General features: G+C 30.5%; 61 protein-coding genes and 1 pseudogene (1 of these 62 running past the window's edge). 40 read left to right on the plus strand and 22 right to left on the minus strand.

The annotated features are described in order from the left end of the window. The first annotated feature begins 971 nt into the window (after positions 1–971). Complete coding sequence (locus tag ACN0WB_RS06665) at positions 972–2306, plus strand: trigger factor (RefSeq protein WP_417430109.1); 1335 nt, start codon at positions 972–974, stop codon at positions 2304–2306. Positions 2307–2569: 263 nt separating this feature from the next. Here the strand turns inward: ACN0WB_RS06665 and ACN0WB_RS06670 are convergent, their stop codons facing one another. Further along, on the minus strand, positions 2570–3154 hold the full coding sequence (locus tag ACN0WB_RS06670) for a DUF3109 family protein (RefSeq protein WP_417430111.1): 585 nt from the start codon (positions 3152–3154) through the stop codon (positions 2570–2572). A 30-nt stretch (positions 3155–3184) separates the two neighbouring features. After that, on the minus strand, positions 3185–4090 hold the full coding sequence (locus ACN0WB_RS06675) for a DUF6427 family protein (RefSeq protein WP_417430112.1): 906 nt from the start codon (positions 4088–4090) through the stop codon (positions 3185–3187). Between the two features lie 42 nt (positions 4091–4132). Between ACN0WB_RS06675 and ACN0WB_RS06680 the strand changes: the two genes are divergently transcribed. Further along, on the plus strand, positions 4133–4366 hold the full coding sequence (locus tag ACN0WB_RS06680; RefSeq protein ID WP_417430114.1) for a hypothetical protein: 234 nt from the start codon (positions 4133–4135) through the stop codon (positions 4364–4366). 67 nt (positions 4367–4433) lie between these two features. On the opposite strand, the gene ACN0WB_RS06685 is transcribed toward ACN0WB_RS06680, so the two are convergent. The 5 genes from ACN0WB_RS06685 to ACN0WB_RS06705 form a co-directional block, all read right to left on the minus strand. Further along, positions 4434–4871 carry a universal stress protein gene (locus tag ACN0WB_RS06685; RefSeq protein ID WP_417430116.1) on the minus strand — a complete coding sequence of 146 codons (438 nt, stop codon included), beginning with the start codon at positions 4869–4871 and terminating at the stop codon, positions 4434–4436. Positions 4872–4922: 51 nt separating this feature from the next. Then, positions 4923–5528: a fumarylacetoacetate hydrolase family protein gene (locus tag ACN0WB_RS06690; protein WP_417430118.1), complete on the minus strand. Its 606-nt coding sequence runs from the start codon at positions 5526–5528 to the stop codon at positions 4923–4925. A gap of 71 nt (positions 5529–5599) precedes the next feature. Beyond that, positions 5600–6016 carry a hypothetical protein gene (locus ACN0WB_RS06695; protein WP_417430120.1) on the minus strand — a complete coding sequence of 139 codons (417 nt, stop codon included), beginning with the start codon at positions 6014–6016 and terminating at the stop codon, positions 5600–5602. Positions 6017–6117: 101 nt separating this feature from the next. Continuing rightward, entirely contained in the window at positions 6118–6882 is a 765-nt protein-coding gene (locus tag ACN0WB_RS06700) for an exonuclease domain-containing protein (protein ID WP_417430122.1), read from the minus strand. A gap of 102 nt (positions 6883–6984) precedes the next feature. After that, positions 6985–7698, minus strand: a complete 714-nt coding sequence (locus ACN0WB_RS06705) for a CDP-alcohol phosphatidyltransferase family protein (protein WP_417430124.1) — start codon at positions 7696–7698, stop codon at positions 6985–6987. A gap of 114 nt (positions 7699–7812) precedes the next feature. Between ACN0WB_RS06705 and ACN0WB_RS06710 the strand changes: the two genes are divergently transcribed. From ACN0WB_RS06710 to ACN0WB_RS06735, 6 genes are all read left to right on the plus strand, one after another. Further along, on the plus strand, positions 7813–9741 hold the full coding sequence (locus tag ACN0WB_RS06710; RefSeq protein ID WP_417430125.1) for an LTA synthase family protein: 1929 nt from the start codon (positions 7813–7815) through the stop codon (positions 9739–9741). Between the two features lie 137 nt (positions 9742–9878). Continuing rightward, on the plus strand, positions 9879–10298 hold the full coding sequence (locus tag ACN0WB_RS06715; protein ID WP_417430127.1) for a DUF2147 domain-containing protein: 420 nt from the start codon (positions 9879–9881) through the stop codon (positions 10296–10298). 201 nt (positions 10299–10499) lie between these two features. After that, the gene (locus tag ACN0WB_RS06720; RefSeq protein WP_417430129.1) at positions 10500–11483 is read left to right on the plus strand and encodes a pyruvate dehydrogenase complex E1 component subunit beta; all 984 of its coding nucleotides are present in this window, start codon (positions 10500–10502) and stop codon (positions 11481–11483) included. An 80-nt stretch (positions 11484–11563) separates the two neighbouring features. Continuing rightward, positions 11564–13552: a KUP/HAK/KT family potassium transporter gene (locus ACN0WB_RS06725; protein WP_417430131.1), complete on the plus strand. Its 1989-nt coding sequence runs from the start codon at positions 11564–11566 to the stop codon at positions 13550–13552. A gap of 50 nt (positions 13553–13602) precedes the next feature. Beyond that, positions 13603–14082: a Fur family transcriptional regulator gene (locus tag ACN0WB_RS06730; protein ID WP_417430133.1), complete on the plus strand. Its 480-nt coding sequence runs from the start codon at positions 13603–13605 to the stop codon at positions 14080–14082. After that, positions 14082–15821, plus strand: coding sequence for an OstA-like protein (locus ACN0WB_RS06735; RefSeq protein WP_417430135.1), 1740 nt, complete (start codon positions 14082–14084; stop codon positions 15819–15821). The genes ACN0WB_RS06730 and ACN0WB_RS06735 overlap by 1 nt, the downstream gene beginning before the upstream one ends. A gap of 351 nt (positions 15822–16172) precedes the next feature. On the opposite strand, the pseudogene ACN0WB_RS06740 reads toward ACN0WB_RS06735, so the two are convergent. Next, positions 16173–16421 (minus strand): annotated as a pseudogene (locus ACN0WB_RS06740) (helix-turn-helix domain-containing protein); the annotation flags it as partial. A gap of 288 nt (positions 16422–16709) precedes the next feature. Here ACN0WB_RS06740 and ACN0WB_RS06745 point away from each other — a divergent pair. The 5 genes from ACN0WB_RS06745 (at position 16710) to deoC (ending at position 21638) form a co-directional block, all read left to right on the plus strand. Next, positions 16710–17885 (plus strand): aspartate aminotransferase family protein, encoded by a 1176-nt coding sequence (locus tag ACN0WB_RS06745; protein ID WP_417430137.1) that lies wholly within the window; start codon positions 16710–16712, stop codon positions 17883–17885. A 45-nt stretch (positions 17886–17930) separates the two neighbouring features. Then, entirely contained in the window at positions 17931–19190 is a 1260-nt protein-coding gene (locus tag ACN0WB_RS06750) for an NAD(P)/FAD-dependent oxidoreductase (protein ID WP_417430139.1), read from the plus strand. Next, positions 19187–19861, plus strand: a complete 675-nt coding sequence (trmD, locus tag ACN0WB_RS06755) for a tRNA (guanosine(37)-N1)-methyltransferase TrmD (RefSeq protein WP_417430141.1) — start codon at positions 19187–19189, stop codon at positions 19859–19861. Before ACN0WB_RS06750 ends, trmD begins: the two co-directional genes overlap by 4 nt. A 62-nt stretch (positions 19862–19923) precedes the next feature. Next, on the plus strand, positions 19924–20877 hold the full coding sequence (locus tag ACN0WB_RS06760) for an endonuclease (protein WP_417430143.1): 954 nt from the start codon (positions 19924–19926) through the stop codon (positions 20875–20877). A gap of 17 nt (positions 20878–20894) precedes the next feature. Next, positions 20895–21638, plus strand: a complete 744-nt coding sequence (gene deoC / locus ACN0WB_RS06765; RefSeq protein WP_417430145.1) for a deoxyribose-phosphate aldolase — start codon at positions 20895–20897, stop codon at positions 21636–21638. Positions 21639–21698: 60 nt separating this feature from the next. On the opposite strand, the gene ACN0WB_RS06770 is transcribed toward deoC, so the two are convergent. Then, complete coding sequence (locus tag ACN0WB_RS06770) at positions 21699–22052, minus strand: T9SS type A sorting domain-containing protein (RefSeq protein WP_417430147.1); 354 nt, start codon at positions 22050–22052, stop codon at positions 21699–21701. 118 nt (positions 22053–22170) lie between these two features. Here ACN0WB_RS06770 and hemB point away from each other — a divergent pair, with 118 nt between their 5' ends. From hemB to ACN0WB_RS06785, 3 genes are all read left to right on the plus strand, one after another. Next, a complete protein-coding gene (hemB, locus tag ACN0WB_RS06775) occupies positions 22171–23163 on the plus strand; it encodes a porphobilinogen synthase (RefSeq protein ID WP_417430149.1) in 993 nt (330 codons plus the stop codon). 65 nt (positions 23164–23228) lie between these two features. Next, the gene (locus ACN0WB_RS06780) at positions 23229–23459 is read left to right on the plus strand and encodes a hypothetical protein (protein ID WP_417430151.1); all 231 of its coding nucleotides are present in this window, start codon (positions 23229–23231) and stop codon (positions 23457–23459) included. Continuing rightward, on the plus strand, positions 23449–23796 hold the full coding sequence (locus ACN0WB_RS06785; protein ID WP_417430153.1) for a type II toxin-antitoxin system PemK/MazF family toxin: 348 nt from the start codon (positions 23449–23451) through the stop codon (positions 23794–23796). The genes ACN0WB_RS06780 and ACN0WB_RS06785 overlap by 11 nt, the downstream gene beginning before the upstream one ends. 66 nt (positions 23797–23862) lie before the next feature. On the opposite strand, the gene ACN0WB_RS06790 is transcribed toward ACN0WB_RS06785, so the two are convergent. Then, entirely contained in the window at positions 23863–24813 is a 951-nt protein-coding gene (locus ACN0WB_RS06790; protein WP_417430155.1) for an isopenicillin N synthase family dioxygenase, read from the minus strand. A gap of 114 nt (positions 24814–24927) precedes the next feature. Here ACN0WB_RS06790 and lptB point away from each other — a divergent pair, with 114 nt between their 5' ends. The 5 genes from lptB (at position 24928) to speB (ending at position 29802) form a co-directional block, all read left to right on the plus strand. Then, complete coding sequence (lptB, locus tag ACN0WB_RS06795) at positions 24928–25656, plus strand: LPS export ABC transporter ATP-binding protein (RefSeq protein ID WP_417430157.1); 729 nt, start codon at positions 24928–24930, stop codon at positions 25654–25656. 59 nt (positions 25657–25715) lie between these two features. Next, positions 25716–26285, plus strand: coding sequence for a cob(I)yrinic acid a,c-diamide adenosyltransferase (locus tag ACN0WB_RS06800; protein ID WP_417430159.1), 570 nt, complete (start codon positions 25716–25718; stop codon positions 26283–26285). A gap of 104 nt (positions 26286–26389) precedes the next feature. After that, complete coding sequence (locus tag ACN0WB_RS06805; protein ID WP_417430161.1) at positions 26390–27016, plus strand: thiamine diphosphokinase; 627 nt, start codon at positions 26390–26392, stop codon at positions 27014–27016. Positions 27017–27216: 200 nt separating this feature from the next. After that, complete coding sequence (locus ACN0WB_RS06810) at positions 27217–28608, plus strand: arginine decarboxylase (protein ID WP_417430163.1); 1392 nt, start codon at positions 27217–27219, stop codon at positions 28606–28608. A 339-nt stretch (positions 28609–28947) separates the two neighbouring features. Further along, positions 28948–29802: an agmatinase gene (gene speB, locus ACN0WB_RS06815; protein WP_417430165.1), complete on the plus strand. Its 855-nt coding sequence runs from the start codon at positions 28948–28950 to the stop codon at positions 29800–29802. 85 nt (positions 29803–29887) lie between these two features. Here speB and ACN0WB_RS06820 read toward each other — a convergent pair whose 3' ends face one another. Then, complete coding sequence (locus tag ACN0WB_RS06820; RefSeq protein ID WP_417430167.1) at positions 29888–30307, minus strand: SH3 domain-containing protein; 420 nt, start codon at positions 30305–30307, stop codon at positions 29888–29890. A gap of 6 nt (positions 30308–30313) precedes the next feature. Further along, positions 30314–30793: a BON domain-containing protein gene (locus ACN0WB_RS06825; RefSeq protein ID WP_417430169.1), complete on the minus strand. Its 480-nt coding sequence runs from the start codon at positions 30791–30793 to the stop codon at positions 30314–30316. Between the two features lie 188 nt (positions 30794–30981). Between ACN0WB_RS06825 and ACN0WB_RS06830 the strand changes: the two genes are divergently transcribed. The 3 genes from ACN0WB_RS06830 (at position 30982) to ACN0WB_RS06840 (ending at position 33720) form a co-directional block, all read left to right on the plus strand. After that, positions 30982–32232, plus strand: coding sequence for a dicarboxylate/amino acid:cation symporter (locus ACN0WB_RS06830; protein ID WP_417430171.1), 1251 nt, complete (start codon positions 30982–30984; stop codon positions 32230–32232). A 132-nt stretch (positions 32233–32364) separates the two neighbouring features. Beyond that, positions 32365–33468, plus strand: coding sequence for an Mrp/NBP35 family ATP-binding protein (locus tag ACN0WB_RS06835; RefSeq protein WP_417430173.1), 1104 nt, complete (start codon positions 32365–32367; stop codon positions 33466–33468). Positions 33469–33471: 3 nt separating this feature from the next. Beyond that, entirely contained in the window at positions 33472–33720 is a 249-nt protein-coding gene (locus tag ACN0WB_RS06840) for a NifU family protein (RefSeq protein WP_417430175.1), read from the plus strand. Between the two features lie 143 nt (positions 33721–33863). Here the strand turns inward: ACN0WB_RS06840 and ACN0WB_RS06845 are convergent, their stop codons facing one another. The 3 genes from ACN0WB_RS06845 to ppk1 form a co-directional block, all read right to left on the minus strand. Beyond that, positions 33864–34661 carry an SGNH/GDSL hydrolase family protein gene (locus ACN0WB_RS06845; RefSeq protein WP_417430177.1) on the minus strand — a complete coding sequence of 266 codons (798 nt, stop codon included), beginning with the start codon at positions 34659–34661 and terminating at the stop codon, positions 33864–33866. A gap of 91 nt (positions 34662–34752) precedes the next feature. Further along, the gene (locus ACN0WB_RS06850) at positions 34753–35652 is read right to left on the minus strand and encodes an exopolyphosphatase (RefSeq protein ID WP_417430179.1); all 900 of its coding nucleotides are present in this window, start codon (positions 35650–35652) and stop codon (positions 34753–34755) included. 4 nt (positions 35653–35656) lie between these two features. After that, the gene (gene ppk1, locus ACN0WB_RS06855) at positions 35657–37717 is read right to left on the minus strand and encodes a polyphosphate kinase 1 (protein WP_417430181.1); all 2061 of its coding nucleotides are present in this window, start codon (positions 37715–37717) and stop codon (positions 35657–35659) included. Between the two features lie 112 nt (positions 37718–37829). On the opposite strand from ppk1, the gene ACN0WB_RS06860 reads away from it, so the two are divergent. Both ACN0WB_RS06860 and ACN0WB_RS06865 read left to right on the plus strand, forming a co-directional pair. After that, positions 37830–38432 (plus strand): Crp/Fnr family transcriptional regulator, encoded by a 603-nt coding sequence (locus ACN0WB_RS06860; RefSeq protein ID WP_417430183.1) that lies wholly within the window; start codon positions 37830–37832, stop codon positions 38430–38432. A 50-nt stretch (positions 38433–38482) separates the two neighbouring features. Next, entirely contained in the window at positions 38483–39712 is a 1230-nt protein-coding gene (locus ACN0WB_RS06865; RefSeq protein ID WP_417430185.1) for a hypothetical protein, read from the plus strand. 10 nt (positions 39713–39722) lie between these two features. On the opposite strand, the gene ACN0WB_RS06870 is transcribed toward ACN0WB_RS06865, so the two are convergent. Together ACN0WB_RS06870 and ACN0WB_RS06875 are read right to left on the minus strand one after the other, a co-directional pair. Beyond that, positions 39723–40190: a hypothetical protein gene (locus ACN0WB_RS06870; protein WP_417430187.1), complete on the minus strand. Its 468-nt coding sequence runs from the start codon at positions 40188–40190 to the stop codon at positions 39723–39725. An 88-nt stretch (positions 40191–40278) separates the two neighbouring features. Next, entirely contained in the window at positions 40279–40788 is a 510-nt protein-coding gene (locus ACN0WB_RS06875) for a c-type cytochrome (RefSeq protein WP_417430189.1), read from the minus strand. Positions 40789–40921: 133 nt separating this feature from the next. Here ACN0WB_RS06875 and ACN0WB_RS06880 point away from each other — a divergent pair, with 133 nt between their 5' ends. From ACN0WB_RS06880 to ACN0WB_RS06935, 12 genes are all read left to right on the plus strand, one after another. After that, positions 40922–41308 (plus strand): c-type cytochrome, encoded by a 387-nt coding sequence (locus ACN0WB_RS06880; RefSeq protein ID WP_417430191.1) that lies wholly within the window; start codon positions 40922–40924, stop codon positions 41306–41308. Positions 41309–41495: 187 nt separating this feature from the next. Then, positions 41496–43391: a molecular chaperone DnaK gene (gene dnaK / locus ACN0WB_RS06885; protein WP_417430193.1), complete on the plus strand. Its 1896-nt coding sequence runs from the start codon at positions 41496–41498 to the stop codon at positions 43389–43391. Positions 43392–43620: 229 nt separating this feature from the next. After that, the gene (locus ACN0WB_RS06890) at positions 43621–44193 is read left to right on the plus strand and encodes a helix-turn-helix transcriptional regulator (protein WP_417430195.1); all 573 of its coding nucleotides are present in this window, start codon (positions 43621–43623) and stop codon (positions 44191–44193) included. After that, positions 44190–45446 carry a tyrosine-type recombinase/integrase gene (locus ACN0WB_RS06895; RefSeq protein WP_417430197.1) on the plus strand — a complete coding sequence of 419 codons (1257 nt, stop codon included), beginning with the start codon at positions 44190–44192 and terminating at the stop codon, positions 45444–45446. Before ACN0WB_RS06890 ends, ACN0WB_RS06895 begins: the two co-directional genes overlap by 4 nt. Next, complete coding sequence (locus tag ACN0WB_RS06900; RefSeq protein WP_417430199.1) at positions 45443–46186, plus strand: hypothetical protein; 744 nt, start codon at positions 45443–45445, stop codon at positions 46184–46186. Before ACN0WB_RS06895 ends, ACN0WB_RS06900 begins: the two co-directional genes overlap by 4 nt. 118 nt (positions 46187–46304) lie before the next feature. After that, positions 46305–46682: a helix-turn-helix domain-containing protein gene (locus ACN0WB_RS06905; protein ID WP_417430201.1), complete on the plus strand. Its 378-nt coding sequence runs from the start codon at positions 46305–46307 to the stop codon at positions 46680–46682. Next, on the plus strand, positions 46679–47908 hold the full coding sequence (locus ACN0WB_RS06910; RefSeq protein WP_417430203.1) for a primase-helicase family protein: 1230 nt from the start codon (positions 46679–46681) through the stop codon (positions 47906–47908). Before ACN0WB_RS06905 ends, ACN0WB_RS06910 begins: the two co-directional genes overlap by 4 nt. A 221-nt stretch (positions 47909–48129) precedes the next feature. Continuing rightward, positions 48130–49008 carry a toprim domain-containing protein gene (locus ACN0WB_RS06915; protein WP_417430205.1) on the plus strand — a complete coding sequence of 293 codons (879 nt, stop codon included), beginning with the start codon at positions 48130–48132 and terminating at the stop codon, positions 49006–49008. A gap of 145 nt (positions 49009–49153) precedes the next feature. Further along, positions 49154–49603 carry a plasmid mobilization protein gene (locus tag ACN0WB_RS06920; RefSeq protein ID WP_417430206.1) on the plus strand — a complete coding sequence of 150 codons (450 nt, stop codon included), beginning with the start codon at positions 49154–49156 and terminating at the stop codon, positions 49601–49603. Continuing rightward, positions 49596–50516 (plus strand): relaxase/mobilization nuclease domain-containing protein, encoded by a 921-nt coding sequence (locus ACN0WB_RS06925; protein ID WP_417430208.1) that lies wholly within the window; start codon positions 49596–49598, stop codon positions 50514–50516. The genes ACN0WB_RS06920 and ACN0WB_RS06925 overlap by 8 nt, the downstream gene beginning before the upstream one ends. Before the next feature lie 22 nt (positions 50517–50538). Continuing rightward, the gene (locus tag ACN0WB_RS06930) at positions 50539–51177 is read left to right on the plus strand and encodes a hypothetical protein (protein WP_417430210.1); all 639 of its coding nucleotides are present in this window, start codon (positions 50539–50541) and stop codon (positions 51175–51177) included. 37 nt (positions 51178–51214) lie between these two features. After that, positions 51215–51538, plus strand: a complete 324-nt coding sequence (locus tag ACN0WB_RS06935) for a helix-turn-helix domain-containing protein (protein WP_417430212.1) — start codon at positions 51215–51217, stop codon at positions 51536–51538. Between the two features lie 550 nt (positions 51539–52088). Here ACN0WB_RS06935 and ACN0WB_RS06940 read toward each other — a convergent pair. From ACN0WB_RS06940 to ACN0WB_RS06960, 5 genes are all read right to left on the minus strand, one after another. Continuing rightward, a complete protein-coding gene (locus ACN0WB_RS06940) occupies positions 52089–52262 on the minus strand; it encodes a hypothetical protein (RefSeq protein WP_417430214.1) in 174 nt (57 codons plus the stop codon). Positions 52263–52288: 26 nt separating this feature from the next. Continuing rightward, complete coding sequence (locus tag ACN0WB_RS06945; RefSeq protein WP_417430216.1) at positions 52289–52615, minus strand: YegP family protein; 327 nt, start codon at positions 52613–52615, stop codon at positions 52289–52291. Positions 52616–52639: 24 nt separating this feature from the next. After that, on the minus strand, positions 52640–52900 hold the full coding sequence (locus ACN0WB_RS06950) for a hypothetical protein (RefSeq protein ID WP_417430218.1): 261 nt from the start codon (positions 52898–52900) through the stop codon (positions 52640–52642). Between the two features lie 274 nt (positions 52901–53174). Next, entirely contained in the window at positions 53175–55538 is a 2364-nt protein-coding gene (locus ACN0WB_RS06955; RefSeq protein ID WP_417430220.1) for a S8 family peptidase, read from the minus strand. 3 nt (positions 55539–55541) lie between these two features. Beyond that, positions 55542–56636, minus strand: a complete 1095-nt coding sequence (locus ACN0WB_RS06960; protein ID WP_417430222.1) for an AAA family ATPase — start codon at positions 56634–56636, stop codon at positions 55542–55544. Positions 56637–56805: 169 nt separating this feature from the next. Between ACN0WB_RS06960 and ACN0WB_RS06965 the strand changes: the two genes are divergently transcribed. Next, positions 56806–57531, plus strand: coding sequence for a type II toxin-antitoxin system HipA family toxin (locus ACN0WB_RS06965; RefSeq protein WP_417430224.1), 726 nt, complete (start codon positions 56806–56808; stop codon positions 57529–57531). Between the two features lie 85 nt (positions 57532–57616). Continuing rightward, positions 57617–57671, plus strand: partial view of an Eco57I restriction-modification methylase domain-containing protein gene (locus ACN0WB_RS06970; RefSeq protein ID WP_417430226.1) — the start only. Its footprint extends 3284 nt past the window's final position; 55 of the gene's 3339 nt are visible here — the first part of the coding sequence; its start codon is at positions 57617–57619; its stop codon lies off the right edge, out of view.

The following is a 57671-nucleotide window of genomic DNA, read 5'->3' on the forward strand; positions in this document are numbered from 1 at the left end:
TACTGCAACAAGCGGGAGAGTAGGTCGCCGCCAGTTTTTTTAGCCTCATACTTTTACTAGTTTGAGGCTTTTTTTTTGACTAGTTTAGAATTGGTTCACAATTCATTAATTAAAGCTTAATTTTGATTTAATATAAATATTAATTATTTTTATTAGTTATTTACGACAAGGTTTTAGCAATTTAAAATTCCAAATATTTATTTTAATGTAAGATTTTTTTGAGTGAATATCTTGGAGAGGAAGCAAAAAATGAGAGATAAAACATGTTCAATAGAACTATTATCTTTTCTCAGAATATGTATTTTAAACCAAAATTCTCAAATAAATACTTTCAATATCCACAGATTAGAAAATAAAAAAACTTATTTTAAAGGGTTTGGATCGCAATTTAAAAATTTCTCAATTTATTTAGAACTTTGTAAAGCACTGAAAAATTCCAAGTTTTTTCTTTTTTTAATTTACAATTTCATATAAAAAGAAAATTTTAAAAAAGAAAACTTTTCTTAATATATTTTTCTTCATTTAGAAATGTCTAGCTTTTTACAATTTGTCTAATATTATTTTTATAATCATTCATTATTGCTTTAAGATATTATTATAGAATTCGCTCTTTTGATTTATAAAAAATTACAGAAAAAGTATATTATTTAAATAATAGCGAGAGAACTTTGTGAGAGACAAAAATTTTTGTAAAAATTAAACAACATATTAACTACTTATTTCTAAAAATTATTTTCAAATAAAGAAAATAATTAAATATGTTGAATGCATTCAGATAGTTAATTATTCAAAAGAAAATAATTTATAAATTCTGTTGTGATTTAACTCTAAGCAAAGGAGTAATTAATATTTTATTTTAAAATAATTTGAGTTACAAGTCATAAAAAGTGGTTTCATTTAATAATTAGGGAAGTTTATTGCAAAATTTTAATTAAAATTCCTTACTTTTGCAACCTAAAAAATTGAATTAAATGAATGTTACAGCGACCAATCATGATGACGTAAGTGCTTTACTTACTGTGACCTTAGATAAATCTGACTATAAAGAAAAAGTTGATAAACAATTAATGAACTATGCTAAAAATGCACAAGTTCCTGGTTTTAGAAAAGGAAAAGTGCCATTAAGTATGGTGAAAAAACAATATGAAGCAGGCATTGCGTTTGAAGAAATTAACAAACAAGTTTCTGAAGGTTTAAACAATTATGTAAACGAAAATAATTTAAAATTAATAGGTCAACCAATTCCACAACCAGTTGATGAATTAGACCACAATGCAGAGCAATTAACTGTTGCTTTTGAAGTTGGTTATGAACCAAATTTTAAAATAGATTTAACAAAATATGAAGCGCCTTATTATAATGTAGAAGCAGGTGAAAAAGAAATTGGTCAAAGCATAGAAAATATGCAGAAAAGATTTGCTGAAAAAGAAGATCAAGAAAAATTAGGTAAAGATTCTTACATCACGCTTGAAATAAAACAAATAATAGAAGAGAGTGCAGAAGGAGAACACAATCACGCTCCAAAAAGTATTGCAATCAATAAAGATCAAAAAGAAGCTTTTGGATTAGTAAAATCTTTAAAAGTAAACGAATCTATAAAGGTGTCTAAAGAAGATTTGCTTTCAAAAGAAAATTTAGCAAAAGAGTTAGGTTTTAGTAAAGAAGAAACAGAACATTTACATCACAATGAAGTAGAAGTAACTGTAAAAGATTTTCATAATTTAAAATTAGCAGAACTTGATCAGGACTTATTTGATAAAGTTTACGGCGAAGGAAACATTAAATCTGAAGAAGAACTAAAAGCTAAAGTGAAAACTGAGTTAGATGAATATTTTCAGCAAAATGCAGATGTTCATTTTGTAAATAAAATTTTGGAAAAAATTACTGAAAAAGAAGAAGTAAAACTTCCGGAAGAATTTTTAGTAAAATGGTTATTGTTTTCAAATGAACAAATTCAAAATGAAGCTGAAGCGAAACAAGCTTTGGAGCAAGAAAGAAATCAATTAAAATATCAAATCATCGAAGGAAAATTGATGAATGATAACGAAATAAAATTAGATTACAATGATGTTCTTTTGCAAGCAGAACAATTGGTAAGAAACCAATTAGCAATGTATGGAATTCACCAAATTCCAGATTCTGAAGTACAAAAATACGCTGTAGAAATGCTTAAAAATGAAGAACAAGTTCGCCAAATTTCTGGTGAAGTGGCAATGGCAAAATTAAAAGATGTAATTTTAGAAAAAGCATCAAAGAAAGAAAGCAAAATCTCTCATGATGAATTTTTAGAAGAATTAAAAAAATAAGTCTCTCTAAAATAAAATAGCAAAAACCACCGAAATTTCGGTGGTTTTTCGTTGAAAAAAAAATCGAATATGAAAATGGTTTTTGCAGATTTAGCAAATCTCACAATTTTTTTTTTGAAATTAAATTTACTTAATCTGTCTAATCTGAAAGAGATTTAAAAAGTATCTGCAAGAATCTGTGAAATCTGTGAGCCATTTATTGCACACAAATTTTATAGATTCGCATAGAGATAAGTTTAAAAAAAAATAAAATCTGCGAGAGTTTACTTTCCGAATTCCTTTTTCCATTCTTCCGCTGCATCGCAAAGAGTTTCATAAAATTCTTCTCCATACTTTCTAATGAGTGGAGTTTTCAGAAATTTATAAACAGGAACGTGGAGTTCTTTTCCCAAAGTACACGCATCGCTACAAATTTCCCATTCGTGGTAATTGAGCGCAACAAATGTAGAATATTGATTTGCTCGAATTGGATAAAGATGACAAGAAATTGGTTTTTGCCAATCAATTGCGCCGTCTTCATAGGCTTTTTCTATTCCGCATTTTGTGACGCCATTTTTATCAAAAATTACATAAGCGCATTCTTTTCCTTCAATCATCGGTGTTACAAAATCGCCATCATTTGGGTCTAAAGTCCATGCACCTTGTTTTTCCAAAGCTTTCACGCCTTCTGGTCGCAAATAAGGTTTTACTTTTTCGTAAATATTTTCTAAAATTTCTGTTTCGTGTTTTTCTAAAGGTGCGCCTACATCTCCTTCTACACAACAAGCACCTTTACATTTGCTTAAGTTGCACACAAATTCTTCGGTAAAAAGATCTTCTGAAATTAATTTATCGTCTATCTGAATCATTTATTTTTTTAATTTTTTTATAATTTTTCTTTAAAAAAGGATAAAATAAGTTCCAATTTTAAATAAAATTACGCTTAATATTATTAACCAAATTCCCATTTCACGCATCCAATATTTGGGTAAAAATTTTAAATATCTTGCTAAAATTATACTCAATGGAAATGCTAAAAAAAGTAAATATTCATTATTTTCACCCATGTACATAAAAATTGTAATGAGTTGTGCAATGGTGAAAAGTAGAATGAAACCATATTTAAATCTACTTGAAGGACTTTGTTTATTGAAGTTATTAAAATGATCTAAAACTGCTAAAAAAAGAAGTATTGCAATTGGAATTAATAAATAAAGAGGATAAAAATTATCGGTTAATTTAAAATTACCAAATGGAAAATAATTATCATTCCAACTAGAATATCCTAAGAGATACATCAAACTGAAATAACTTAAGCCAATTAAAAGTCCACCAAATAATAATTTAAATAAATCTAATAATATTCTTTTAGAACTTCCTAAAATATGAATAATCACAAAGAAAATCATCGGCCAAGTTGGTGGTAAAAAAATAAAATTAATAATTATTAAAACTCCTACTAAAACATAAGAATCTTTTCGGATTTCTTCATCTGTACTAGACAAAAATAAAAGTAAAAATGAATTGGTGAAAAGTGAAACTGCAATTCCAATGTCTAAATCTCCCGGATAAAATGCGAAAATAAAAAATGTATAAAGAAAAAGTGGCAAATGCGATTGATAATTTAGTTTAATTTGGTTAAAAATGAAATAACCCAAAGCAAATCCAATAAAAGTTATAATAGCAGATGTGATGTTTAAATTATTGATGCTTAATGCATTAAATACCGAAAGTATTAAAAGCAAAAATGCCATATAAACCGGAATTGAAAATATATTGCTTTCTTTAGAAAGTAATCTAAACATTTTTTATAAATTTGTGCAAAGTTAATTTAAAATAGAAAAAAAATGACATCTTTCTGGTTATTCTTAAGTAGTGTATTTAAATGGAGTTTTGGCTTTTTTGATTTTGCCGGAAACGTGTTAAATTGGATTTTATTCTTTGTAGCTCTAGGTTTTTTCTGCTATTGGTGCTACATTTTAATAGTTCAGTTGGGCAATAATAAAGACAAAGAACACCATAATGATACTTATGGAAAACACCCTTATTATGATCCTAAAATCTATAATAAAGAAAACTAAATAATTGATTTACTAAAAAAGCCCGTCTTGTTAAAACAGGACGGGTTTTTTATTTTCCGTGGTTATTTTAACTATGAATAGGAATTACTAAAACTGGAATTTGTGAGCGTCTTGTTAATTCTTTTGTGAGACTTCCCACAAAAACATCATACATATTACTTCTTCCATGAGAACCCATTACAATATAACCTGCATTTTTTTCGTTCGCATATTCTAAAATTACGTCACCTGCAATTCCTTGTTTCATAAGATGTTCACAATCTACATTTTCTGCAATAATTCTTTGTTCTAAATTATTTAGTTCTACAAGTTCTTGTTTTACTTCATTTTGCTCAACTTCGGGGAAGTATTGAAATCCCATATCGCCAATTGCAAAACCAATATCCGTTGGTGCAACATGAATTAAACATATTTTGCCATTAATTTCTTTTGCGAATTTTATCGCGCCGTTTATCAACTTTTCTGTAGCTTCACTGAAATCTACCGGTAATACAATATTTATCATAAGATTTTCTTTTGTTTATTAAAGTTACATATTAAATTTCAACTAAAAAAATTATTGAATTCTTATATCAAATGCTTTTTCATCTTCTAAAAAAGCTTCCAAAATATCATTTTCCACAACTTTTCCTACGCCTTTTGGAGTTCCGGTAAAAATTAAATCACCCGTTTTTAAAGTAAAATATTTTGAGACAAATGCAATTATTTTTTCTGGACTAAAAATCATTAAAGAAGTATTTCCATTTTGCACTTCTTCCTTATTTTTAATTAAACTAAAATTTAAATTATTTAAATCAAATTTATCTTTTTCATAAAAATTTGAAACTACTGCAGAACCATCAAAGGCTTTTGCTAATTCCCAAGGTAAACCTTTTTCTTTTAATTTACTTTGTAAATCTCGCGCTGTGAAATCTATTCCCAAACCAATTTCATTAAAATATTGTGGCGCATTTTCTTCAGAAATATATTTACCACCTTTTGAAATTTTAAGCACAACCTCCAATTCATAATGGATGTCTTGTGAAAATTCTGGGATATAAAAATCTTTACCTTTTAAAATTGCAGTATCGGGTTTCATAAAAATGACAGGCTCTTTCGGCACTTCATTTCCCAGTTCTTTTGCGTGTTCTACATAATTTCTACCGATACAAATTATTTTCATATTCTATTTTTTTTACTTTGTCAAAGTTTTATCGAATTATGATTGTACTTTGACAAAGTTTAATTTTTCAGTTATTTCCCAAATTCATTTCCACAATAATAACAATTGTAAATATTTTCTTGTGAACCAAAGTTCAAAAAAGGCATTGCAAAACCGAAGATTTTGTCCGGATTATTATTCCGATACAAATGATTGGATCCACATTTCGGACAAACCAAATCAAAATCAGGATTAGAAATAGTATATTCTACTTCAATTTCCACATGTTCATTTTCTAAAAAATCTTTTAAAACTTTTTTTGCTTTTTCTTTATCATTATCAAAAACCTGAAGTTGAATCCCACCTAAAGCATTTGATAGAAGCCAATCCGATTGAATTGTTTGTTCATTTGCGATATAACTTATAATATCATTATCTGCTAAAATTTGTTTGTCACGGTTCGCTTCAATGCTATTTTGGTAATATTTAAACTTAACTAAATTCGGCATTTTTTTTATTTATTCTGACAGAAATGATACAAATTAAAAGCCAACTTCTCTGTTTTTTAGTTTAAATCTAAAAGCTAAAATCCAACGCCTAAAATCTAATTTTAAAACTTACTTTTCAGCTGAATTGCAGTTAACACTTTTTTAGTATAAAGTGGAAAATCAGCATTTTGAATCCACGAGTAATATCCCAAATCTTTTTGAAAAACTTCTTTCACCTTTTGACCTTTATATTTTCCAAACGCAAAAATTTCATTTTCATTTTCATCAAAATGAAGCATTCCAGCTAAATCTGCAAATTTTTTATGAAAAGAAAGTTCGTGCAAATGGTGAATTTCATTTGGGAAATCTTCATAATGTGCAATTTGAGCGTCCAAAACTTCAAACGTTGCCAAAACATCGGCTTCTGCAGAATGTGCATTTTCCAAAGGTTTTCCGCAATAAAATTTATAAGCCGCCGTCAAAGTTCGTGGTTCCATTTTATGGAAAATTGTTTGTGCATCCACTAATTTGAATTTGCTCAAATCAAAATCCAATCCTGAGCGCAATAATTCTTCTGCTAAAAGTGGCACATCAAATCTGTTTGAATTAAATCCGCCCAAATCTGTACCAGAAATCATTTCCATAATTTTGGGCGCAATTTCTTTAAAAGTGGGCGCATCTTTCACCTTTTCATTTGTAATTCCGTGGATTTCGAAACTTTCTGCAGGAATTTGCATTTCAGGATTTACAAGCCAAGTTTTGCTTTCTCTTGAAGCATCTGGATTGACTTTTAAAATACAAATTTCAACGATTCTGTCTTTGGAAATATTGGTTCCTGTTGTTTCTAAATCAAATATGCAAAGTGGTTTGTGGAGTTTTAAATTCATTTTATTTAATTGATGTTTGTCATTCTGAATGTAGCAAAGCGAAATGAAGAATCTGTTAGTTTAAAAGATTTTTCCTTCGTCGAAATGACAAATTGTTATTATTTATTTCAATTGTTTTTGAAAGATTAATGAAACCAAAATATAATACAAAATCACAAGTGGAATTCCCACAATTTTAAAAATAATTAAGATTAAAATACTTCCCAAAAGCAAAACTATTTTCGGAATATTATCTTGCCATTTCATTGATTTAAATTTCATCGCAATCATTTTTATTGGAGAAATTAAAAGCCAAGATGAAATGATTGTTAATAGAACTAAAGCCCAAGAATTATTAAAAATAAATCCAAAAGTTTCTTCTTCTAAAAACGCATAAAACAAACCAAAAATCAAAATCGTATTTGAAGGCGTATTTAAACCTTTAAAATAATATTTTTGATCTTCATCAAGATTAAAAATTGCTAATCTTAAACAAGAAAAAAGTGTAATTAAAAGTCCAAAATATTTTATTTCAAATGGTAAAGTAAAATTAAAAATTTCATTTCCAAATGGTTCCAAAGCTTTATACATCGCAATTCCCGGCAAAACCCCGAAAGTCACCATATCTGCTAAAGAATCTAGTTGCGCTCCAAGATTTGAATTAGATTTTAAAGCACGCGCAATAAAACCATCAAAAAAATCTAAAACAAGAGAAATTAAAATACAAATTGCGGTAATTTGATAATTTCCTTCTATTAAATTAATCACACCAATCGTCCCAGAAAAAAGATTTCCAAGAGTAAAAGCGTTCGCTAAATTATTTTTAATAAAATTCATAGACACAAAAGTAAGGTTTTTATTAAAAATTAGTTTTGTCTTTTCTCATAAAAACTAATTAATTCCGAAATCTGAATTTAATGTAAATTTGTAACGAATTTTTGAAAATTAAAAATGAAAAACATCAGAATACAAGAGATTTTCGCACTAATCTACCGAATTTTTTTAGCATTTTTCTTCTATCAAATAGCAAGATTTTTGTTTTGGTTTTTTAATAAAGATTTAATAAAAGTAGATTCTGTTTCAGATTATTTAAATATTTCATTTCACGGTTTTGCGTTTGATACCACTGCGATTTTATATGTGAATGCCCTTTTTATTTTACTGAGTTTAATTCCGATTCTTATCAATACTAAAAAACAGTATCAAACTTTTCTTTTTTACCTTTATTTCATTACAAATGGAATTGCGTATTCTCTGAACTTTGGCGATTTTATTTATTATAAATTTTCTCAAGCCCGATTAACTTCCGCTGCAATTGATGTTTCGCAACATGAAAACAATTTAGGAAAAGTTTTTTTTAATGCCATAATTGACCATCCTTTTGTTCTAATTTGGTTTGTAATTTTAATAATTCTTTGGATTTTTCTTTACAAAAAAGTGAAAGTTAAAGAACAAAAACCACGAGTTTTATGGATTTATTTTGTTTCATCAATCGTTACTTTACTCCTTGTTGCAACTTTAGTCGTTGGAGGAATTCGTGGAGATTTTAAACATTCAACACGCCCCATAAATTTAGTTGATGCAAACCGATATGTGAAAAATCCACTACAAGCAAACATTGTTTTAAACAGCGTTTTCTCATTTTTTCGGACCATAAATACAAATAATTTTAAGGAAGTTCATTTTGTGGATCAGAAATTTATTGATGAAAATATTAAATCAGAAAAGATTTATATTCGAGAAAATGCAGAACCAAAACCGAATGTGGTGATTTTTATTCTTGAAAGTTTCGCAAAAGAATATTCTGGAGCTTTTAATAAAAATACAAAAATTAAAAATTTTGTTTCTTACACTCCTTTTTTTGATAGTTTGGCGACGCAAAGTTTAATTGCAACAGATGCTTTTGCAAACGGAAGACAATCCATTCATGCGATGAGTTCAGTTTTAGCAGGAATTCCAAGTTTGACGGATGCTTTTACAAGTTCTCCATATTCTAATCAAAAAATACAATCTATTGTTTCGGTTTCAAATGAAATGGGATATGACACTTCGTTTTTTCATGGCGCCGCAAATGGTTCAATGGGATTTTTGGGATTTGGAAATATTTTAGGATTTAAACATTATTACGGAAAAACAGAATACAATAATGACAAAGATTTTGATGGAATTTGGGGAATTTGGGACGAACCTTTTTTTCAGTATTTCGCCAAAACATTAGATCAAAAAAAATCTCCTTTTATGGCGACTTTATTTTCAGTTTCTTCGCACGATCCGTTTAAAGTTCCAGAAAAATATAAAGGAAAATTTAGAAAAGGACCTTTGGAAATTGATGAACCAATTGGTTATACAGATTATTCTCTAAAAAAATTCTTTGAAACCGCTAAAAAAATGCCGTGGTATAAAAATACTATTTTCGTTTTAGTGGCGGATCACACCAATCAAATTTATTATCCAGAATATCAAAAAGCAATGAATAGATTTGCAATTCCAATTTTGTTTTTTTCGCCAAATCCTAAATATAATTTAAAAGGAGAATTCACGCAACCAGCTCAACAAATTGATATTTATCCAACTTTGGTAGATTTAATGGGTTACAATAAACCGTTTAGAAGTTGGGGTAGAAGTTTGGTTTCTGAAAAAAATGAACAACCAATTATTGTCAATTCTAATGGAACTTTGGAGCAGTTTATGATTGGAAATTATATTTATTTATTTAATGGAAAAGATTTCACGGGGATTTATCATAAAGAAGATTTAGGATTAGATAAAAATGTAATGAACAGTGAAAGAAATGCAGAAACTGAAAAAGGAAAGTTAATAGCAAAAGCGTGGTATCAAGATTATATGAATCGTGTTATTAATAAAAAATTGAATAAATAGATTTTTTAATTTAAATATTCACTTTAAATATAGAAATTTGGTATCGCATTTGTAAAGTATGTTATGAATAATTAAAAATTTGGTGTTTAACTTTTTTTAATTACTTTTATCCAATATAAAATTTAAATAATTTAAAAATGAAAAAAATAGTATTCGCAACATTAGCTTTATTCTACAGCGTTTTGTCTTACGCTCAAATTGAAGGAAAATGGAAAACCATAGATGATGAAACTGGAAAAGCAAAATCAATCGTAGAAATTTACAAAAAAGCAGACGGAAAATATTATGGAAAAGTCAGCCAACTCCTTATAAAACCAGAAAATAATAACTGTGTTAATTGTAAAGACGATCGTAAAAATAAACCTATTTTAGGATTAGAAATTATCCGTGGTTTATCCAAAGACGGAAATGATTTTGATGGCGGAACAATTACAGATCCAAAAAATGGTAAAACCTATAAATGTACTATTTCACGAGACGGAGATAAGTTAAATGTACGTGGCTACATTGGTTTTTCTCTACTTGGAAGAACACAAACTTGGATGAAAGTAGATTAAAATTATTTTTTAAAACATAAAAGCAACTTAGAACTAAGTTGCTTTTTTTGTTTTTAATTTCCAGAATAATTTAATTAAAAATAACTATTTTTGTACCTTAATTGTTCAAAATACTATGAAATCGCCTTTAACAAATTTGCAAAAAACACTTATGAAATTATGCGATTGCATTTGACCTTTTAAAACAATAAATAACTACATATGAAAGAATATACATTTCGCGAAGTAATTTGCCAAGCGATGAGCGAAGAAATGCGTAAAGATGAATCCATTTATTTAATGGGAGAAGAAGTAGCAGAATATAATGGCGCTTATAAAGCTTCAAAAGGAATGCTCGCTGAATTTGGTGAAAAACGTGTAATTGATACACCCATTGCGGAACTAGGTTTTACAGGAATTGCGGTTGGTTCTGCAATGAATGGCAATCGACCAATTGTAGAATATATGACGTTTAATTTCTGCTTAGTTGGAATTGATCAAATAATTAATAACGCGGCAAAAATTCGCCAAATGAGCGGTGGACAATGGAATTGCCCAATTGTTTTCCGTGGTCCTACTGCTTCTGCGGGACAATTAGGAGCGACACATTCACAAGCTTTGGAAAGCTGGTTTGCAAATATTCCTGGTTTAAAAGTAGTGGTTCCTTCAAATTGTTATGACGCAAAAGGGTTATTAAAATCAGCAATTCAAGATAATGATCCTGTAATATTTATGGAATCTGAGCAAATGTATGGTGATAAAATGGAAATTCCCGAAGAAGAATATTATCTTCCAATTGGAAAAGCAGATATTAAAAAAGAAGGAAAAGATGTAACTTTGGTTTCTTTTGGTAAAATCATGAAATTGGCTTTGCAAGCTGCGCAAGAGTTAGAAAAAGAAGGAATTTCTGTGGAAGTTATAGATTTAAGAACAGTTCGTCCATTAGATTATGATACGGTTTTAGAATCTGTGAAAAAAACCAATCGATTGGTAATTTTAGAAGAAGCGTGGCCGTTCGGATCAGTTGCATCAGAAATAACTTATATGGTTCAGCAAAAGGCTTTTGATTTTCTGGATGCTCCGATTAAAAGAATTACTACACCAGATGCACCTGCTCCTTATTCTTCAGAATTATTTGATGAATGGTTTCCCAAGTTAGAAAAAGTAAAAGAAGAAATAAAAAATGCATTATATATTAAAGCATAAATTTTAAAACTCCCATTTGGGAGTTTTTTTATGACTTGATTATTTTTTTTTACTTTACATTTGCACATATTTTTATCAATATGTCGCAAGATTTAATGAGCCATTTAAACACTAAAAAACTAACTGCTATTGGAGTTTTAGTTTCTTTAGGAATTGTTTTTGGAGATATTGGAACTTCACCACTTTATGTGATGAAAGCCATTGTAAATGCACGAACTGATGTTGCAAATATGCCGTTTGATCAATATATTGAAGGCGCACTGTCTTGTATTATTTGGACGCTTACTTTACAAACTACCGTAAAATATGTTTTTATTGCACTTCGTGCAGACAATAAAGGTGAAGGTGGAATTTTAGCACTTTTTTCTTTAGTAAAAAATATTAAAAAAGGTTGGCTTTATCTCATTGCCATAATTGGAGCATCTGCTTTGGTTGCAGATGGAGTTATTACACCTTCATTAACAGTAATATCTGCAATTGAAGGTTTGCAAATTTATAATCCACAAACGCCAGTTGTTCTTATAACTTGCATTATTTTATTTGTGATTTTTGGCGTTCAACAATTTGGAACTAATTCTATTGGGAAATTATTTGGACCAGTTATGGTCGTTTGGTTTCTAGTTTTAGGCGGTTTGGGATTATCTCATTTGGTGGATAATTTTACAATTTTAAAATCATTTAATCCTTATTATGCTTACAGATTAATTGTGCATTCACCGAGCGCCATAATTATTTTGGGAGCCGTTTTTCTTTGTACAACAGGTGCAGAAGCTTTGTATTCGGATCTTGGACATTGCGGCGCAAAAAATATAAGAGTGAGTTGGATTTTTGTAAAAACAATGTTGATTTTAAATTACCTGGGACAAGGCGCATGGATTTTAAAAAATTATGATGCAGTTCACAGCGGTGGAATAAATCCTTTTTTTGGTGTAATGCCGGAATGGATGCTAATTCCTGGAATTGTAATTGCAACAGCCGCCGCCATTATTGCAAGTCAAGCTTTAATTACAGGTTCATTCACTATTTTTTCTGAAGCCATGTCGCTCAATTTTTGGCCAAATCAAGAAATAGATTATCCTTCTGGTGTAAAAGGTCAAATGTATATTCCAAACATCAATTGGGGACTTCTGGTATTTTGTTTAATTGTGGTTTTACATTTTCAGCAGTCGGGAAAAATGGAAGCCGCTTATGGATTATCAATTACCATTACAATGTTAATGACAACTGTTTTACTAGGATATTGGTTGTTAAAAAAGCGAGTGAATAAATTTTTAATTCTTGCTTTTGGAATTGTTTATTTATCCATAGAACTTGGATTTTTTGGTGCAAATATTATCAAATTTTTCGAAGGCGGTTGGATTACCATAGTTTTAGCAGGTTTTATAGGAGTTTGTATGTTTGCTTGGTATAATGGAAGACTTATTAAAACGAGATTTATAAAATTCGTCAATCTTAAAGATTATATTTCTACCATAAAAGATATGAAATTAGATGAATCTATTCCAAAATTTGCAACTAATTTGGCTTTTTTCAGTCGTGCAAAAAGAGAAAGTGAAGTAGAATCAAAAATCATTTATTCCATTATTCGTTCTCAACCGAAAAGAGCAGATCATTATTTTATTTTAAATATCATTAATCAAGAAGATCCATATACTTTTAAATATAATGTTGATGAAATTTTACCAGGAACCATTTATAAAGTTAATTTCTTGCTCGGTTTTAAAGTAGATCGAAAAATTAACGACTATTTTCATCAAGTTTTAGAAGATTTAATGAAAGATGAAACGCTTCCTTCACGCAGTCCACATCCATCTTTAAGAGATCATAATATTCCTCCAGACCTTAAATATGTCATTATTGATAATGTTTATATTAATGAATATCTTCTTACCATTAAAGAGAAAATCATTTTAAATATTTATAACTTTGTAAAATATATTGGAAGCACAGATTTTAAATCTTATGGCGTTTCATCGCACAATGTAGTTGTAGAATCTGCTCCAATTTTAGATTTTAATGATAATCGCAAAAAAATTCAGCAAACAGAATTTAAACATTTTGATTCTTAAATCTTGACTTTTCAATTGCAAATAATTCATTAAATTTGATTATTAATATTATGATGAACGATACGCAAAAGGAACACAATCACAAAGTTATAAAAGAAGTTTTAAAACAGTATTTAATGGAAAAAGGCTTTAGAAATACGCCTGAACGTTATACTATTTTAGATGAAATTTATGAAATGGACCACCATTTTAATGTGGATGATTTGTATTTATTAATGATGCAGAAAAAATACCACGTTAGTAAAGCTACAATCTACAACACCATTGAAATTTTTCTTGATGCAGGTTTAGTCCGAAAACACCAATTTGGCGAAAAAACATTAACCTCTTCTTCTTACGAAAAATCTTATTTCGATAAACAACACGATCATCTCGTGATATATAAAACAGGTTCTGATAAAGAGATTGAAGAGATTGTAGAATTTTGCGATCCTCGAATTCAAAGTATTAAAGATTCCATCGAAGAAGTTTTTGGCGTTAATATTGATACCCATTCACTTTATTTTTACGGTTACAAGAAACCCAATTAATGAGAATTTTTCTAATATTTTTTCTTTTTTTTTCAATTAATATTTTTGCGCAAGTAGATTTAATTAATCCCAAACAAGCTGCACCAAAAGATCCTTTTTTTAATAAAACTGTAGATCCGAAAGCACAGCCAACGGAAAAAATAAAACTCATACATTCAGATTTTTTCTCAAAAAATCCTGCGGAATATGACGGAAATCCATATTTTTCAGGCAATGTTCAATTTAATCATCAAGGCTCCGTTTTAACCGCAGATCGCGTTATTTTTTATAAAGAAGATAATTTTGTAAAAGCCATTGGAAACGTAGTTTTAATAACTTCAGATGGCAATAGAATTACCGCCGAAGAAATGGAATACGATGGAAATACGCAACGTGGAATTGCTCGTAAAAACGTCGTTCTCACAGATCCGAAACAAACCATTAGAACACAAACTTTATATTATGACCGGGTTTCAAATCTTGCATATTTTAACACAGGGGGTACAATTACAGACGGACAAAACGTGATGTACACTAATTCTGCAACTTATGATTTAACCACTTCAATTATAGATTTTGTCGGCAATGTAAAAATTGATAACGCAGAATATCGTGTGGAAGGAAATAAAATAAAACAGAATCAAAATACAAATACTGCAGAATTTTCTGGGCCAACTTATATTATCAATAAAAAAAATTCTGCCAATTATATCTACACAGAAAATGGAACTTACCAAATGACTCAGAAAGAAGTTTATTTGAATAAAAATTCTAAAATTTTCTACAATGGTAAAATCTTAACTGGAGATAAAATGTATTTCAACCAAAATACAGGTTTTGGAACTTCAAAAGGAAATGTAAAATTAGATGATCCCAAAGAAAATCGCTTCGTAAAAGGCGGTTACGGAGAAATTTATCAGTTTAAAGATTCTGCAATGGTTACGGATAAACCTTACGCAGTAAAAATTTTAAAAAATGATTCTATTTATTTTTCTGCCGAAAAAATCCTCACTTATCAAAAACCAGATTCAAATTCAATTAAAAAAAGTTTTCTTCGAGCTTATAAAAAAGGTCGGCTTTTTAAATCGAATGCACAAGCAAGAGCAGATTCTATCAGTTTTAATGAAACCGATGGAATTATGCATTTAAACGGCGCACCAATTCTTTGGAGTGGTGCAAAACAAGTTACAGGCGATAAAATTGATGTTTTCTTTGATACTAAAAAAGAATTTATAGATTCTCTAAAAGTCATTGGAAACGCTTTCGTTATTAGCAAAGCAGATTCTTTAAATTTAAAAGATGAATTTAACCAAATCAAAGGAAAATTAATTACAGTTTATTACAAACAGAACGAAGTAAAACTCGCAAAAGTGATCGGAAATACACAAGCCATAACTTACGCAGATTCTCAAAATGAAAAGACAAAAGAGCTTGAGAGAATTGGCGTTGCACTCTCCACTTGTGGCACTATTGAAGCTGATTTCACGAATCAAAAAATTCAAATTATTTCCTGTAATATTGGTGCAAATTCAGACATTTATCCGATGAGTAAAATTTCTAAAAAGCAAAGATTTTTCCCGGATTTTAATTGGAATACAAAAGACAGGCTTCTGAAATGGCAAGATATTTTTAAAGATTCACCCAATAATCCAGAAATTATTTACACTTCAGATGATTCTATTTATCAAAAAGCTGAAGCAGAACGGAAAAAAATTGAAGAGAAAAATAAACCGAAGGAAATTAAACGAGAGCATCGGTAAATTTTTTGTCGTTGAGAGCAAGGCGAAGTAATCCCAAACTTAAAAGTTTATTCTCAGATGATTTTAAACTTCCACTTTGTCAAAGTTCTAAAGCGTAGAATCTTTACTTTGACAAAGTTTAAAAACAAACTCTTTCAATTTTTTGGAAGAGTTTTGTCATTCTGTAAGAATCTCAACGGCTATTTTTAGATATTTGAAAAAAAACTTTGTCAAAGTAACTACCACGGCTCGGAAAACTTTGACAAAGTGAAAACTCACACCTATTTCCGCAGCAAATTTATTTCGTCTTTTAATACTTTTATTTGCTCTCTCAGATATTGTTTATCAGACTTTAGTTCTGTTATTTGCGCTTCACATTTCTTCAATGGCTATTTCTGATAATTGAATTGAGGAGTGATGCTCCAAAGCAACACCACTACTTTGTTTGTCGTTATTTTGTACAACGGTTTCTGGAAACAAACTAATAATTGAAACCTCTAAAGCATTGGCAATTTTTTCTAATTTCTCTAAACTGGGAGAAACTTCGTCTCTTTCGTATTTTCTGTAAGTAGAAATATCAACACCGATCTCGCTTGCCACAAATTCTGCACTTAATTTCTTTTCAGTTCTTTTGCTTTAAGACTATTGCCTATTTCCATTTTTATCTCATTTTTATTTCTATAAAAGTATAAAAAAAGAAGACAACATAAAAACACAAAAATTGCGCATTTACGCACTAAAAAAGGGCGTTTTATTTTCGTAAATTAAAAACAACTACTTTACATTTGAAGTATTAAAAATAATTATTAACTTTAATCCACCAAATCTAATTTATTTCTTTCTCAAAATTAAATTAAAATTTTCACGAACTTTGCAAAACTTTAAACCTTAAATAAAGTTTACTTTCTTATGCAAAAAGATTTCTTCAATTTCCAAGCACAAACCACACAATTTGCCGCAGGTTTTGAAATAGACCGCGCAGAAGGAAGTTATATTTACGGTAAAAACGGCAAAAAATATTTAGATTTTGTCGCCGGCGTTTCCGCAAATACTTTGGGACATTCTCATCCAAAAATTATTTCTGCTATAAAAAATCAAGCGGATAAATATTTGCACGTCATGGTTTACGGAGAATATGCACAGGAAAATCCGGTTGAACTTTGCAGACTTTTGGCAGAATCTACACCAGAACCTTTAGAAGTGACTTATCTTGTAAATTCTGGTGCAGAAGCAATTGACGGCGCTTTAAAACTGGCAAAAAGATTTACAGGAAGAGAAGAAATTATTTCCTTTCACAACGCGTATCACGGAAACACGCACGGCGCATTATCAGTTTCCGGAAATGAATATCACAAAAGAGAATTTCGTCCACTTTTACCTTTGGTGGAATTTATTAATTTTAATGAAGAAAAAGATTTAGAAAAAATTACAAAAAAAACGGCTTGTGTTATTTTAGAAACCATTCAAGGTGCGGCTGGATTTCTTCTACCGGAAGAAAATTATTTAAAAAAATTAAAAAATAAGTGTGAAGAAATTGGCGCACTTTTAATTTTAGATGAAATTCAACCGGGCTTTGGAAGAACGGGGAAACTGTTTGCCTTTGAACATTATGGAATTGTTCCCGATATTTTAGTAATGGGAAAAGGAATGGGCGGCGGAGTTCCAGTTGGAGCTTTTATGAGTAGCAGAGAAATCATGGAAAGTTTATCACATTCGCCGAAACTTGGTCATATCACAACATTTGGTGGTAATCCTTTAATTGCAGCCGCAAGTTTGGCAACCTTAAAAGAAGTTCTTGAAAGTAATTTAATGAACGAAATTTCAGAAAAAGAACAACTTTTCCGCAGTCTTTTAGTTCATCCAAAAATTAAAAATATAAACGGAAAAGGTTTAATGTTGGCTGTAAATCTCGGTAATCCAGATTTCACTTTAGAAGTGGCAAAACGTTGTATGGAAAATGGCTTAATTGTTTTTTGGCAATTGTATAAAAATGAATTTTTAAGGATTTCGCCACCGTTAAATATTAGTAAAGATGAGATAAAACAGGGTTGTGAAATAATTTTAAAAGTCCTTGATGGAATGTAATTTGCTTTAAAGTTTCGTAAATTTGTTACTAAGCAAATAGAAATTATGCGAGAAAAAATTATAGTTGTTGGTGGTGGATTTGCCGGTTTGCAATTTGCTAGAAAACTAAATAATAAAACCGGACAAAAAGTAATGATGATTGATAAAGTGAACCATCACATGTTTCAACCTTTATTTTATCAAGTCGCTTGTGGACGAATTGAGCCGTCAAATATTTCCTTTCCATTCAGAAAAATTTTTCAAAAATCCCGAAACATTCAGTTTCGAATGACGGAAGTTACTGAAGTTATTCCAGAAGAAAACAAAATTGTTTGCAAAGATGGAACTTTTACTTATGATAAATTGGTGATAGCGACAGGTTGTAAAACTAATTTTTTCGGAAATCATAAAATGGAAGAACTTACTTTCGGAATGAAAGATACGCAACAAGCAATCAGTATCCGAAACCACGTTTTACTCACTTTTGAAAAATTAATAATTGAAAGAAAACGTACAGATGACGGTAATTGGAATATTGTAATTGTGGGAAGTGGACCAACTGGTGTAGAATTGGCGGGTGCGTTTTCAGAAATGAAAAAAGAAATTTTACCACGAGATTATCCACACATGAATTTTGATGATTTAAAAATAATTCTCATCAGTGCAACAGACGAACCTTTAGCAAATATGAGCGAAGAAGCTCAAAAAAAATCTGAAGAATATTTAGAAGATTTTGGCGTGGATTTCATGAAAGGTGAATTTGTAACCGATTATGACGGAAATAAAATTTATACTAAAAGTGGAAAGGAAATCGCTTCTAATAATGTGATTTGGGCAGCGGGAGTTACAGGGAATATTATTGATGGATTTCCTGAAAATGAAATGCTTAGAAACCGTTATATTGTAGATAGACACAACAAACTGAAAGGTTTTGATAATATTTACGCCATCGGAGATATTGCATATATGGAAACTCCAAAATATCCGCAAGGCCATCCGCAAGTTGCAAATGTTGCAATTAACCAAGCTAAAACTTTAGCGAGTAATTTTTTGAAAAAAGATAAAGAAAAATGGACAGATTTTGAATATATCGATCGTGGTTCTATGGCAACTATTGGTAAACATCGAGCGGTTGTAGATTTACCAAAATTCAAATTCCAAGGACTTTTGGCGTGGTATTTTTGGATGTTTCTTCACTTAATGTTAATTTTAAGTGTGCGAAATAAATTAGCTATATTTTTTAATTGGATGTGGAGCTATTTTAATAAAGATTCTTCATTAAGATTAATCATAATTCCAACTAAACAAGATGCAACCGAACAATGAGAATTGATATAATTACGGTTTTACCAGAACTAATGGAAAGTCCGTTTCAAGCTTCTATTTTGAAAAGAGCACAAGAAAAAGAATTAGTAGAAATTTATTTTCATCAACTTCGAGATTTTTCTATAAATAAATATAAGCAAATTGACGACACACCTTATGGCGGCGGTGCAGGAATGGTAATGATGATTGAACCGATTGATAAATGCATTTCTAAATTAAAATCTGAGCGACATTATGACGAAATTATTTATCTCACACCCGATGGTGAAACTTTAAATCAAAAAATCGCCAATAATTTATCAATAAAAGAAAATTTAATTTTTCTTTGCGGACATTACAAAGGCATCGATCAACGTGTGCGAGAATTGCATATTACAAAAGAAATTTCAATTGGTGATTTTGTTTTAACAGGCGGAGAATTAGCGGCTTGTGTTTTAGCAGATTCTATTATAAGATTAATTCCAGGTGTTATAAATGATGAACAATCCGCACTCACAGACAGTTTTCAAGATAATTTATTGTCTCCGCCAATTTTCACCAGACCAGAAGTTTATAAAAATTTAGAAGTCCCTAAAATTTTACTTAGTGGTAATTTTGCAAAAATTGAAGAATGGCGACATGAACAAGCGGTGGAAATAACAAAGAAAAAACGCCCAGATTTATTATCTTAATTTACAATTTAGCAATCTAATTTCTGCATAAATCTTATGGTTAAAAATTTAATATAAAATAAATGACCAACCAAAAAAACGAAGAGCTCATCTTCTTCTACAATGTAGAAAATCTTTTTCCACCAGATCCAAAAACATTGCATATTTTAAATCCTACTAATTCTGGATTAAGAAATTGGGATGAAAAAAGATATGATAACAAAATTGTAAAAATTGCCCACGTTTTAGAATTGGTAAAAGAAGAACATCAAATTTTACCAGCAATTATTGGACTTGCTGAAATTTCTGCAGACTCGGTTTTAAATGATATTATTTCACAACCCATTTTTGAAAATAATTACGCTTTTATTCATTACGATTCTTTGGACGAACGTGGAGTAGATGTTGCGTTGCTTTATGATAAAACAAAATGTAAAATTATGCACTCGGAACCAATTAGTTTTATTTTTGAATTTGAAAATCCAGGAAATTCGAGTTTTGATACAACCAGAGATATTCTATTTTGCAAAGTGAAATTTGATGGAGAAATAATTAATTTTTATGTTGTTCATTTACCATCAAAGCGTGACAAAGATATCAATAAACCCAAACGAGAATATATTTTAAATAAAATTACTGAAAAAATTAAAGAAGAATACGACGATAAACATGAAGCAGTGGTGGTCTTTGGGGATTTTAATGAAAATGCAAACGAAGATTTAATTAATAATTTCCTTTTAAATAATGAAAATGCAGATTTAAAAAATCCGTTTTCTAAACTTTTCTTAAATAAACAATTCTCAACTTTTCATAATACAGATGGACTTTTGTTTGATCAAATTATATTAAGTAAAGATTTTTTCACGACAAATTTTAAATTAAATTTTGAAGAAGCTTTTGTTTTTAATAATTTTAAACTCGCAAGTTGGGATAGAAAATTCCAAAACAGACCATTTAGAACTTATGCCGGAACTCGATATTTAGGAGGTTACAGCGATCATTTCCCGGTTTTGGTTAAACTAAAGATTAATGAATAATATAATTTTTAAATAAAATGCAAATACAAAAATATTTAGATTCCACCTATCTGAAAACACCAGAACAAGCTTCTCTCACTAAAGAAGAAACACTTTCTATTCTTAAAAATTTAGCAGATGAAGCAATTGAAAACGACATTTTTGCGGTGATGATTCGTCCAGATTTTGTGAAAGAAATTAGAAATTACTTAGACAAAAAAAAATCGGAAGTGAAATTGGGAACTGTAATTGGTTTTCCAGAAGGTACCTTTTCCGAAAGTGAAAAAATTGAAGAAGCAAAACAAGCCATTTCAGATGGTGCAGATGAATTGGATTTTGTAATTAATTACGAAAGTTATAAAATCGGAGATATAGATTTAGTGAAAAATGAATTTATAAATTGTACTTCTTTAACTTTAAAAAATAAAAAAATTGCAAAATGGATTATTGAAATTGCAGCTTTAAATGAAGAGCAAATTGTAGATTTATGTGAGAGAATTTCAACTTGGGCGCAAGAGAATTTTAATCAAAATCAACTCGATCAAATTTTTATAAAATCTTCTACAGGTTTTTACAAAACAGAAAATGGGAAACCCAATGGCGCTACTTTTGAAGGAATAAAATTAATGTTGGAAAACTCAAATGGACTTCCTGTAAAAGCTGCAGGAGGCGTAAAAACTTATGAAGATGCAGTTAAAATGATAAATTTAGGAGTAAAAAGAATTGGGACTTCATCGGCAAAAGCTTTATTAAATAAAACTTCTACGAAAGGAAATTATTAAAAAATTAGAGATTCTGAAAAAATATGATAAAGAAAAAAGGCTTCAAAAAGAAGCCTTTATTTATTGTTTTATAATCTGAGTAACTTTCTGTGTGTCGTCACTCATCGTATATTTCATTAAGTATTTCCCAGGTTTTAATCTGTCTAAATTAATTTCTCCCGAATTCTTATTCACATTAAATTGTGCAACTTCTGTTCCTAAAATACTGTAAAAAGTAACCGATTTAATTTTTAAATTAGAGTCTTTAGATTTTAAAATAATAAAATCTTTCGCTGGATTTGGAAAAGCCTGCAAAACACCATCATCGCTTTTTTGTGAAATAGAAGCAACTTCTCGTGCACTTTGTTGAGCATTAATTGAAATGCTAAAACTAAAAGTGGCGAAAAATATAAATAAAAGTAGAGGTTTTTTCATTAATTAATCTATAAATAGAATATTACTACAAATATATACATTAAGAATTGACTTAACAATAGTTTTTTAATTAAAGTATATTTAAATTTGTAAAATATTTTCAAAAAGTATTCCAAAGATGATTATTTATTCTAGAAACAGAAGATTGCGTGTTTCTCAAACGCTCAGAAGTTTAGTTCAAGAAACCGTTCTCACAACAAATGATTTTGTAATGCCCATTTTCGTGATGGAAGGTTCGGGTAAAAAAGAAGCAATTCCTACAATGCCTGGAATTTTTCGGCGAAGTTTAGATTTGACGGTTTTAGAATGTAAAGAACTTTTTTCTTTGGGTATAAAAGCTGTAAATCTTTATATGAAAGTGTCAGAAAATCTAAAAGATAACACGGGAAAAGAGTCGTGGAATTCTAATGGATTAATGCAAAATACAATTAAAGCGATAAAAGATGCCGTTCCAGAAATGGTAATAATGCCCGATGTTGCATTAGATCCCTATTCTATTTTTGGCCACGATGGAATTATTAAAGAAGGCAAAATTGATAATGATTTAACAAATGATGCGCTCGTAAAAATGTCAATTTCTTTAGCAGAAGCAGGTGCAGATATTTTAGCGCCGAGTGATATGATGGACGGAAGAGTTTTAGCAATGAGAACTGCTTTAGAAGAAAATAATTTTACAGATGTTGGAATTTTAAGTTACGCTGCAAAATATGCGAGTTCTTTTTACGGACCTTTCAGAAGTGCTTTAGATAGTGCTCCAGTTGATAATAAAGATATTCCAAAAGATAAAAAAACCTATCAAATGGATTTTCATAATTCACGAGAAGCTTTAGATGAGGTTTATAAAGATATTTCTGAAGGAGCAGATATTATTATGATAAAACCCGGAATGCCTTATTTAGATATTGTTTCCAAAGTTCGTGAAGCGATAGATTTGCCGATTGCAGTTTACAATGTGAGCGGAGAGTATGCAATGCTAAAAGCTGCGGCACAAAATGGTTGGATTGATAATGACAAAGCAATTATCGAAAGTTTAACTTGTATTAAAAGAGCAGGAGCAGATTTAATATTCACTTATGCTGCAAAAGAAGCGGCAGTTTTATTGCAATCTTAAACTTTATATAAATATTTTTTTAGTATCAAAAAATGACATATCTTTATGATATTAAATATTAGTATATGAAAACGGTCTCACTAAAAATTGATAATTCCATTTTTGAAGAATCAGAAAAAATTCTCACAAACATCAATATCTCCAGAAATAGATATATAAATGATGCGATAGAACATTATAACAAAGTTCAAAAAAGAAAATATTTAGAAAAGAGATTGAAAATTGAATCGATTATGATTCGGGAAGATTCCATGAAAATAAATAAAGAATTTGAAAATATTGATTATGCAAATTAATCAATACGAAATTTGGATTGCAGATTTAAATCCACAAATTGGAACGGAATCTGGGAAAACAAGACCTGTTGTAATTATTCAAACTAATTTATTAAATAAAATTTCACATCCTTCTACAATTATTTGTCCCATCACAACAAATATTCAAGCAGATTCTGATATTTTAAGAGTTCATTTGGGAAAAGAAATGGCAAATTTGCACGAAGATTGTGATATTTTAATAGATCAAGTAAGAGCCATTGATAACAAGAGATTAGTAAAGAAAATTGGAGTAATTCCACAAAATCTTGTAAAAAAAATTAAAGAGAATTTGATGATAATATTAGATTTACCTTAAAAACATCAATATTAAATTAAACAAAAAAGACGAAAATTAATTCGTCTTTTTATATAAAATTTTTTTTTATTTTTTAATCAATCCCAATTCTACCAATCTTTCATGTAGAAATTCTCCTGCTGTAATATCTTCATATAATTTCGGATGATCTTTGTCAATGCATTCTGGTAAACAATTTAAAGGCATATCACTTACAGGATGCATAAAAAATGGAACTGAATATCTGGATTTTCCCCACATTTCTCTTGGTGGATTTACCACTTGGTGAATCGTAGATTTTAATTTATTATTCGTTAATCTTGAAAGCATGTCGCCTACGTTTATCATTAATTCATCGGGTTGTGCAATTGCATCAATCCATTCACCATTATGATTTTTTACTTGCAAACCTTTTCCTTGAGCGCCCATTAATAAAGTAATTAAATTAATGTCGCCGTGCGCTGCAGCTCTCACCGCATCTTTTGGCTCGGAAGTAATTGGCGGATAATGAATAGGTCTTAATATAGAATTTCCTTCTTTCGCAAATTTATCAAAATAAAATTCGTCCAAACCAATGTATAAAGCCAAAGCACGTAAAACATAAACGCCAGTTTTTTCTAACATTTGATAAGTTTCTTTTCCAACCGAATTAAATTCTGGCAATTCTGCTACTTCTACATTATCGGGATATTCTTTCGCCCATTTAGAATCTTTATCTACATATTGACCGAAATGCCAAAACTCTTTTAAATCTCCTGTTGATCTACCTTTTGCATGCTCTTTTCCAAAACTAATGTATCCTCTTTGTCCTCCAATTTCCGGAATTTCATATTTTTCTTTGGTTTCTAGAGGTAAATTAAAAAATTGTTTTACTTCTTTATAAAGATTTTCAACTAATTTTTCGTCTAAGAAATGTCCTTTTAATGCTACAAAACCAATGTCTTCATAAGCTTTGCCAATTTCATCTACAAATTTTTGTTTGCGTTTTGGATCTTCAGATAAAAAATCTCTTAAATCTACGCTCGGAATTTTTTCCATAATAATTAGGTTTATTAACAAATTTAAGGATTTTTTTCTTTGCTTAGTCTTAATTTTTAGTTAAATGAAAATATTCACAAAAATAGGCTCACAAAAAATATTATCTTTGTCTTTATGATTTTACGCGGAGAAAATTTAATTAAAGAATACGGTTCCAAAAAAGTAGTAAAAGGCGTTTCTGTAGAAGTGCAACAAGGCGAAATTGTCGGACTTCTCGGTCCAAATGGTGCCGGAAAAACAACTTCTTTTTATATGATTGTTGGACTGGTAAAACCCACTTCTGGAAATGTTTTTTTAGATAATAAAAATATTACCAAAGATGCAATGTATCGTCGTGCACAAAATGGAATTGGATATCTTGCGCAAGAAGCCTCTATTTTTAGAAAATTATCGGTTGAAGATAATATTATGGGCGTTTTAGAACTGACTAAATTATCTAAAAAAGAACAACAACGTAAAACTGATGAACTCATCGAAGAATTTTCTTTGGAACATGTTAGAAAAAACCGTGGAGATTTGCTTTCCGGTGGAGAAAGAAGAAGAACTGAAATTGCGAGATGTTTGGCTACAAGCCCAAATTTTATTTTACTAGATGAACCTTTTGCAGGAGTAGATCCAATTGCGGTAGAAGATATTCAAAAAATTGTGCGCTCTTTAGTTGAAAAAAATATCGGGATTTTAATCACCGATCACAATGTGCAACAGACTTTAGCAATTACTAATAAAACTTATATTATGTTTGAAGGTAGAATTTTGAAAGAAGGATTGCCAGAAGATTTAGCAAATGATCCAGATGTTCGACAAGCGTATCTTGGTGAAAACTTTAAATTCGAAAAAATTTAAATTATTTTTTTAAAATAATTGACTACTTTAAGACTAAACGAATTTATAACTTTACAAAAATGAAAATTTATACTAAAACTGGTGATTCTGGAGAAACTGCACTTTACGGCGGAACACGCGTCTCCAAAGCTTCCGCAAGAGTAGAATGTTATGGAAATATTGATGAACTTAATAGTTTTATTGGTGTTGCAAAAGCGCAAATTTCAGATGAAAATATAATTAATCAATTAAAAAAAATCCAATTTAATTTATTTACACTTGGTTCAGAAGCTTCTACACCAACTGATAAATTAACTTTAGCAAACGGAAATTCTCGATTATCATTAATTATTTCCGATGAAGAAATTGAAGAATTAGAAATTTGGATGGATGAAATGGAAGCAAAATTAGAACCGCTAAAATATTTTATTCTTCCCGGTGGTGGAACTTCTGCAACTGCTTTTCACGTCGCAAGAACAGTTTGCAGGCGCGCAGAAAGAGGTCTGGTTTTTCTAAATGAAACCGAAACTTTACGCCCAGAATTGATCAAATATATCAACAGATTATCAGATTATCTTTTTGTTTTAGCCAGATTTGTTTCAAAATTAAATGGAGAAACTGAAGAATACTGGAATCCGAATAACAGATAAAGTTGTTGTTGTAAAGACGTTAAAACCTTTGATAAAATCTGTTTATAATAATAGTGCCACAACTTTACAACTTTACGAATTAACAACTTTACAACCAACGAAAATTGAAAGCACTTCTTTTTATCAACGGAATTCCACCCAAAAAACTTCCTAAAACAGAAAATTATTCTGTAATATCTTGTACCGACGGCGCATTTCATTATTTAAAAAAAATGAATTTTCCGCTTGAAAAATTAGATATTATTTCTGGTGATTTTGATTCTCATTGCGAAGAGGAAATTCTTCAGCAAACTCAAAATAACGAGATTGAAGTCATTTTTACACCAGATCAAAATAATACTGATTTCCATAAAGCTTTAGAAATTTTAGTCAAGAAAAACATTACAGACGTTGATGTTTTTGGAGGAAGCGGCGGAGAAATGGATCATTTTCTGGGAAATTTAAGTGTGGCTTTTTCATTTAAAAATCATTTAAAAATCACTTTTTATGATGATGATTCTCAATATTTCTTTGCTGATAAAAATTTACTTTTAAACCAAGTAAAAGGAAAAATGATTTCGCTTTATCCCTTTCCACTCGCAGAAAAAATTACTACAAAAGGTTTGCAATGGGAACTCAATAATGAAGATTTAAATATTCTAAAAAGAATAGGAACTCGAAATAGAGCTTTAGAAAATGAAGTGGAAATTAATTTTGAAAGTGGAAATCTAATTATATTTATTCATTATTAATATTTTATTTAAAATGTCTTCGACAAGTTCAGAGAGACATTCCTTAACAATAAATTTTTTAAAAGTGTCACACGGAGCTTTTATAAGTGTTTGTTTTTATTTATATTAAATTAATTTTTAACAGACATTTAAAATAAAAACCCAAATATTTTCACGATTTTTGCAAACATATTACAACTTTTAAAATACGGCATCATAGAATGAAGATTAAATATTCAGAATTAATAGACCAAACTTTATATTTTCCTACAGAAGAATTTAATGTGGAAGAAAATAGTTTAAAATTCCACGATATTCCATTAATGGAAGTCGTCGAAAAGTTTGGAACGCCGCTGAAATTTAATTATTTACCAAAAATTTCTATGAACATCGAGCGCGCAAAAGCTTGGTTTAAAGAAGCAATTGAGAAAAACGACTACAAAAAAGATTACAGATATTGTTATTGCACAAAATCCAGCCAATTTGCATTTGTAGTAGAAGAAGCTCTTAAAAACGATATTTCTTTGGAAACTTCTTCAGCTTATGATATGGATATTGTGAAGTCACTTTTCGACAAAGGAAAATATGGAAAAGATGTAGAAGTTATTTGCAACGGGTTTAAAACCGATGATTATTTAGAAAAAATTTCAGATTTAATTAATAATGGTTTTGAAAATATCATTCCCATTTTAGATAATTATCGCGAACTCGATAAACTTACTGAAAGTATTGATTCTAACTTCAATATTGGAATTAGAATTGCCGCAGAAGAAGAACCGAAATTTGAGTTTTACACTTCCAGATTAGGAATTGGTTATAAAGATATTATTCCATATTACAGCCAAAAAATTGCAGAACATCCCAATGCGAGATTGAAAATGTTACACTTTTTTATTAATACAGGAATTAAAGACACGGCTTATTATTGGAATGAACTTTACAAATGTTTAAGAGTTTACGCCCGTTTGAAAAAAATTGCGCCAGAAGTTGATTCTCTCAATATTGGTGGTGGATTTCCTATAAAAACTTCTCTTAATTTCGATTACGATTATCAATATATGGTAAACGAAATTGTATCTCAAATTAAGAAATTTTGTGAAGAAGAAGGTGTAGAAGAACCAAATATTTACACAGAATTCGGAAGTTTTACAGTAGGTGAAAGTGGTGGTCATTTGTACAAAATTATTTCTCAAAAACGGCAAAATGATAGAGAAAAGTGGAATATGATTGATTCTTCTTTTATGACAACTTTACCCGACACATGGGCGATTTCACGTCATTTTATAATGTTGCCTTTAAACAGATGGGAAGATACTTACGAACGCGTTTTCCTTGGAGGATTAACTTGTGATTCAGACGATTATTACAATTCTGAACAACACACAAACGCAATTTATTTGCCTGTTTTTTCAGACACAAAACCACTTTACATAGGTTTTTTCAACACCGGCGCATACCAAGAAACAATCGGTGGTTACGGCGGAGTTCACCATTGTTTGATGCCGCAACCGAAACATATTTTAATCGATAAAGACGAAGAAGGAAATTTCACTTATAAAGTGTTCCGAGAAGAGCAAAAAGCAGAAGATGTTTTGAAAATTTTGGGATATTAATTTTTAAGAGCAATAAGATTTTCGCTCCTTTGAATTTTTTACCCGCATTCCACTATATCTTTTCCATTTTTTTAAAAAAAAATAAAAAAGGATGCCGTTTCATTCGGGGCTAAAAGTCTGCGCATTTTATTTTTCGAACGGAAGGAAATCGTGTAATTTTATTTTTTATCGAAAAATTCTCTTACTGAAACGAACTCTTACTTTGTCAAACTTTTTTGCGAAGTGATTGTACTTTGACAATGTTTTAACTAAATCAAAGTCATTTAAAATTGAATAGAAACTGAAATCAATTTTTTATCTTTGTAATCAAAAATTTACAAACAAAAATCCAAAATTCAAATGCAAACCTACGCCGGAATTCCAGAAGAAAATGCCACACTTGAAAACTCGAAAGTAATGCTCGTAACTGTTCCTTATGACGGAACTTCAACTTGGGGAAAAGGTGCAGATAAAGGCCCAGAATTGTTTCTGGACGCTTCAGAAAATATGGAATTGTATGATATTGAAACTTCCACAGAGCCTTATTTAGAAGGCATTTTTTTAGCAGGAGAAATTTCTGAGAAATCTTCACCTGAAGCAATGACAGAAGCAGTTTATAGTAAAACGAAAGAATTATTAGAAAATGATGGAAAATTATTTACGCTTTTTGGCGGAGAACATTCTGTTTCAATCGGTTCGATAAGAGCAGTTGGAGAAAAATTTGAAAATTTAACGGTTTTGCAATTAGATGCGCATACAGATTTGCGTCCAGATTTCCATGGTTCTACTTCCAATCACGCTTGCGCGGTTTTTGAAGCGAGCCAAAAACATAATTTAGTGCAAGTTGGAATTCGTTCTTGCGACATTGAAGAAATGAAATATGTAAATAAAGAACAATGTTTTTGGGCACATGAAATTGCAAAAAAAGAAAATTGGATTGATGATGTTTTAGAAAAAGTTTCGGGAAATGTTTATATCACAATAGATTTAGATGCGTTTGATCCCTCAATTTGTCCTTCAACTGGAACTCCAGAACCAGGCGGTTTGCTATGGTATCCAACTTTAGAATTACTTAGAAAAGTTTTTCTGAAATGCAATGTCGTTGCTTTTGATATTGTAGAATTAATGGATTCTCCAATGCCAAAACCGAGCGCTTTTGTTGCCGCCAAATTATATTATAAAATGTTGGCTTATTATCATATTGCGAAATATTAATTTTTATTAATAATATTTACATTTAATCAAAAGAAATCCCGAAAGTTAACTTCCGGGATTTAATTTTATAAAATTTAGAAAAATTTTATGCTTGCAAATATCTTGAATAAGCATAACCTTCTTCACCATCCGCAGTTTTTACTTTCCACCAATCATTAGAAGTTTGCTCTACTAAAGTTACAGTTTCGCCTTTTGCAGCTTTTCCTACAATTGCTGCTTCTGTGTTTGCTTCTTGACGAATATTTAAATTAGAACTATCTGTTGCGACAATTAATGAAGCGCCTGCTTTTAAACCAGCAACTTGAACATCTAAATTAATATCTGATGCAGAATAAGTGGTGTCAATTGTTCCTAAAGCATTCCAAACTGCATCTTTTGCGGCAGAATTTGTAGCATTTCCTGAAACATATAAAATTCCATCTTGCTCATTAATCTTTAAATCTGAAATCCCTGCAGTTTGAGCCGCAGAAATTACATTTGCGTATTTATCTTGTAATGTACTCATTTTTAATTATTTTACGGTGTAATTATAATTTACTTTTCCCACTTTTAAAGCGTCTACAGACATTTTTATTTTTCGAGCTTGTATTTGGGAAACATTTCCTGTAAGTGTTAATTCTCCGTTAATTACTTCAGCTTTCACACTTGGGAAATCTTTTAGCGCATCGGTTACTTTTTGCATATTTGCCGGATCTACCGCATTTACAGTAACAGCTGGAGTTGCAGGAGCGGGAGTTGTCATATCCATTACATCTTTAATTCCAGGTATTGCTTTAAGAGAAGCAATCATATTATCTTTTGAAGCTTGATCTGCGAAAGTTCCACTTAAATGAGCCGTTCCATCGATTACTTCTACACTTGCATTTGGATTAGCTGTAACTACAGTTGTCGCTTGTGTTTGTAATTCTGCATCGTTTACTTTTTTCTTGCAAGAAATGCTTACAAATGAAACAGTTAAAGCTAAAGCAGCTATAGAAATTATTTTTTTCATATTTAAACTTTTTATTAAAATTAAGTATTATTGAACTCAAATTTAAATGAAATATGTTGGGTAAAAAATAAAATAATTATAAAGTTTTCTTAAAATCTTTTTGTTGTAGAAAAATTAGAATTACATATTAGATGTATAATTAGATTAAAAAAAATATCTTTGTGAAAACTGAAATTAAAAATAATCTAATGAAAGGTCAAAATAAACTTTTTTTTGCAATCATAATTGCTTTAATCTTAGGTGTAATAATGGGTGGAATTGTCCATTTAAAATTCCCGGAAAGTTCTACCGGTTTTTCCAATAATATAAAATTACTCGGCACTATTTTCATCAGGTTAGTTCAGATGATAATTGCACCTTTGGTTTTCACAACATTAGTTGTAGGAATTGCGAAAATGAGCGATATTAAAATGATTGGTAGAGTGGGAACGAAAGCGATGTTATGGTTTATTACCGCTTCTTTGGCTTCACTTTTTATTGGTTTAATTTTAGTTAATTGGTTAGAACCAGGTCATGTTACTCAATTACCAATTCAAGATGTTTCTTCTGCAGATGAATTATTAAAATCTAGCAAAGGTTTTTCATTAGGAGATTTTGTAAATCACGTTATTCCTAAAAGTTTATTTGAAGCTTTTGCTCAAAATGAAGTATTACAAATCGTTGTTTTTTCTGTAATGTTTGGAATTGCTTTGGCAAATATGGGCGAAGAATACGCAAAACCAATTGTAAAAGCTTTAGATATTTGTGCACACGCCATTTTAAAAATGGTGGGTTATATTATGTGGTTTGCTCCACTTGGCGTTTTAGGCGCAATTGCAGCAGTTGTCGCAACTAACGGGTTTGATATTTTTAAAGTTTATGCCATTTATCTCAGAGATTTTTTCTTTGCTCTTGGTATTTTATGGTTGCTTTTATGCGTTGTAGGTTATTTAATTTTAGGAAATCGTTTATTTGAATTACTAAAACGAATAAAAGAACCATTATTAATCGCCTTTTCTACTACAAGTTCAGAAGCAGTTTTCCCGAAATTAGTTGAAGAGTTAGAAAGATTTGGCTGTAATAATAGAATTGTGTCATTTATTTTACCGCTTGGTTATTCATTTAATTTGGATGGAAGTATGATGTATATGACTTTTGCGTCAATTTTCATCGCTCAGATTTATGGAATTGATATGACAATTGGTCAACAAGTAACAATGCTTTTAGTTTTAATGTTAACTTCAAAAGGAATTGCAGGAGTTCCGCGAGCAAGTTTGGTAATTATTGTCGCAACTTGCACTATGTTTGGAATTCCAGCAGAAGGAATTGCATTAATTTTACCCATTGATCATTTTTGCGATATGGGAAGAAGTATGACGAACGTTTTAGGAAATGCACTTGCAACTTCTGCAGTCTCGAAATGGGAAGGACAATTAGAAAATCATGGCGGAGATTTATAATTTTTCAATAATTTTCTTTTTATATTAATTTGAAAATAGATAAAAGAAATTTCCACGATTTGCTGTTTTTAATCATTCTAAATTCAAATAAATATTCTGTAAATTTGTAGTGCAAAAAAATAGTACAGATTTATGTTATCTAAAGAAAGAATTCAATCATTTTTAAAAGAAATTGAAGTAGAAGATTTGGTTCATAATTTTCAAATTATGGGAGATCAAGTTTATATAGATATGACGGCGCATTCACCTGCAATGCACGAAAAGAAAAAATTAGAAGTTGCTATGAAGCAGGCTTTCGCCAGTGAATTTGGTGAAAAAATAGAAGTGAAATTAAAAATTGCTTCTCCAGAACCCACAGAAGTTCAAAAAAATCAAATTAAAGGAAAAGCAATTCCTGGAATTCAAAATATAATCGCTGTTGCTTCTGGGAAAGGTGGCGTTGGAAAATCTACTGTTACTGCAAATTTAGCAGTTACTTTAGCTCAAATGGGTTTTAAAGTTGGTGTTTTAGATGCGGATATTTATGGACCTTCAATTCCCACAATGCTTGATACAGAAGGCGCAAAACCACTTTCTGTGGAACAAAACGGTAGAACTTTAATGCAGCCTATAGAAAATTATGGCGTTAAAATGTTGTCTATAGGATATTTTTCTGGAGCCAATCAAGCTGTAGTTTGGCGTGGTCCAATGGCGAGTAAAGCTTTAAACCAAATGATTCGTGACGCTGCGTGGGGAGAATTAGATTTTCTTTTAATTGATTTACCTCCCGGAACTGGCGATATCCATTTATCAATCATTCAAGAAGTTCCAGTAACAGGAGCTGTAATTGTAAGTACGCCGCAACACGTTGCTTTAGCTGATGTGAAAAAAGGAATCGGAATGTTTACTATGGAAAGTATTAATATCCCAGTTTTAGGTTTAATAGAAAATATGGCGTATTTTACACCAGAAGAATTACCAGAAAATAAATATTATATTTTTGGCAGACAAGGCGCACAATTTATGGCTCAAGATTTAGATATTCCAGTTTTAGGAGAAATTCCTTTAGTGCAAAGTCTTAGAGAGTCCGGTGATGTTGGAAGACCCGTGGCTTTGCAAGAAGATTCTATTTTAGCTGAAGTTTTTAAGAAAACTGCACAAAATATGATTGAAAGTTTGGTAGAAAGAAATACTAATTTACCACCGACAGAAGCCGTGAAAATTACAACAATGGCTGGTTGTTCCTCAAAAAAATAAAAAATGCCACAGGAAAAAATTTATACAGATTTAGTAACCAAAGTTTTAAACGCTTTAGAAAGTATCCGTCCTTTTCTAAACAGAGACGGCGGTGATATTGAATTGGTAAATGTTGAAAATAATATTGTTACTGTAAAACTTTTAGGAAATTGCGGGCAATGCTCAATGAGTCTTTCTACAATGAAATTTGGCGTGGAACATAAGATTAAAGAATATGCTCCAGAAATAACGGAAGTCATTAGTATCGCATAAAATATCAAATCCTTTTATTAATTTAAAAGGATTTTTTTGTCATTCAGAGCAGAACATAGTGAAGCGAAGAATCTGTTTAAAATAATTATTCCACTATTTTTTTACTTTATTTTATCTTTGGGATACTAATATTAACAAATTCTTCATTCAACAGAAATAATTTTACTTTTAAAAATCTTCTCTTTTTCAAAAATAAATTGCGCTACAATTTCCGCCCAAAGTTGATATGATATTTTTGAAGGATGAATTCCATCGCTGAAAAGTTCTTCAAGTTTTAAATCTAAATTTAGTTTTTCCTTCCAAATACTAAATGTAATAATTTCTGGATCAAAATAAACCAAACTTTCTTTTGAAGCGATTTCTATCATTCGCTTTTGTAAACTTTTCACCCACTTAATCATTAGTTTTTTAAGTTTCGGTGTTAAAGCAGGGAAATCTTCAACTGCTGGAAAATTAATGAAAACCAAAGGCGTTTTAGGAAATTTTTGTTTTAATTTTTTAATTAATTCTTTTACATATTTTTCAAAATTTTCTGGATGTGTCAGTTCAAAAGCATCATTTCCACCAATGCCGATGAAGATGAAATCTGCATTTTGATTAGGAATTTCTAAAATAATTTCTGTGGCAATTTTTTTCACATTAAAACCACTTTTTGCGAAAACTTTCCAACGCACATTTTTATTTAATTTTTCTGCTAAAATTTTTGAAAGTGCGCCACTAAAACCTTCAGAATTAGTTTTCACACCAACGCCAGAAATGGTGCTTTCTCCAATAAATAGAACATCTAAAAACTCTTTTTTGCCATTGATAATTTCACCTTTTAAGTCAGGTGCATTTTTCATCTCGGGCAAAGTTTTGCGAATGTTTTTACTTTCTAAATAAAGCCTCGGAAGTTCAGGAATTATGGGTAAATAATGTTTTATTTTATGAAGATTGAGCATTTCAATTTCGAAAGAATTATAATTTTAAAAATATAAATTTAAAACTTTAAAATATTCTTTTTTAAAAAACCATTATGCGTAAACCATCAAATTATAATATTATTGAATTCTTTTTAGAAACTTCTGAATAAATATTTTTAATCAATCCATCTGCAACAGAAATTTTGGGTACATAAATTTTATTAATTTTCGCCCATTGCATCACATTATTAAAAATTTTCAAAGCTGGAACAATCACATCTGCGCGATCTTCACGAAAATTAAATTTTTTCATTCTCGCTTGAACGCTTAGATCAGAAAGTTCTGTGTAATAATTTTTTAAGTAAGAAGTTGCCATTGGTTTTCCTTCTTTGGTTTTGCTCATAGAGAAAATTTTATTGATATTTCCACCCGAACCAATTGCATTTATTGGTTTTTCACTTTTAATATTTTTACAAATTTCATCTTTCATTTCCATCCACATTTCTTTGGTTACCAAATCATTTAATAAGCGAATTGTTCCAATATTAAAAGATTTTTCAAATACCATTTTCCCATTTTCAAAAAAGGTAATTTCAGTAGATCCGCCGCCGACATCGATATAAAGATAGGAGGTTTTTTGGTCCAAATTCTCTGCGATGTGATTTTCAAAAACCAAACCAGCTTCTTCGTCACCCGAAATTATTTCGATATTGATTCCGCTTTCTTTTTTTACTTTTTTTAAAATTTCTTTGCCATTTTTTGCGTCTCTCATGGCACTTGTTGCACATGCTCTGAAATGATCTACTTTATAAATTTTCATTAAATCGCTGAAGATTTTCATGGTTTTTAAAGTCATATCTTCACGCTCTTCCCCAATTTTCCCTGTGGAGAAAACATCCATTCCCAAACGAAGCGGAATTCTCAGTAAATTCATTTTTACAAATTCTGCTGGTTTTTTTTCATCTTCAAAAACTTCATTAATAAGCAATCTTGCAGCGTTACTTCCAATATCTATTGCAGCTATTTTCATCTAATTAATATATTTTATTTTTTAAATAATGGTAAGTTTCTATTTGTGAGCGGAAATGTGGCGCATCATTTTTTACGTACTTATTTTTTAATTTATTGTCTAAAATCCGTGCTTTTACATTATCTTTTAGCTGAATTTCCAAAATATCTTTCAATTCTTTTTTAAGATTTTTTTGGTTGATTTTAACTGCCGCTTCAATTCTGTAATCTAAATTTCTTGTCATAAAATCTGCCGAAGAAATGTAAATATCTTCTGCGCCTTTATTGTAAAAATAAATCACTCTTGCGTGTTCCAAATATTCATCAACAATAGAAATACTGTTTATTTTTTCTTTAAAACTTTTCTGATTTATTGCACAATAAATACCACGAACAATCATTTTTATGACAACTCCAACCTCTGCAGCATCATATAATTTTAAAATTAATTCTCTATCACTCAAAGAATTGACTTTAATAATAATTTCTGCTTTTCTACCGTTTTTCGCTTCGTTTATTTCTGTATCAATTTTTTCTAAAAATTTGTTGCGCATAAAAGTAGGACAAACCAATAATTGTTGACAACTTTTCAGTACAGTTTCTGGATTTAATTTGGGTTTATTTAATAGATTAAAAACTTTGTTAATGTCTGCCATTATTTTTCTATCCGAAGTCATCAGTAAATGGTCACCATAAATTTTAGCCGTTTTCTCATTAAAATTTCCCGTAGAAACAAAGCCAAATTGTAAGGTTTTATTTTGAACTCTTTTTTTAATAACACAAAGTTTTGCGTGAATTTTTTTATTTGGAATTCCTACGAGAACTTTCACGCCTTCTAATTCCAGTCTTTCTTTCCAAAATAAATTGGCTTCTTCATCAAATCTGGCGCGAAGTTCAATCATCACTGTAACTTCTTTTCCATTTCTCACCGCATTGATTAAAGCATTTATTATTTTAGAATTACTCGCCAATCTGTAAGCAGTGATTCCAATTGATTTTACATCCGGATCCATCGCCGCTTCTCGCAGTAAATCTATCACGGGAACAAAACTGTGATAGGGAAAACTGAGTAAAATATCTTCTTTTAAAACAACGTCCATTACACGTTTTTTCTTAAATTTTGGATGTAAAAAAGAGGTGCGTTCAAGAGGTGTTTTTTCGTTTTCAAAAACGTCAGGAAATTCCATAAAATGTTTGAAATTATGAATTTTATCTCCTGGAATAATGCTGTCTTTTTTACTTAAATTTAATTTCTTAATTAAAAATTCTAAAAGATTTTTATCCATTTCCCGGTCGAAAACTAAGCGTGTCGGTTTTCCTTTTCGCCGATTTTTTATGCCTTTTTCAATTTTTGCAGCAAGCGTGGTTTTGATATCATTATCCAAATCAAATTCTGCGTCTTTGGTTACTTTAAAAGCATGTGCCGAAAAATTATCATATCCAAAATATGAAAATATGTGGGGTAAATTATAAATAATCACATCTTCTAAAAGCATCACATTTTTTTCATTTTCTACCGAAGGTAAAAGCACGAAACGCCCCAATTGTCGAGAAGGAATTTCTATAATGGCGAAATTTTCAGAATTTTTATCCGATTTCTTCTTCATAGAAACACCGAGATATAAACTTTTATCTCTTAAATAAGGCATTTTTGTGTTTTCGTGAAGAAGAATTGGAATGACATTGGATTCTACTTCTTCATCAAAATAATTGATGATAAATTCTTTTTGTGTTGCATTTAAATTTTTGGGAATTTTAATGAAAATGTTTTTAGAATTCATTTCCGTTTGAATTTTATCCCAAGTTTCGCTGAAATTTTGTTGCTGTTTTAAGACAATGTCATTTATTTTTGATAAAATTTTTGAAGGATTTTGAAAGAAAGATTCTGAGAAAACTTTCTCTTTAAAATCCATCGCTCTTTTTAAACCCGCAACTCTTACGCGAAAAAATTCATCTAAATTATTAGAAAAAATTCCCAGAAAACGAATACGAAGTTGAAGCGGCACACTTTCATCCATCGCTTCTTGCAAAACGCGCTCGTTGAAAGCGAGCCAAGTAATATCTCGTGGATTGAATTGATGCGACATAGAATTTAATTTATCTCAAAATTAATGATTAAAAAATAGAAAACTGAATTAAAACACTATTAATAATAAAGGTATAATTTTAAAATTCTGTAAATTTGAACAAAGAGTAATTATGGGATTTATAATTGATAGAGAATTTTATACTGAAAGTGAAGCTATTGAGAAAGAATATACAAAAGGTGAAAAAATAATTGAAGAAGGAAATAATGCGCCCTATTTTTTTTATCTTTTAGAAGGAGAATTGACGGTTTTTAATTTTTCTGAAGATGGCAAAGAATTTATACAACATAAAATAATACCAGGAAATTTTTTTGGTGAACCCGCTGTTTTACTGGAAAAAACTTTTCCGGGAACGATAGAAGTTCATTCTGAAGCTGCGACGATTTTAAAAATTGAAAATAAAAAATTCATAAGTTATCTTTTAAATCATCCGCATCAAATGTTGGAATTTACAAAGTCGATAGCTCGCAAAGCAATCATCAAAACAGATAATTTAAAAAATATGATTTTCCTTAATCCGGAAGATCGGTTGATGAAAAATTTTGTAGAATTTAAAAAAGCTAATGGAAATGGAGAGCAAAAAATTCTTATAAAAATGACGCGACAAGAACTGGCAAATTTAACAGGACTTCGAATAGAAACTGTAATTAGAACAATTAAAAAAATGGAAAAAGAAGAAAAATTAACTATTAAAAGAGGGAAAATCTATTTTTAATGTGACCGCAATCATAGTCTATTTTTCTTTCAATTTTTAAATTTGCACTTATGAAAACAATTTCTTTTTGGCTTAAATTCTCAATTTTCAATTTATTTTTAGTTTCTCTTTTAGGTGTTTTGATGCGCTATAAGATTGCATTTTCTTTTCCCATTTTAGACCAAAAACATATGCAAGAAGCGCATTCGCATTTTGCTTTTTACGGTTGGGTTACAACGGTTTTATATGCATTTTTACTGCAATATTTACAAAAAAATAAAATTGGAATAAAAAGTTCAAAATATTATTATCTCATTTTAGCAAATATTATTTCTGCTTTTGGGATGATGATTACGTTTATTTATGGCGGTTACTTTTGGCTTTCAATTGCTTTTTCTACCACAGCTTTATTAGGAAGTTTTGTGTATTTATACTTTTTTTACAAAGACAGCAAAACGATAAAAGAAACTTCGAAAATGTGGTTTTTAGGCGCTTTGTTTTTTGCTTTTATTTCCAGTGCGGGAGTTTTTAATTTGGCTTATATGAATGCGACGCAAACTGTTACTCAAACTAAATATCTTGCATCACTTTACTATTATTTGCATTTTCAATACAATGGTTTTTTTATTTTTAGTTGTATTGGTTTACTGCTTTATTCTTTGAAAAAAGTAAATGTAAAATTTTCAATCACACAAAATAAACTTGTTTTTTGGCTGAGTTTTATAGGTTGTCTAATTGGTTATGGTCTTTCAGTTTTGTATTTAGATTTACCTAAATTTATATTTGTCATTATTTTTATTGGAAGTTTGGCGCAAACTTGGGCTGCAATTTTAATTGCAATTTTAGTTTGGAAAAACTGGGAAAGTTTAAAAATAAATTGGACACCATTGCAAAGATTTATTTTGATTTTTGCTGGTTTTAGTTTTTTAGCGAAAATTTTATTACAGCTTTTTTCTAATATTCCTGCTTTAAATCAGTTTGCATTTGGTTATAGAAATGTTGTAATTGCCTATCTTCATTTGGTTTTGCTCTGTTGTATTTCGTCCTTTTTAGTTGGACAAATTTATACTTCGGGATATTTTAAAGCAAATAAAAATTTAATTTTAGGAATTAAAATTTTTCTCATAGGGATTTTTCTTAATGAATTTGTTTTAGGTTTAATGGGCGTTTTTTCTATTTATTACATTTCAGTTCCTTATTCACCCGAAATTTTAGTAGTCGTTTCTGCATTGGTTATGAGTGGATTGGCTTTAATGTGGACTAATCTTAAAATTAATAAAGACAAAAAACTTCTTGAGTAAATTTGAAAATTTATTTTTCCGGTATAGTTTGAAACTTGAAAGAAGCGTGACAGGAAGTACAATTATTTAAAATTGAAGTCACTTGTTTTTGGGCTTCTTGTTGTTTGTAATTTTCGCGAGCCATTTTTGCAATTTCATCAAATTTTGCGTGCGTTCCTAAACCTAAAGATTTGAAACTTAATGGTAAAGTTTTCATTAAACCTGCAGGTGCTTCGTGTACAATTCCTGTTCCAGATTTTTCTCCTGCAGCAATAATATTTTTTGGATTATTATCCAAAATTCCTTGGTTTATATCACGTATACTTTCCAAAAAACCGCGCATTTCTGCCAAAACAAATTCTCTATTTTCTGGTGTAATATTTATAGAAGTTCTTGAGTCTTTGGTCTTTACAACATCTCCTTTTAATACAAAAAAGTAAACAAGTACGATATTAAAAATTAGTGAAATAATTAAAAGTAAAATGGTTATTTTTTTCATAATTTTTTAAAAATTTTTATAAATAAAAAACCCACCAAGAAATATTTATATTGGTAGGTTTTAAAGTAATATTAAAAGGTTTTTTTATTTATTTAGCGCCGTCAATTTGTCTCATATATTCTAAAATTTCACGCGCTTCATTATCTGCTAAATTTTGATTTGGCATTCTAACCAAACATAATTCAAGTTGTTTTTTCAATTCTGGATCTACATCAATCATTGGATCTGGATTAGTAATAAAATTCATAATCCATGCTGCAGGATGTCTTTTAGTAATTCCTTTCCAACCTGGTCCAACTAATTTTTCATCGGTAGGTTTGTGACAAGAAGTACATTTTACTTCTGCAATTGCTTTTCCTGCTGCAGCCATTTTAGGATCAAAAGATGAAACATCCACATTTTCGTGTTTGCCTAAACCTCTATTCGGATCATAATTTCCTGCGTCTGCAGTTGTAGGAGGCGTATTTACGGTTGCTTCCGGAGTTGTGCTTTCTGTTTTAGTAGCTGTTTCTGTTGTCTCATCAGTTTTTTTGTCACCGCCGCAAGACATGAGCATCATTGCTACAGTTGCAAATGAAAGAAATTTAATCTTGTTCATAATGTTATAATTTTAGTTAAATATTTATTTTTTCTATTATCAAAGATAGTTTAAATTTATAAAATTATTTTATGATTGCAGTCATAAGAAAATGATGTATATTAGTAAGAAATTTGAAAAAAATTAAAAAGTAATGAAAAATGTCTTAGTAGCGAGCCTTTTAGTTTTAAGCCTAATGTCTTGTAATAAATCAGTGAAGGATTCAAAAATTGAAAGCAATGTAATGTTACCAGAACCTACACAACAAACCAGTGAAGCAAAAGGAACCGATGAAGGTTTAGCTTTAATAGAAGGAGCCGATTGTTTAACTTGTCATAAAATGGACACAAAATTAGTTGGTCCATCATATAAAGAAGTGGCAGCAAAGTACGAACCAACAGATGCAAATATGGATATGCTTGCTGATAAAATAATTGCTGGAGGTAAAGGAAATTGGGGTGAAATTCCGATGTCACCACACGTTGGAATGAGCAAAGAAACTGCTAAAAAAATGGTAAAATATATTCTTACTCTTAAATAAATTAAATATTAAATTTTGTTTGTTTTGAACTGCTTCTCTTTTAGTGAAGCAGTTTTTTACTGATTTTTTTAATTTTTTTTCTAATATATGTCTAAAAGAAATGTCAAAATGGCATAAAAATTTCTGTGGTATAAAAGTTGAGAATTGCTACTTGTAAAATTTAGTATAACATTTAAAATAAAAAATAATGAGTAAGATAATCGGAATTGATTTAGGAACTACAAACTCTTGCGTTGCAGTAATGGAAGGTAAAGATCCCGTTGTAATTCCTAATGCAGAAGGTAAAAGAACAACACCATCTATTGTTGGTTTTGTAGAAGACGGAGAAAGAAAAGTAGGTGATCCTGCAAAAAGACAAGCTGTTACAAACCCAACAAAAACGGTTTTTTCTATAAAAAGATTTATGGGAACTCACTTTTCAGATGATGCAACCGAAGTTTCTAGAGTACCTTATGACGTTGTAAAAGGTGCAAACGACACAGTAAAAGTAAAAATAGAAGACAGAGAATATACGCCCCAAGAAATTTCTGCAATGATTTTGCAAAAAATGAAAAAAACAGCAGAAGATTATCTTGGTCAAGAAGTTACAAGAGCAGTAATTACTGTTCCAGCGTATTTCAATGACGCACAAAGACAAGCCACAAAAGAAGCGGGAGAAATTGCAGGTTTAAAAGTAGAAAGAATTATTAATGAGCCAACTGCAGCAGCTTTAGCTTATGGTTTAGATAAATCTCACAAAGATCAAAAAATTGCAGTTTACGATTTAGGAGGAGGTACATTTGATATTTCTATCCTAGATTTAGGTGATGGCGTTTTTGAAGTTTTATCTACAAATGGAGATACACATTTAGGTGGTGATGATTTTGATGATGTAATTATCAATTGGATGGCGGATGAATTTAATAAAGAAGAAGGGGTGGATTTGAAAAAAGATCCTATCGCGCTTCAAAGATTAAAAGAAGCAGCAGAAAAAGCAAAAATTGAATTGTCATCATCTTCACAAACAGAGATTAATTTACCCTACGTTACAGCAACCGCTTCTGGACCGAAACACATGGTGGAAACTTTAACAAGAGCAAAATTTGAACAATTGTCTTCAGATTTAGTAAAACGTTCAATGGATCCTGTAGCAAAAGCATTGAAAGATGCGGGACTTTCAGTTTCTGATATTGATGAAGTAATTTTAGTTGGAGGTTCTACAAGAATCCCAATTATTCAGGATGAAGTAGAAAAATTCTTTGGAAAAAAACCATCAAAAGGAGTTAATCCAGATGAGGTTGTAGCTTTAGGAGCGGCAATTCAAGGTGGTGTTTTAACAGGTGATGTAAAAGACGTTTTATTGTTAGACGTTACACCTTTATCTTTAGGAATTGAAACAATGGGTTCAGTTTTCACAAAATTAATTGAAGCAAATACTACCATTCCTACTAAAAAATCTGAAACTTTCTCTACGGCAAGTGATAATCAACCAGCTGTTTCTATTAGAGTTGGACAAGGTGAGAGACCAATGTTTAATGACAATAAAGAAATTGGAAGATTTGATTTATCGGATATTCCACCTGCTCCAAGAGGTGTTCCACAAATTGAAGTGACTTTTGATATTGATGCGAACGGAATTCTAAATGTTTCTGCAAAAGATAAAGGAACAGGAAAAGAACAAGCAATTAAAATTCAAGCTTCTTCAGGTTTATCCGAAGCGGAAATTGAAAGAATGAAAAAAGAAGCACAAGAAAACTCCGCTGCAGATGCTAAGAAAAAAGAAGAAGTAGAAGTTTTAAATAAAGCAGATGGATTGATTTTCCAAACAGAAAAACAATTAAAAGAATATGGTGATAAATTATCTGCCGACAAAAAATCTGCAATAGAAAGCGCACATGCAGAATTGAAAACTGCTTATGAAAGCAAAGATGTAGATGCAATTAAAACTAAAACCGAAGCTTTAGATGCAGCTTGGATGGCGGCTTCAGAAGAAATGTATGCTCAAGGACAAGGACAACCAGGAGCTGAACAAGCACAAGGAAATCCGGAAGGAAATTCTGGTACAGAAGATGTTCAAGATGCAGATTTTGAAGAGGTGAAATAAATGACAATTATCATCGACTAATATCGATAGAAATAAATTAGTAAATCGCTGTAAATGTAATGTTTGCAGCGATTTTTTTTTGTTTTCACATTTTTCAATTATACTTGATTTTACTCGATTTTTATTGTATTTTTGTATCATATTTGTACCGCATCTTAATGACGGACAATGTGGTTCTTATTGTATCTTAAATGTACTAATGTGTATTTTTAATTTTAAAAATAAATGAATGATGGGCTTCAGTAATCTTAAAATACCAAAACTTTGTGAATTTTGTGAGAAGCCATTTGAAGCAAAAACAGTTGCCACGAGATTTTGCAGTAAGTATTGCTCTGAAAAATTGGGAAAACGGCAAAAACAGTTGGCAAAAGAAATCGAAGCAAAAAATACACTGTTAGAAAACTCGGTTTCTAAAATTGCTGAATTGCAAACACGACCATATATATCTGTGAGCGAAGCGGAAATGCTTTTTGGAATTTCAAAAAATACGATTCATAGATTAATTAAAAATAAAAAAATACCTTCAATCAATTTAGGAGAGCGACTTACTCGTGTAAGCAAAGTAGATATAGAAAAAATGTTTACTACAGTTGAAATACCAGATAAATCTAAAGATATACCTGAGAAACCCAATTTTGAAGTTGGTAATTGTTATACAATTTCCGAAATTAGTTCAAAATTCCATGCTGATCCTGCAACAGTAAATAGAGTAATTAAAAGAAACAAAATTCCCACAAAACAAGTTGGAAGTTTCGTGTATGTGCCTAAAAATTTAATTGATAAAATATTTGCAGGAAAATGAAAGAGCTATTAAAAACCAAAGTTACAGTAAGGCTTCGAAAAGCCGAATTCCGAAAAGAATGGTTTATTTATTTGGAAAGCTATCCCGTTATGATTTCTGGAAAAAAAGATGTTCAAAGAATTCGAGAATATTTGAATCGTAGTGTCACAACTGTAGATTTTGATAAGAAAAGACCTGCAAGAACAACCCAAGAATCCATTTCATTTAAACCTAAAAGAGATGACAATGGTATTATCGTTTGCAAAAGTGAAAGCGACCGAGAAACTATGCTTTACGCAGATTCTATGAGGAAATTGAGACAGCGGGAATATGATAATTTTGAACTTTACAACGAGCTTGATTTAATTCAAGTGGAACAGAAAGAAAAATCACAAGAAAATTTTGTAAAATATTTTGAGTTGCTCGTCAAAAAGCGACACAAAAATAATTCCGAATCCATTCAAGTAAATTGGTATCGGTCGATAGAATTTCTAAAAGAATTTGGTGGCGAAACAATCGAGTTCTCCCGAATTGACACGAAGTTTTGCGAAAATTTTAAATCATATTTGTTGACTGCAAAAAGTGGAGGAACCAATGAAGGCAATATTTCTCAGAACACCGCTTCAACCTATTTTTCTGTTTTTAAAGCTGCATTAAAACAAGCTTTTATTGATGGATATTTTACAACTGATATTTCAGGTAAAATAAAAGGAATTCCCCACGAAGAATCGAGAAGAGAATATTTAACGCTAGAAGAACTCAATATTTTAGCCGAAACACCCTGCAAAATTGATGTGTTAAAACGTGCAGCACTTTTTTCGGCATTGACGGGTTTGCGACATTCTGATATTCAAAAATTGAAATGGAGCGAAATAAGTATTGAAAACGATCAGCCAAGGATCAATTTCACGCAAAAAAAGACAAAAGGTGTAGAGTATATGCCGATTTCGCAACAAGCATTACAGCTTTGTGGCGAAATTGATTTGCCGAATGAATTGGTTTTTAAACATTTAACAGATCCTTCTTGGATTTCTCGTCCATTAAAAATATGGATTGAAAGTGCAGGAATCACAAAAAAAATAACTTTTCACAATTTCAGACATACTTTTGCAACGCTTCAACTTTCGAGTGGAACTGATATTTATACAGTAAGTAAAATGCTTGGACATACAAATGTGAAAACCACGCAAGTTTATGCAAAAGTTGTTGATGAAAAGAAAAATGTAGCGGCAGAAGCTATAAAGTTAAAATCTTTAAATTCCAAATCAAAATGAAGATAAAATACTTTGAATATATCGCTATTTATTTGTCCGTTTTTCTCGCTTGTCTGTTCATTGGTTATTCAGGTCGAGAATATTTTATCAAAAAAGGAGCAGATGAGTTTACAATTAATTTATTTTTCTGGGTTGGTATTGGTTTCGGTGCATTAATTTTTGTATTTATAATTTTATTTCTTGACCCAGTAGTAACATGGGTAGTAAAATATTTTTCAAACAATTCAAAATCTGAGATTGTTGAAAAACAAGAAGATGAACCAAAGAATATTCAAATACTTAATTCGACTGAAAATTTAGAAATTCCAGTTGAAAAAATTACAGATACAAATGTAGTACGGAAAATTCAGCATCAGAAAAAAGTACAACAGGACCAAGAAAAAATAGAAATTGCACTAAATTATGCCAAACAGAAATTTGCTCTGTATGTTTCAGACAAAGATTTAGACTTTCTTTGTGATGCTGTTGCTTCCTATTCCAGGAAAGAAAGTGTTTCAGATTCAATATTGGTTGAAACAAAAAATCTTTCTACTACAGATCTTTATCACTTTGGTTGGAATATTTGGAATCACTTTGGAGGAAGTAGTCATCTATATCAACAAGAGATTGCAGTACTTTTGAAATCTACTTTCCAGAAACTAAATAAGCTTGATGTTGGAACTATAAAAAGTCATTTAACAGATCCTGACACAAAAGAAACTGTTATTAAACTACAAGAAGATTTAGCCGAGTACAAATAATCTTTAAAAATTAGAAACGATTATATATGTTAAGTGTTTTCTCTGTGATTGCGTGTTTATCGCTGTCACAGAGAAAACACTTTTTTTCTTTGCACCATAACAATCAAAAACAATAGTTATGGACAGCAATGAAATTTCATTCGAAAACCTGCCGAGAGCAGTCGCACATTTGGCGAGCGAAATCGCCGAAATTAAATTTCTTGTAGAAAGAAAAGAAACTCCTTTAATTCCCCCAAAAAGAATCCCAATCGACATTGAAGCAGCTTGCCAATTAATTGGAAAAGCAAAACCGACGGTTTACACTTTAGTAAGAACCCGAAAAATTCCGTGCTATAAAAACGGGAAGAAACTCTATTTTTTTGAAGATGAATTATTGGAGTGGATTTCCCAAGGAAAAAAGAAAACATTACAAGAAATTCAATCTGAAGCCGACGCCAATTTTAAGAAAAATTTCAGAAAATCGAATGGTGAGTTTAATCAAAATTCACAAAGATGAGCCAAAAAATCCCCTACATCCGAGTCGGAACAACTTACTATAAAATAATCGAAAAGCCATTAATATCGGGAGATACAACCTCAGTTTTGGTTCGTTGGAATCGCGAAACAATCATTAGTGATCACGGCAAAGCTTTTCTTTCATCAATCGCAAAATATGATGGTTTTTGTTGCATTCCGGAACATTTAGATTATCAACAAATCGTTCAAGGTTTTTATAATATTTACAACGAAATTCCATTTCTGCCTTCTTCTGAAAGTGAAAATTTGAAAAATTCAATTCCTTTTTCTTTGAATTTTGTGAAGCATATTTTCGGAGAACAGTTAGAATTGGGTTTAGATTATTTGAAAATTCTATTACAATTTCCTACTCAAATTTTACCGATTCTTTGTTTGGTAAGCAAAGAAAGAGCTACCGGAAAATCAACTTTCATCAAATGGTTGAAAGAAATTTTCGGGTTAAATATGACTTACATTAAAGGAGATTCGTTCGGAAGCCAATTTAATTCTGATTGGGCAGCAATGTTGGTTGTGGCAATCGATGAAGTTTTCTTTGATAAAAAAGAAATCACCGAAAGATTAAAATATTTATCAACAACCAATAAAGACAAGTTGGAAGCCAAAGGAAAAGACCGAGAAGAGATTGATTTTTTCGCCAAGTTTATTTTGTGTTCCAATAACGAAGAAAATTTCATTCAAATTGATGAAAACGAAATCAGGTTTTGGATTCTAAAAATAAATCCGATAAAAGTTGAAAACACCGAGTTTCTCGACAATCTCATTTCAGAAATTCCTCATTTTCTTCGGTTTTTAATTGATAGACCATTTTCAACAGAAAGGAAAACAAGAATGTGGTTTTCTGCCGATGAAATCAGGACAAAAGCACTTCAAAAACTGGTTTTCAAGAACAACAATAAGCTAGAATCTAAAATTATTGAGTTGCTGTACGAGTTTTTTGAAAGCAACAACGATGAAGAAATTAATATCGTTCCACAAGATATTCTCAATATGATGAACAGGATGTTTCGACCGACGTATTGGACGAGAAATGACATTCGAAATGTTTTAAAGGAAATGTGGAAACTAAATCCGCAAAACAACGGCTTAACCTACATCAGATACGACATTGATTTTGCAGGAGCATTCTATCAAAACAATTCCGTTGGGCGATTTTTCACCGTTAAAAGAGATTTCATTCTTCAGAAATATGTTGAAATGTTGAATTGATTGATAATGAAAAGAAAATCAACTAATTACTTCTCTACAAAATCCTCAACAAACTTTTAAAGCCACTTTTTTGTTGAGTGTTTGTTGAGCTTAAAAACTAAAGTTTGTTGAATTGTTGAGCTTTTGTTGAATGGTTAAATTATTAATAATCAATAGTTTAATGCATTATTTCAACAATTCTACAGAAAATTACAATAATTAATACCCGAAAAATCTACAAGATGAATTGCAAACAATTTAATACAATATCGTTGGAAGAAGTCCTCCAAATTCTCGGACACCTTCCAACAAAACAAACGGAAAAAGAAGCATGGTTTCTCAATCCATTTGCCAAAGAAAACCACGCCTCTTTTAAAATTAATAAAAACCTAAACTATTGGTATTTGCACTCTGAAGGAATTGGCGGAAACAATGTCAATTTTATGAAAAAATATTTGAATGCTTCTGTAAAAGAAGTTTTAGAATGGGCGGAAAATCAAAATTTTTCTTCTTTTCAACATCAAAATTTTCCAAATCAGAAATTAGAAAATCTTTCTAAAAACTATGAAATCATTGAAATTAAAAATGTTCTGCATCCTGCACTTTTAGAATATTTAAAAACAAGAAAAGTAGAAAATCAAATTGTGTTTTTACAAGAAATTCATTATCGAATGAATGACAAGAATTACTTCGGAATTGGTTTTAAAAACGATTCTGGCGGTTACGAAATTCGCAATAAATATTCAAAAATTTGTTTAGGCAAAAAAGATATTTCTACGATAAAAAACGATTCAAATTCAGTAAGGATTTTCGAAGGTTTTTTCGACTTTCTTTCCTTTAAAAATGTCGAAAATTTTTTAGAAAAAGAAGCTTCGGATTATCTCATTTTGAATTCTGTTTCGATGATTCATAATATTAAAAATTCACTCGGAAATTATGAAAACATTGAGCTTTATTTTGATAATGATGAAGCCGGAAATAGGGCAGTTGAAATGATTGAAAATGAAAACAAAAATGTAGAAGATTGTCGGATTTTGTATTCAGGTTTTAAAGACTTAAATGATTGGTTAATTCACAAAAATCCATCAAATGAAAGGCAAGTGAAGCACAGGAGAAGGTGAGTGAAATAAACACAGGTAAATATGGTGGGATGCTAGTGCAAAAAGTACCCAAAGTTTACAATAAGCGTGGTCGCTGATTGTAAAATTGGAATTTTTGATTTCTTCCTATCGTCAGAAATGTTTTTTAAAAATTAAAATTAATGATATGGAAAAAGACTTTTTAGAAGAATTTATAAATAAAGCCACCAAAGAAAATGACGCCAAAATTGCTCAGGAAAAAAGAAAAAAATATTTCCAAGAATTGGGTAGAAAAGGTGGTTTGAAAACTAAAGAAAATAAGAAATTAGATAAAGTGATTTCGATAAGAATGAACAATTCTGAATATGAAATTTTAATTCAAAAACAAGAAAAATATCCGCTAAAATTATCAACCTATATCCGAAATGTTTTGTTCGAAAAAGAATTAAAAATCAATGAATTTCAAACCGATGAAGTCTTACTTCATTTTGGAAATAATTTCAAAAAAATAACCAATCTTTTGCGAAATCGAGAATGGAATGTTTTTGAAAATAAGAAAGAAATTTTAGCGAAAATTGAAGCGACGGTTGATTTGATTCATCAATATTTATACTCAAAAACTCAGAAAAATGAATAATTCCGCAACCACAAGAACCATTTCAAAAATTGCTTTAGAATACAACGGAAACGACAAAGGAACTGCGGAAATGGTGGCTTCAAATTGTCTTTTGAGTTCGACGGCCGAAGGTCAGTTTATGGAAATGAAAACCGTTGCAGACCGAAATTTAAAAGTGAAAAAGTGGGCTTTGACAGGTTATATTTCTCAACCAGACGAAATCGGGAGAAAGTTGACGGATGAAGAATTTACAGAAATCGCCAACAAAGCTTTAGAAAAAATTGGCGTGACAGAAAACAACCAATTTCGATTGGATATTCATAACAGTACGAAACAAAAACACATTCATTTTATTGTGAACAGGATTGATATTTCTGGGAAATGTACTGTAAAATCACACGATGTAGGAAGAAGATTCGGAGAAGCAGTTCGGGAAGTTTGTAAAGAAAAAGGTTTGTTAACCGATGTGGAAATAGGGATTCAGAAAAAAGCAGAGATGCTTAGAAATTTAAAAGAAACTTTAAAATCAGCAAAAAATTTTGATGAACTTATTTTTAAAATGAAAGAAAGAGGTTTTGAAATTCAATTATCCAAGAATGTGAAAGACGGCGTTTCGGGAATGCGAATCGTGATGGAGAAAGATAAAAACCCCAATACAGACAGAATTTATAAAGCAGGCTACAAACTTTCTGAAATTACCAGCAAGTTGAAAATTGCAGACATCAAAGCGGTTCTCAATGAAAATAAAGAGAAAAAATTGGATGATGAAACTGTTTTTTCTGAAAATTTTAACCAAGAAAACAATGGAAATATACAAAAAATCAACTCCGTAATCAGCGAAGTTGGGAAAGCAATTGAGCAGTTTTTACAACCTACTTACACCTCTAATTCAGATGATGAATTATTAAAGAAAAAGAGGAGAAAATCAAGATAATAATTGAAAAAAATCAAAAAAAATGGAAAATCAAAAACAAAACGACGGAACGAAAAGCAACGGAATGGAATTGCTGGAAAACGTGATAAAATCTAATGAGAAAAATATTGCTTCAAACGAAGCAAATATCGAACAATTTGTAAAAGTTGAATTTGTTATGGAAGACTTTATCAATTCGTCAAAACATATCCAGACTGGTTTGCGTGATGTAAGTGCAAAGTATGATAATGTCGAGAAATTGTATGAATTGGAGCAAGTGAAAAGAACTGAATTTCTTGCCAATATTCCCACCAAAATAGAAACAGTTCTTTCGCAAGAAACCATTGATTTTTATAAAAATTTTGAAAATAAAGTTAAAAGACTAGAAAAATTTATCTGGAGTGGAATTGGAGTTACTGTTTTTTCGGTTTTATTGATGATAATTTCCATCAATTTCGCAACCAAATGGTACAAAGAAAGCATCAAAGCAAAAAGTGAACTGCGCCAAGATATTTTAAATGAAATTGCTGGTGAAGGAAAAAAAATCTATGATGAAAAGGAGATGAAAATATTGAGTGAAAATACTGAAATTATGCAGCTTTGGATTAAGAATAATCCTAAAATGGCAGTTGATTTTTTGAGATTTAAAGATGGGTTTGATGCGAGGAAGGAATCTAAATAAGAAATACTCTTTTCTATAATGATTGTTATTTCAATCAATGAATACATATTTGTATGAAATAACAATCATTAATATTGTGCAACAAGAAGTAATTCTTCTTAAATTCAATCAATTATTAGAACAAATGGGCGAAAACATCAAACTCGCAAGAAAACGTAGAAAACTCACTGCGACACAAGTCTCAGAAAGAGCTGGAATTGCTCGTTCAACATTATATTTGATTGAAAAAGGCGATTCTAGTGTTCCTATGGGTGCATATTTTAATGTTTTGAGGGTTTTAGGATTACAAAATGATTTCCTGAAATTAGCAGCTGATGATGAGTTTGGCAGAAAATTACAGGATTTGGAATTGCTGAAATAAATTTTAAAATGAAACAAGGAAAATTTGATATCTACGTTTTTGCCGATTGGAAGTTTAGCGGTAAACTTCCTTAAAAAAATTTGTAAATGAAATTAGAATATGTGGAAATTACACTATGCTGTGGCTACTTTTAAATATAGTTCCTAAAGGAAAACTAATCGTTTGGGAGATTTTAGAAGCTAAAATAAAATACAATGTCAACACACTTCGAATTCATTGTTGTTGGTTAGGATCACCTCATCCATTTAACTCATTTCGAAATCGGAGTACACACATCGAGTTATTCACAAAACCCAATATTACTTGGCTTTAGAAGGGTAATTTGAATAATCTTAATTGACCAAAAACATTTTTTTTATTTTCTACCCCCGATCAAAAACAAGCCACTTGCATCTCTTTTTTTGCAAACAGAAATAAACACTTTCTTAATTTGCTTTTACGAAATAAAAAAAAGATGTTGGCGGAAAGTTAGTTATCCTACTTACTTAAAAAGAAAGAGGCTATCCTTATTTCAGAATAACCTCTTTTATTTACAAAAATAAGTTCCATCTTATTTTTCTTTGCGAACACCTTTAAATGGTGTCCCATCTTTTTTGACATCGATAAAACGTCCGTTATCACTGTCTCTTTTTACCCAAGTTTCAGTTTTTGGATTATATGTTTGACTTCTGTCTCTTACAGCACCATTTCGATGCCCGTCACCTTTAGGGGGATTAGTTGCCATTTTCTTTAAAATTTTTAAATTAATAATTAAGATAAATCTTCTATTACCGCATTTGGAGCATACCGTTTTACGGCTTCTATACCATTGTCACGATTGTAGATTGATGAATACATTTCACTCGTCCCCAATACTTGATAGTTATTAGAGTTTTGAGTAAAATAAGGTTCATTTCTTACCGATGTCAACCCCCTAAAGTTAGCGTCTGCAACACTAATTTTACTGCTCGCAATACCGCCTTGGCAGTTTTGCTTTGTAGTATAAGTTTCACTTGTTAATAGGGTTTCTCCATTTGGAGCTTTTAAAACCCACCAATATTGTCCGTTGGACGTTTTACGAATAATGTACTTTGACATTTTTTTTAAATTTTAATTAGTTAATCAATTGTAATTGTACCTTTTCCAAGGTATTCTAGATGGATGTACGTTTGCTAAGAAGTTTACAATATCTGTTCTTCCTTGATATCTTGGAATACCACGGCTGTTTTGAGCCATCAAAACAATTGGCATTCTGGGAAAAATAGTTTGAAAACCACTTCTGGCATTGTTACACTCTGAAGAGCTGTTGAGTACGTGTTCTTTGACCACAACAATGGCAAATGATACTCCTTGCTCTTTTAATACTGCTCCTTCGAACGTCATAAAATGTAATTTTAAATTATTAATAACTTATCCTCTACATTCACGGAGTTAGGAATTTTACCCGGTGCGTACTTTTTATTGAAAAACTAATTAAAATCTATGTTTATTAAAATAAACAGTTACTTTTGCAAAACGAAACTTTTCAATATTGGAATGCCAAAGGGTTACCAACCCCGATAAGCTACACACTGCTTTTTACATTCCGGTTTAAATTATTGTCTTAAAAGCTGCAACTTTTAAGACATTTTTTTTGTCTTTTTTTTGTTGGTAATTTTTATCCATTTAATCTAATTCTTACTTCTTCTCTTATTTTCACGTTGCTATGAACGAAACTAAAATTGTTCAACAGCTGCGTAACTTCATTGTAAATATTTCCTCTTTTTTTGGTATCCTTAATTGTTACGACCAAACAAAATTCCTGGCTTGGTACGGTTTTTTGTATTTCACATTTACTTTCCGTAAAATGTCTGAAAAGCCCTTCAAGTTTTAAGTACCAATTCTTAGGTGCTTTTAAAAACTTATCCTTATTAGTTGGCGTAAAATCATCAAAATTTACACTCCATTTTTTTACAGGTTGAAATTTATCTCCGTAAGAAAGTAGCATTCTCTCGCTTGCAAACGAAGTTTCAAAATCTTTCATAGCCTTTTTGCTGTAAACACTTGTCGCTAAAACATTTTGTCTTCCATCCGCTCCAATTGGGTTTTTAACCCTTGGTTGGGTTATATCTTTTTCAATTTTTTCATCATAGCTTCCTAAATAGACATCAATATTTGATTGGCAATATTCCGCTCCTTGCGATACTTCTAAAATAGGAGAAGTTACAAGTGTTACTGTTAATTCTCCATAAAAATATCCTTCATCATCTATCATACTTTGAGGAAATGGAAAATCAAGAATATCAATGAAAGAACCCTTCTCGATATTGTCTTGGAGGATTAATGTAATTTCATTGGGTTGATTAAATAAAATATCGTTGATATTTGACGGTATTCCAAATCCTGCTGCATCAATTTTTTCTGCAATAGTCATTTTCATTTCTTCCGGATATTTTGCAGAATGTATGACAAGTGCTTTCAACAGAAGAGGATTGAATTCTTCGCTTAACATTGAATGTACACCTGCTGTTATAGCTGCAATACGAGGTGTAGAAAAACTAGTTCCCACTTGTTTTGCTAAACTTCCGTCAGAAGAAAATGATTTCACAGGATTAATAACAACCTTATTGGAAGTATCTAATCCGGCATTTCCACCAAAATGAACAACATCAGGTTTAATCAAATTTGATGGTCCTGGACCAATTCTCGAAAAAGGAGATGAATTATTTTTCTCAGCAAAGTCAGTTTCCAACTTGTCGTGAGCAATAGAACCAACTACAAGCCCTCTAACGGTATCGGCAGATTTTGCTATTCTACTTTTAGGCGCATTAATTTTAAAATTATTACAATTGCCCGCAGATTTGCATATCAAAACATTGTTTTCCTCTTGAATTTCATCTAATGCTTTTGCAAAATCTGAAAATTCATATAAATCAGCTTCTCTATCTGTACCAAGGGATAAGTTCCATATTTTTATTTCATTATGGCTAGTGATTGCTTCTCTAATATTTTCAATTAACTCGTCCTCAAATATTTTTTGTTTAGTTAAATCAGGCATTACTATGGCTTCAAACAATTTGCATCCTTCAAAACCAGTGTAGTCTTTACCTTCTAAATTATCGCCGTATAATAAGACCCCAGCTACAAAAGTACCGTGTCCTTTATTGATATAATCTGCGTGGTATTTGGAAAAGCTTTTATTGTGTAGCCAAGGAGTAAGATGCGGAATATTTGAAATACCTGTATCAAGTACTCCTACTACTGGATAATTAGCACCTTCCTTTGGTTGCTTTATTTCAATAACATTCTCTTCTGTCAATTCATCCAAGGTCAGGCTATAAGTAGGCATTTCTGTTATTAATTGGATACCATCAAAGCCACGCAATTCATCAAAATCATCAGTAGTCACCTTGCTAATTCTGAAAATATTTAATTCGTCTGAATATTGAGCCTTTTCAAAATCGATACCATTATCTCTACAATATTTTTCGAAGCTTCTGATAAGGATATTGTTCAATTCGGTATTGCCGTAATTGAAAAGTTTTACTTTATATACTTGTTCTTCATCTTCTTCCTCAATTTCAATTTGAGGCTTAAATTCTTCTATGTTATTAATTGCGGAAATACCTACAAGTGTTGTATAATTTGGAAAAGCCAATTTGGCATCAGAAAAACGATTTAAAATATTTTTTAAGTCAGCTTCATTATCAATTTTAATCAATACCTCATCTTCACCGCTCACACCAATAATATTCAGCTTACCAACATTGAAAAGATTACCAATTTCTTTTCTGTAGGTTTTAGCTAAGGCATCTCCGCTTACCTTTAGTTTTACTACTGAAGGTATATAATTATTCTTCTTAACTTTTTCGGCTAATGAATTGGAAACTCCTGCCAAGACTGTTTTTATGTACTCTGATTTCTCTCTTAACTGTCCTTGAGAAGCCCATTTAGGAATAGTTTGACCTCCACCAGCTTCGGTTCCCATTTCATCTTTCTGCCTTTTCTGAAAGAATTTAATTGGCAAATTTCTATTTTCCATAATTTAGGCTTGTTTGTTTAAATAGTTTCTTATTTGTCTTAATGATACTTTCATACGCTCAGCGATAGTTGCTTGAGGCACTCCATTTTCATTTAGGAACTCAACAAGCTTTTCAATAGTAATATTTCCATTATTATTGAATTCGTATAGTTCAATAATTACATCTTCATAGGACAGCGTTTCACTACTATGAATAATAGTATGTGCTTTTGCATTATTAATTATGGCTTTAATATCTGATGGTGTTTTCCCTTCAAAAAGTTTAACCAATCTGTCTTTCCTTTTTTCATCATTCATAAAGTCTGTTTTAAAATCATCAACAAAATTCTTTATGAGTTCTTCAATTTCATTTTCCTGCGGAGAGCCTATTTCGATAACTGTATTAAATCTTCTCCAAATTGCCTTATCTAAAATTTCTGGGTGATTAGTCGCAGCGATAAGTATATTGTTTTTAGCAAAAACATCAATATTTTGAAGCAAACTATTAATAACTCTTTTCAATTCTCCCAACTCATATTGGTCATCTCTTGCTTTGGCAATCGCATCAAATTCATCAAGAAAAAGAATACAAGGCTTATTTTCAGCAAACTCGAATATTTTTCTAATATTCTTTGCTGTATTCCCTAAAAGAGAAGATACGATAGCATCAAATCTTGCTATTACCAATGGAAGTCCAGTGCTTTCAGAAATATATCTTGCAACACTTGTTTTTCCAACCCCTGGCTTTCCGAACAACAATAATGTATTAGAGGTTTCTACTCCGTTTTTAATCAATTCGCTTTGATGCTTTACAAGGCTAATAAAATCGTTAATTTTATTCTCAACAAGATGAGGCAAGACAATTAAATTTCGCTCTTTAGATGGCACTTCAACATCAATAATGCTTAACCGGCTTTCTTGGTCAATAGGCGTCGTAAGTAATTCATCCATTGTAATTGTTGTAGCCGGACCTTTATCAATAGTCTTAAGGATAAGCTTAGCCAGTTTTTGGTCACCATCACCATCTAGCTTTTCAGCAAGCATTTTAGAATAGTTTAAAACCTTCTTAGTGTCTTTATTCAGCCCGCCTTCAATTATCCTTAGTATTTCCGTGTGCATAATATTTCGATTGTAAATTACATTTTGTGATACAAAGATATTGTATTTTGGAATTAAAAACAAATAAATCGTAAAATTAAATTCAAAAATCGTAATTATTTTACAATAATCGTTATTTAAGTAGCTTTATGCGGAATGTTATTTCTAAAACTTGGAATATTTGATTTTAATGGATGAATTACTATACTATTTGGGTGGAGCAAGACCAAAAGCCAATATTGTAGATGAAAACGGAGATTTGTGGATTGCAAAATTTCCTTCTAAAAATGATACCATCGACAAAGGAGCTTGGGAATTTTTAGCGTACCAATTAGCATTGAAAAGTGGAATTGAAATGACGGAATGTAAAATTGAAAAAATAGCAGGAAAATACCACACCTTTTTCACAAAAAGATTTGATAGAGAAGGCGATAGCAGAATTCATTTTGCTTCTGCAATGACAATGACGGGAAATAGTGAAGAAAATTTAAGATTTTCCACAGCAAGTTATCTCGATATAGCAGAGTTCATCATGAATAATGGAACGAATGTCAACGAAAATCTTCATCAATTATGGCGAAGAATCGTGTTCAATATTTGCATTTCAAATACCGACGACCACCTTAGAAATCACGGTTTTATTTTAACCGAAAACGGTTGGATTCTATCTCCGGCTTATGACCTAAATCCTTCTGTTGAGAAAGATGGATTGTCTTTAAATATTGATATGGATGATAATTCTTTGAACCTTGAATTAGTGAAAAGCGTAGGAATTTATTTCCGATTAAATGAATCTGAAATGGATGGTATCATTGTTGAAATTCAAGATGCAGTCAGTAACTGGAAAGATATTGCAAGTGAAATCGGGATTTCGAGAGGAGAGCAGGAATTGATGAGAGGAGCGTTTCGGGATTAGTTGTTTTAAGGTTTTCCTTTAGTTTCCTTTATTTGATTTTGTTATATTTACAGAATAAGAAAACTAAAACTCCACATAAATACGAATGGACAAACTTATACAAAATTTCTCTACAAGAGCATTAGCAGATTTTTTCAAAA

It is taken from the genome of Halpernia sp., from assembly GCF_048269545.1.
In the GTDB taxonomy this organism is placed as follows: domain Bacteria; phylum Bacteroidota; class Bacteroidia; order Flavobacteriales; family Weeksellaceae; genus Halpernia.

Coding starts and splice junctions, on each gene's coding strand:
- ACN0WB_RS06925 (WP_417430208.1), top strand. CDS start 49,596: ATGAATAATTCCGCAACCACAAGAACCATTTCAAAAATTGCTTTAGAA.
- ACN0WB_RS06680 (WP_417430114.1), top strand. CDS start 4,133: ATGACATCTTTCTGGTTATTCTTAAGTAGTGTATTTAAATGGAGTTTT.
- ACN0WB_RS06920 (WP_417430206.1), top strand. CDS start 49,154: ATGGAAAAAGACTTTTTAGAAGAATTTATAAATAAAGCCACCAAAGAA.
- ACN0WB_RS06915 (WP_417430205.1), top strand. CDS start 48,130: ATGAATTGCAAACAATTTAATACAATATCGTTGGAAGAAGTCCTCCAA.
- ACN0WB_RS06860 (WP_417430183.1), top strand. CDS start 37,830: ATGGGATTTATAATTGATAGAGAATTTTATACTGAAAGTGAAGCTATT.
- ACN0WB_RS06710 (WP_417430125.1), top strand. CDS start 7,813: ATGAAAAACATCAGAATACAAGAGATTTTCGCACTAATCTACCGAATT.
- ACN0WB_RS06865 (WP_417430185.1), top strand. CDS start 38,483: ATGAAAACAATTTCTTTTTGGCTTAAATTCTCAATTTTCAATTTATTT.
- trmD (WP_417430141.1), top strand. CDS start 19,187: ATGAGAATTGATATAATTACGGTTTTACCAGAACTAATGGAAAGTCCG.
- dnaK (WP_417430193.1), top strand. CDS start 41,496: ATGAGTAAGATAATCGGAATTGATTTAGGAACTACAAACTCTTGCGTT.
- ACN0WB_RS06905 (WP_417430201.1), top strand. CDS start 46,305: ATGGACAGCAATGAAATTTCATTCGAAAACCTGCCGAGAGCAGTCGCA.
- ACN0WB_RS06820 (WP_417430167.1), bottom strand. CDS start 30,307: ATGAGTACATTACAAGATAAATACGCAAATGTAATTTCTGCGGCTCAA.
- lptB (WP_417430157.1), top strand. CDS start 24,928: ATGATTTTACGCGGAGAAAATTTAATTAAAGAATACGGTTCCAAAAAA.
- ACN0WB_RS06810 (WP_417430163.1), top strand. CDS start 27,217: ATGAAGATTAAATATTCAGAATTAATAGACCAAACTTTATATTTTCCT.
- ACN0WB_RS06890 (WP_417430195.1), top strand. CDS start 43,621: ATGATGGGCTTCAGTAATCTTAAAATACCAAAACTTTGTGAATTTTGT.
- ACN0WB_RS06730 (WP_417430133.1), top strand. CDS start 13,603: ATGATGAACGATACGCAAAAGGAACACAATCACAAAGTTATAAAAGAA.
- ACN0WB_RS06705 (WP_417430124.1), bottom strand. CDS start 7,698: ATGAATTTTATTAAAAATAATTTAGCGAACGCTTTTACTCTTGGAAAT.
- ACN0WB_RS06840 (WP_417430175.1), top strand. CDS start 33,472: ATGCCACAGGAAAAAATTTATACAGATTTAGTAACCAAAGTTTTAAAC.
- ACN0WB_RS06770 (WP_417430147.1), bottom strand. CDS start 22,052: ATGAAAAAACCTCTACTTTTATTTATATTTTTCGCCACTTTTAGTTTT.
- ACN0WB_RS06715 (WP_417430127.1), top strand. CDS start 9,879: ATGAAAAAAATAGTATTCGCAACATTAGCTTTATTCTACAGCGTTTTG.
- ACN0WB_RS06760 (WP_417430143.1), top strand. CDS start 19,924: ATGACCAACCAAAAAAACGAAGAGCTCATCTTCTTCTACAATGTAGAA.
- ACN0WB_RS06800 (WP_417430159.1), top strand. CDS start 25,716: ATGAAAATTTATACTAAAACTGGTGATTCTGGAGAAACTGCACTTTAC.
- ACN0WB_RS06690 (WP_417430118.1), bottom strand. CDS start 5,528: ATGAAAATAATTTGTATCGGTAGAAATTATGTAGAACACGCAAAAGAA.
- ACN0WB_RS06845 (WP_417430177.1), bottom strand. CDS start 34,661: ATGCTCAATCTTCATAAAATAAAACATTATTTACCCATAATTCCTGAA.
- ACN0WB_RS06685 (WP_417430116.1), bottom strand. CDS start 4,871: ATGATAAATATTGTATTACCGGTAGATTTCAGTGAAGCTACAGAAAAG.
- ACN0WB_RS06785 (WP_417430153.1), top strand. CDS start 23,449: ATGCAAATTAATCAATACGAAATTTGGATTGCAGATTTAAATCCACAA.
- ACN0WB_RS06725 (WP_417430131.1), top strand. CDS start 11,564: ATGTCGCAAGATTTAATGAGCCATTTAAACACTAAAAAACTAACTGCT.
- ACN0WB_RS06670 (WP_417430111.1), bottom strand. CDS start 3,154: ATGATTCAGATAGACGATAAATTAATTTCAGAAGATCTTTTTACCGAA.
- ACN0WB_RS06675 (WP_417430112.1), bottom strand. CDS start 4,090: ATGTTTAGATTACTTTCTAAAGAAAGCAATATATTTTCAATTCCGGTT.
- ACN0WB_RS06945 (WP_417430216.1), bottom strand. CDS start 52,615: ATGTCAAAGTACATTATTCGTAAAACGTCCAACGGACAATATTGGTGG.
- ACN0WB_RS06875 (WP_417430189.1), bottom strand. CDS start 40,788: ATGAACAAGATTAAATTTCTTTCATTTGCAACTGTAGCAATGATGCTC.
- ACN0WB_RS06825 (WP_417430169.1), bottom strand. CDS start 30,793: ATGAAAAAAATAATTTCTATAGCTGCTTTAGCTTTAACTGTTTCATTT.
- ACN0WB_RS06745 (WP_417430137.1), top strand. CDS start 16,710: ATGCAAAAAGATTTCTTCAATTTCCAAGCACAAACCACACAATTTGCC.
- hemB (WP_417430149.1), top strand. CDS start 22,171: ATGATTATTTATTCTAGAAACAGAAGATTGCGTGTTTCTCAAACGCTC.
- ppk1 (WP_417430181.1), bottom strand. CDS start 37,717: ATGTCGCATCAATTCAATCCACGAGATATTACTTGGCTCGCTTTCAAC.
- ACN0WB_RS06950 (WP_417430218.1), bottom strand. CDS start 52,900: ATGACGTTCGAAGGAGCAGTATTAAAAGAGCAAGGAGTATCATTTGCC.
- ACN0WB_RS06665 (WP_417430109.1), top strand. CDS start 972: ATGAATGTTACAGCGACCAATCATGATGACGTAAGTGCTTTACTTACT.
- ACN0WB_RS06880 (WP_417430191.1), top strand. CDS start 40,922: ATGAAAAATGTCTTAGTAGCGAGCCTTTTAGTTTTAAGCCTAATGTCT.
- ACN0WB_RS06700 (WP_417430122.1), bottom strand. CDS start 6,882: ATGAATTTAAAACTCCACAAACCACTTTGCATATTTGATTTAGAAACA.
- ACN0WB_RS06830 (WP_417430171.1), top strand. CDS start 30,982: ATGAAAGGTCAAAATAAACTTTTTTTTGCAATCATAATTGCTTTAATC.
- ACN0WB_RS06790 (WP_417430155.1), bottom strand. CDS start 24,813: ATGGAAAAAATTCCGAGCGTAGATTTAAGAGATTTTTTATCTGAAGAT.
- ACN0WB_RS06835 (WP_417430173.1), top strand. CDS start 32,365: ATGTTATCTAAAGAAAGAATTCAATCATTTTTAAAAGAAATTGAAGTA.
- ACN0WB_RS06850 (WP_417430179.1), bottom strand. CDS start 35,652: ATGAAAATAGCTGCAATAGATATTGGAAGTAACGCTGCAAGATTGCTT.
- ACN0WB_RS06940 (WP_417430214.1), bottom strand. CDS start 52,262: ATGGCAACTAATCCCCCTAAAGGTGACGGGCATCGAAATGGTGCTGTA.
- ACN0WB_RS06910 (WP_417430203.1), top strand. CDS start 46,679: ATGAGCCAAAAAATCCCCTACATCCGAGTCGGAACAACTTACTATAAA.
- ACN0WB_RS06935 (WP_417430212.1), top strand. CDS start 51,215: ATGAATACATATTTGTATGAAATAACAATCATTAATATTGTGCAACAA.
- ACN0WB_RS06895 (WP_417430197.1), top strand. CDS start 44,190: ATGAAAGAGCTATTAAAAACCAAAGTTACAGTAAGGCTTCGAAAAGCC.
- speB (WP_417430165.1), top strand. CDS start 28,948: ATGCAAACCTACGCCGGAATTCCAGAAGAAAATGCCACACTTGAAAAC.
- ACN0WB_RS06930 (WP_417430210.1), top strand. CDS start 50,539: ATGGAAAATCAAAAACAAAACGACGGAACGAAAAGCAACGGAATGGAA.
- ACN0WB_RS06900 (WP_417430199.1), top strand. CDS start 45,443: ATGAAGATAAAATACTTTGAATATATCGCTATTTATTTGTCCGTTTTT.
- ACN0WB_RS06695 (WP_417430120.1), bottom strand. CDS start 6,016: ATGCCGAATTTAGTTAAGTTTAAATATTACCAAAATAGCATTGAAGCG.
- deoC (WP_417430145.1), top strand. CDS start 20,895: ATGCAAATACAAAAATATTTAGATTCCACCTATCTGAAAACACCAGAA.
- ACN0WB_RS06955 (WP_417430220.1), bottom strand. CDS start 55,538: ATGGAAAATAGAAATTTGCCAATTAAATTCTTTCAGAAAAGGCAGAAA.
- ACN0WB_RS06720 (WP_417430129.1), top strand. CDS start 10,500: ATGAAAGAATATACATTTCGCGAAGTAATTTGCCAAGCGATGAGCGAA.
- ACN0WB_RS06965 (WP_417430224.1), top strand. CDS start 56,806: ATGGATGAATTACTATACTATTTGGGTGGAGCAAGACCAAAAGCCAAT.
- ACN0WB_RS06750 (WP_417430139.1), top strand. CDS start 17,931: ATGCGAGAAAAAATTATAGTTGTTGGTGGTGGATTTGCCGGTTTGCAA.
- ACN0WB_RS06960 (WP_417430222.1), bottom strand. CDS start 56,636: ATGCACACGGAAATACTAAGGATAATTGAAGGCGGGCTGAATAAAGAC.
- ACN0WB_RS06735 (WP_417430135.1), top strand. CDS start 14,082: ATGAGAATTTTTCTAATATTTTTTCTTTTTTTTTCAATTAATATTTTT.
- ACN0WB_RS06870 (WP_417430187.1), bottom strand. CDS start 40,190: ATGAAAAAAATAACCATTTTACTTTTAATTATTTCACTAATTTTTAAT.
- ACN0WB_RS06780 (WP_417430151.1), top strand. CDS start 23,229: ATGAAAACGGTCTCACTAAAAATTGATAATTCCATTTTTGAAGAATCA.